Origin of the sequence: Pseudomonas sp. P867 (assembly GCF_019891455.1) — a bacterium.
Taxonomy (GTDB): domain Bacteria; phylum Pseudomonadota; class Gammaproteobacteria; order Pseudomonadales; family Pseudomonadaceae; genus Aquipseudomonas; species Aquipseudomonas synxantha_A.
In genome coordinates this window covers 57,672-115,128 of record NZ_JAFLXB010000007.1, presented here as the reverse complement: position 1 = coordinate 115,128, position 57,457 = coordinate 57,672, and the positions used below count along the sequence as shown (strand labels likewise).

The following is a 57,457-nucleotide window of genomic DNA, read 5'->3' as shown; positions in this document are numbered from 1 at the left end:
AACCACCGGAGTTGCCCAGACCGTCAATCGGCGGCGGTGGCACGGCCATCACCGCACCGTCGTTGGCCACGGCAAATTGCTCGTTCAGCGCATTGACTTCTGCCATGGCCGATTGATCTTCGCCACGCTCCGACCAGTCCTTGAACACCGGGAATGCCAGCGCTGCGTTATCGCCCATCCCGGAGAAGCTGAAGCCGGACACCAGGAACGTCGACTGAACCGCGTCACGGGTAGCCAGGTAACGCTCCAGTTGTTCGCCAGTCGATTCGGTACGGGTACGGGTCGCGCCCGGCGGCAGCTGGACGTCGACGATCATGTAGCCCTGGTCCTCCACCGGCACAAACGATTCCGGCAGGCGCAGGTAGAAGTAACCGAGCATGGCGATAATGCCCAGGTACACCAACATCATCCGGCCGGAACGCGCCACCAGCCCATTGTTAAGGACTGAATAGCGATCGGTGAGCTTGGCAAAGCCACGGTTGAAGGCGCCGAAGAAGCCGCGCTTTTCATGGTGCCCTTGTGGAATCGGCTTGAGCAGCGTGGCGCATAGCGCCGGGGTGAACGTCAGCGCGAGGAACCCGGAGAACAGAATCGACACCGCCAGCGATACCGAGAATTGCTGGTAGATCACACCGACCGAGCCGGACATGAATGCCAGCGGCATGAACACCGCCGACAGCACCAGGGTGATACCGATGATCGCGCCCGATACCTGCCCCATCGCTTTCACCGTGGCGTCGACCGGCGACAAGCCCTCCTCGGCCATGATCCGTTCGACGTTCTCCACCACGACAATGGCGTCGTCCACCAGAATGCCGATGGCGAGCACCATGCCGAACATGGTCATCATGTTCACCGAGAAGCCCAGCACGTACATCATCAGCAGCGTGCCCAGCAGACACACCGGTACCACGATCGACGGAATCAAGGTGTAGCGGATGTTCTGGAGGAACAGGAACATCACTAGGAAGACCAGGACCATCGCTTCGATCAGGGTATGAATCACCTTCTCGATCGCGACATCAACGAAACGCGAGGTGTCGTAAGGAACGGAATATTCCACATCATCCGGGAAGTAGGCCGACAGTTCGGCCAGGCGCTGCTTGACCGCAGTTGCGGTCTGGATCGCGTTGGCGCCCGGCGACAACTGGATCGCCGCTGCCACGGCGGGTCTGCCATTCAGGCGCGAGTTGAAGTTGTAACTTTCCTGACCGATTTCCACGCGGGCGACGTCGCCCAGTTTGACCGTCGAACCGTCCTCGTTGGCACGCAGGACAATACGAGAGAATTCTTCCGGATTATCCAGCGTACCTTTCACCGCCAGGGTGGCGGTCAGTTCCTGCTGGCTGCTGGTCGGCGTACTGCCGAAGCTGCCAGCCGGCACTTGCACGTTCTGGCCACGGATGGCCGCGCTGACGTCGTCGATGGATAGCCCGTAGCCCACCAGTTTCTGCGGGTCGAGCCAGACGCGCATCGCCGCTTCAGAGGAGAAGAACTGCAGCTTGCCGACGCCCGGAACCCGGCGTAGCTCGTTGTTGATATTGCGCGCGGCGTAGTCGCCCAGTGCGGTGGTGTCACTGTGCTGGGTGCCTTCCTTATAGTTCAGCGCATAGATCAGCAGGAAACCAGCACTGGTCTGCTCCACCTCCAGACCTTGGGTCAGCACGGCTTGCGGCATCCGCGCTTCGGCTTTTTTCAGGCGGTTTTGCACGTCAACCTGAGCGAGCTGCGGATCAGTGCCCGGCTGGAACGTCACCGCAATCTCGGCGATACCGTTGGAGTTGTTGGTCGACTCGAAATACAGCAGGTTCTTCGCACCGTTGAGCGACTCTTCGATCACGCTGGTGACCGAGTCCACCAGCACCTTCGCAGAAGCACCGGGATAGGTCGCCGTCACCTTGATCTGCGGCGGCGCGACGTTGGGGTACTGCGCTACCGGCAGCATCGGAATGACCAGCAGACCGGCCAGAGAAATGAACAGCGCTACCACCCAGGCGAAGTTCGGGCGTTTGATAAAAAACAGAGACATCGGAATATCCTCGCGGCGACGGCGCCCTTACTGGTGCGACTCAGGCGACTGAGCCTGGGCTTGGGGCTGGGCGGGTACGACCATGGCACCTGGTTGCAGGCCGCTCAGTCCGCTGACAATCACCTGATCGCCAGCCTTCAGGCCTTCACTGATCTGCCAGCGCGAACCTTGCATGGAACCGGTCACCACATTGCGCGCTTCGGCGCGGCCGTCGGCGCCGACCACCATGACCTGCGCGCCGCCATCGCTGCCGCGCTGCACCGAGCGCTGGGGCACGAGAATGGCCTGCTTGTCGGTGCCTTGAGGCGTGCGCACGCGCACGAACATGCCCGGCAGCAACACGCCGTCGCTGTTGGCGAACTTGCCGCGTAATGACACCTGCCCGGTGCCGCGATCAACGGCGATATCGGTAAACATCAGTGCGCCCTGACGCTCAAAAGCGGTGCCGTCGACACGAATCGACAACGTTTTACTGTCATCAGCGGAGAGTTTTCCGCCCTTGAGCGATTCGCGCAGGCGCAGCGCGTCGGCGGCAGATTGAGTGAAATCGACATAGACCGGATCAAGTTGCTGAATCCGCGCCATCAACGTCGCGTCACCCTGACCGACCAACGCACCTTCGGTTACCAGTGCACGGCCGACACGACCGGAAATCGGTGCAGTCACCGAAGCATAACCAAGGTTCAAGCGCGCGCTTTGCAGATCGGCCTGAGCCGAGCGCGTGGCCGCCTGGGCGCTGCGCAGGTCGGCCATGGCACTGTCGAAGTCTTGCTGGCTGACCGCCTCGACCTTCACCAACGGTTCATAGCGCTTGACCCGCGCCTGTGCCTCAAGTGCAACGGCCTGGGTGCGGGCCAATTCACCCTCTGCTCGCGACAAGGCCGCCTTTAGCGGCGCCGGGTCGATCTGGAACAGCAGGTCCCCGGCTTTGACATCCGCGCCCTCTTCAAAACGCTTTTGCATCACGATGCCTGGCACGCGCGCGCGCACCTCGGCGACTCGCATGGGCTCTACCCTGCCCGGCAAATCCGAAGTCAGAGCTAGAGGCTCCGTCTTTACTGCCAGCACCTCTACAGGACGCACCACTTCGGCCACGTCCGCTTGTTCATTCGACGGCCCACACCCGGCCAGCGCAATGGCCGCTGCCAGCGAGCCTGCCATCCCTATCGCACGCAAATTTCCCATCTCTCACCCAAGGCTTGATTGAACTTGGTGCGGATGCTACTTTGCAAACTCTAATGAGTCAACATTGTCTCATATGAGAATATTGTGATCCCTGTATAAACATCGCTAAAGGCGTGGTGATGACACCCAATTCCCATGATGAACAAATGCTCAAGTCGCTGACTATGGCGGTTGTCAATCGCCCCCGGGCGACAATGAAAGAGCTGGCGCAACTGGCGGGCATGAGCAAAGCGACCCTGCACCGCTACTGTGGGACACGGGAAAATCTAGGGCAGAGACTGGAGGAGTACGCCGAAAGTACGCTCAATCTGATTATCCGCAGCGCCGGTTTGCAGCATCTGCAGCCCTTGGACGCGCTGCGTCGATTGATCCGCGAGCACTTGGCTCATCGCGAATTGCTTGCCTTTCTTATGGCGCAATACCGCCCAGACTTCCTCGACTTCGAACGGGGTGACACACGCTGGCAGTTTTACCTGGCGGCGCTAGACGAGTTCTTCCTCAGAGGTCAGCAAAGAGGACTGTTTCGCATCGACATTAGCGCAGCGATTTTTACCGAGCTGTTCATCACCCTGGTCTACGGCTTGGTGGATGCCGAACAGCGCGGGCGTGCAGCCAACGCCGAGTCGGCCCGAACGCTGGAGCAAATGTTCCTGCACGGAGCACTCTCTAGTGGCGAGTTTCGCGAGCACGCCTCTGTTCAGGAGAACGCTTCAGTCCTCAGAAATGCGTGAAGGCATCGCTGATGCTGGCAACCGGCGGGTGATTGGAATGATGAACAACATTGTGGTCAGCGGGCCGTGGCTGAACATACAGCGCACCCGAAATCAGTGCGATCACCAGCAAAGCGAACAGAAACCGACGCATCGTATCCCTCCATCGTCCAGCCTTGGGCCGAACGCAGGTCTTTTGTTATTGGTCGTTCGAGTGTGGTCTCGGGACAAGGGTGAAAGCTTTGCATATCGCGCCAGAGATTTTGCATATCGTGCCAATACTTTTCAGGCCAAAGGCTGTATTTCATTCGAGAGGCTCAGATGATGTCCACAGTGCGTGGTGTTGCTTTGCTTGGTTTCAAGGCGTTTGCTACCAGTCAGGGGATTGATCCGGTTTCGGCGCTGGCGGAGGTAGACCTGCCCGAAGAGCCGCTGAACGCTCAAATATCCGGCGCGCAATTCAATGCGTTGGTCCAGTTATGTGCGTTACGGTCGAGCAATCCCTTGTTCGGCTTACAGTTAGGCTTGCACCAAGGCACGCAAAGTCTAGGCACTCTGCTGTACGCCATGCGTAACGCGGCCAATGTGGGCGAGTCGCTGAATCTGCTGACACGCTATTTCCATATACACAGTGACGGCGCACTAGTGCGCCTTGAACGCCGAGGCGGTAGCGCCCTTCTTGTGTACGAAGTCATTGACGGTACGTTGGCCTCAGTACGTCAGACAGTGGAGCTGGCGATGGGAGTTGCCGCATGCTTGCTCCGCGAACTGCTGGGGCACGCCTGGAAACCGAGAGCTCTGATGTTGCGCCACAGCGCTCCGGCCAGCCGCATTGCCTATCGCACGCTGCTGGGTGTCCCTCCGCGCTTTGACAGCGCCGTCAATGCCTGGGTTTTCGATGAGTCGTTACTGGCCAGACCTCTCGGAGCTACAGACGTCAGGTGTCAACTATTAGCCCAGCAACAAATCGACGAGTTAGCGCGCGTAACACTGCAAGAACTTCCGTCGTATGTGCAAAAAAGGCTATGCAATGAGCTTGCCAATGGTCCGGTCACACTTCGCGACATGGCCAAGTACATGATGATCAGCCCGCGCACCTTGCAACGCTATCTTCGGGCACAAAACACGCGATTTCAGGAGCTGCTGGACGAAACGCGCCAGACGATGGCCGCACGCTACCTCTGCGACTCATCGATCAGCCTGACACAGGTGGCAGGTATGTTGGGTTATGCCGACCTGAGCACCTTTTCCCGGGCTTTCACGCGCTGGAATGGCGTCAGCCCGCAGAAGTGGAAGCAGCGCATGCAACAAACTCTTGGGTAAAACATGGCGTCCAATCCATTCATTCGTGCAATCAGTCTGGCAGGGTTCGATCAATTTGCCCGGCGTCAGGGTCTGGACCCGAGCCGTATACTGCGACAGGCCTCTGTGCCTGCGATGTCGCTGCAGCGCCCGGAAGATATCCTCTCCTTCCAACAATATTGCAGCTTGTTGCAAATGTGCCAGCAGCGTTCGAATAACGCATTGTTCGGCCTGGAATTCGGGCTCCACCAAGGTGTCGACGTCTTCGGTGATATGTTTTTCCTGATCCACAACGCTCGAACCATCGGCGATGCATTGCTCGAGCTGCGCGCGAATTTCGGGCTGTACAACGGCGCAGCACAGGTTGATTTGGAGGTTGTGAAAGGCGTCGCGTTGCTGAGCTATCGAACCGATGAGATGTCGATTGTCGGATTGCCTCAAGCAGAAGAACTGGCGTGTGGTGTCGGTTTAAAACTGATGCTCACGTTGGCCGGGGATCAATGGCAACCTGAGGCGGTAATGCTCCGTCATCCGCCTCTTGCCGATGAGTGGGGCTATCGCCAGGCACTGGGTATCACACCAACGTTCTCAGCAGCGCATACGGGTCTGCTATTTGACGCATGCGTGCTGGCGCAACCACTGGATCGCGCCAGCGAAGCATTACATCAGATTTTCGCTAGACATCTATCAGGTATAGAGCGCTTGTCGACAGACGCGATACCTGGCTACGTCAGGCAATTGCTGCGTAACTTGTTGCCCAGCGGACGTGCAACGATCGACAAGGTGGCCGATTGCATGGCAGTCACCCCAAGAACCTTGCAGCGCCACTTGGCTCAAGAAAATACGTCTTTTCAGCAGTTGCTGGATGAGACTCGCCAGCAACTGGCGCGCAATTACCTGCTGGTTCCGACAATCAGTCTTACAGACGTGGCGCATCTGCTGGGTTACGCCGATGTCAGCACTTTTTCGCGGGCGTTTCGTCGCTGGTTTGGTATGTCTGCGCTTGAGTGGTGCAGGGAGTCGGGGGTGAGCAGGCAGCCTTTATTGATGGCTAGCCGGATAAAGGATCAGCTTTGAGCGGAGCGACCCAGCCCCTGCAATGGATGGAAGACGAACCACATCCAATGGCTCGTCTTGCGGCCCGCGCGCAGCTCGTCCATGCCTCGATTGAACACCAGGCGCTGAGCCTCGACGAAACGGGGAAGATTGAACGTATCCTGCATGATTGGCGCCTCCTACGATAAGCGCGTCGGTAATCTCAGTTCAGCGCACAGTCCGCCGCCTTCGCGATTTCTCAAGGTGAGGGTGCCGCCGAGGGCTTGTGCCAGTTGCTGGGCGATAGCCAGGCCCAGGCCCGTGCCGCCGGTGCTGCGGTTGCGCGAATTTTCCACGCGGTAAAATGGCTCAATCACACGGGCCAGCTCCTCTTCGGCAATGCCGGGACCACGATCCATCACGGTCACCGAGAGGCTGTCGCCCTCCTCCGGCTCGACCCGCAGCTGCGCGGCACCGGCGAATTTGAGCGCGTTATCCGTGAGGTTTACCAGCACTCGGCGCAGCGCGTGGGGCCGCGTGTGAATCACTGCGTTGCTTTTGCCGCTGAGCCGCACGTCCTTGCCCATGTCCTGGTAGTCGAACACGAGGCTGTCGAGGAATGAATCAAGATCGGTACGGCGGCTTTCCTCGGTGGCGCCATGCACGCTGCGGGCATAGGCAACGCCTTCACGCACCAGATGCTCCATCTCGCCGAGGTCATTCCACAATTTGTCTTTGTCGCCGCAGTCGTCCATCAATTCGGCACGCAGCTTCATGCGCGTGATCGGGGTTTGCAGGTCGTGGGAAATCGCCGCCAGCAGTTGCATGCGTTCTTTCAGATAGGCCGCAATGCGCGCCTGCATGGCATTGAAGGCGATGGCCGCGTGTGCGACTTCGGTCGGGCCTTGTTCATCCAGATGCACCGGGTGAGTATTAGGATCGAGGTTCTCCACGGCCTGGGCCAGGCGGGTCAGCGGGCGTATGGCAATGCGCACAGCCAGCCACGCGCATAGAATCATCAAGGCCAACTGGCCCAGCAAAACCACCGGCAGCCACGGCGACAATGGCACCATCGAGGGGCGCACGTCGATGGTCACCGGGCTGCCGTCGGCCAGTTTAAGATGGACCTGGAAATGTTTGATAGGCCCGGGAATGTCTGTCACGGTCATCGGGTAATCCTTGCCGATAGCCTCCTTGATCGAGGTCACTGCAATCGGCGTGTCACGCAGGGCGGTGCCTGGCGAGCCTTCGTCGAGCAAATAGCGGTAATTGCGTCGATCCAGTTGTTTCAACCAACTCATGCGTTCCTCGGCGGGCAAGCGATCAAGGATGGCAATGGACGTCGACACATCGGTTTCCAGGTTACCGAGCATGGTGTTTTTCGCGGTTTCGTAACGCTCGTAATACTGCACGCCGAAGGACAAGGCCTGCGCGAGGGTCAGCCCTACCAGAAAGATCAACGACAGCCGCGAGATGAGGGTACGAGGCCAATGCAGCGAAGGCTTCATGCCGGTGCTCCAAGCACTTGCACCGGCAGCGAGAAGACATACCCCTCGCTGCGTACGGTTTTGATGTAAGCCGGCTCGCGGGCATCGTCAAGCAGGCGTTGGCGCAGGCGGCTGACCAGCAGATCAATGGAACGGTCGAACAGGTCGGCGTCACGGCCCTGGGTCAGGTTGAGCAACTGGTCGCGATTGAGTACTCGTTGCGGATGGTCGAGGAACACCCGCAGCAGGCGATATTCAGCGCCGTTGAGGGCGACCATGGTGCCGTCCTCATCAAGCAGATGGCGGGCGGAGGTGTCCAGGCGCCAGCGCCCGAACCCCAGCAACCGTCCGGTTTCGGTAACGACCAGGTTGGGCGGCAGCATGCGCGTACGGCGCAGCACAGCATTGATGCGTGCCAGCAATTCACGGGCGGCGAACGGCTTGACCAGGTAATCGTCGGCGCCCATTTCCAAACCGATGATGCGGTCGGTTTCGTCGTTGCGGGCGGTCAGCATCAGCACCGGCGTGGCCTTGTGTTTGCCGGCGCGAATGTCGCGGCAGAGCACCAGGCCATCGTCGCCGGGCATCATGATGTCCAGCACGATCAGGTCCACCGGCGTGGCCTCGAGAAACGAGCGCATCTGGCGGCCATCGGCAACCAGGGTCGTGCGCAGGCCGTTCTTCTTCAGGTAGTTGCCTACCATCTCTCGAATCTCACGGTCATCGTCCACGATGAGGATGTGATCAACGTGTTCCATGGGCCAAGCCTCTGTCATTGGAAATTGCGGCTCAGTCTATAGAGGCTGAGCCCGTTCGCCCGCGGCGGTTTGTATTGCAGTGTATCTGCTGTGGCGAAGGATACATGCAGAGGCAAAAACAACAATTTCCTAGGTTTTGTATGGCTGTGTATCGGGACGGGGTCCTGATACGAACCGATTTATCCGCGCCTGTTTTTGACACAGGCGAGATACCTCGCGGGCTTCTAATGAGCCACATCGAGGCCAACCCAAGCGCCTCGGCTCAACTGAACGACCCAACCCTTGAAGCCTTGAGGAAACGACCATGAACACCAATACCCTCTATGCCACTTGCCTGTTTGCCGCCCTGAATATCTGCACCTTCTCGGCCCGCGCCGAAGCCGACGTCACGCCGCAAACCTACACCTACGGCACGCATCTGGACATCCAGAAAGTGGTGGCATTGACAGAGGATGCCGGGGCGGCCTGCGGCATTGTCGATGCCCAACTGACCTACCTGAATTCGCAGGGCAAGACCGAGATCCTGAACTACCGCAAATTTGCTGAGTGCCACAGCGATAACTGAGCCCGGCCCACATTTCATCAGGAGACCCTTATGTTCCTCATCGCATTCCTGGGCGGCTTATTGACCGTCCTCAGCCCTTGTATCCTGCCGGTCGTGCCGTTTCTGTTCGCCGGTATCGACCGCACACGCTCCTCGATCCTGCTTACCCTTGGTGGCATGGTCCTGACCTTCGCGCTGGTTTCCAGCCTGGCCGTGGTCAGCAGTGAATGGGTGATTCAGGCCAACAACACCGGGCGTCATGTGGCACTGGTGGTGATGGCGCTGTTTGCCTTGTCGCTGATCTCGGCGCGAATCAGTGGCTGGCTGGCCAGCCCGTTCGTGTTACTGGGCAATCGCCTCGACCCCAAGACGCGCAAAATGTCCGGGCCGCTGGGTTCGCTGATGATCGGCGTCGCCACCGGCCTGCTCTGGGCGCCGTGCGCCGGGCCTATCCTCGGTGTGATCCTGACCGGCGCCATGCTGCAAGGCGCCAATGCGCAAACCAGCCTGCTGCTGGTGGCCTACGGCCTGGGCAGTGCACTGTCGTTGGGTACGCTGATTTTCGCCGGACGCGGTTTAGTCAATCGCCTGAAGGCCTCGATTCCGGTCACGGGTTGGCTGCGGCGCGTCACCGGTTTTGCGGTTCTGGCCGCAGCGCTGATGATTTCTACCGGTGCCGACAAGACGCTGTTGGCCGGGGCGTCGTCCGAAGGCGTCAGCGTGCTGGAAAAAGGCGTGCTGCAAAGCGTCCCCAAAGTCGTCGAATACCTGGTAAGCAAGGCCAAGGCCGAACCCACCCTCGACAACGCCCAAGGCCCGATGCCGTCGCTGTCCGGCGCGGTGGAATGGCTCAATTCGCCCGCACTGACCAGTGAATCGCTCAGAGGCAAAGTGGTGCTCGTCGATTTCTGGACTTACGACTGCATCAATTGCCAGCACACCCTGCCTTACGTGAAGGACTGGGCGCAGAAGTACGAGAAGGATGGCCTGGTGGTAATCGGCGTCCACACCCCGGAATACGGTTTTGAACGCATCATCAGCAATGTCAGGGATCAGGTGAAAAAGCTCGGCATCACTTACCCGGTAGCCATCGATAACAACTACGCGATCTGGCGCAACTTCGATAACCAGTACTGGCCTGCGCACTACCTGATCGACGCCAAAGGGCAAGTGCGTTTCACCCACTTCGGAGAAGGTCGCTACGAGACGCAGGAAAAGATGATTCAGCAACTGCTGCAGGAGGCGAAAGCCCCAGCCGCGTAACCCTTGAATATCCATGGCCCCCAGGCAACGCGCTGTGGGCCATTAGCTTTTTCTCCTGCGGCCTGGGTTGCGCGACCACCCTCTCCCGCCCACCCAAGGCTAATCGGACACGATGCTTTTGGCCTCAAGAAATGCTTGCAGCCCAAAGACTCCAAACTCCCGGCCGACACCGGACTGCTTTACCCCGCCGAACGGCGCCAGCAGCTCTGGCGAAATTCTGTTGATCAACACCGAGCCGGCCTGCAGCTGGGTCGCCAGGCGTTGGGCACGTTCCGGTTGCCGGGTAAATACATAAGCCTGCAAACCGTAGAGACTGGCATTGGCAATAGCGATCGCCTGTTCTTGCGAGTCATACGCAATGATCGATAGCACCGGGCCGAAAATCTCCTCTTGCGCGATGTCCATGTCATTGCTGACGTCGGCAAAGACCGTAGGCCTGACGAAGTAGCCCCTGTTCAAGCCGGTCGGCCTGCCCTCCCCGCCGATAATCAACGTCGCGCCTTGCGCCTGCCCGCGGCGGATGAAAGCTTGTACGCGGTCGAATTGGGCGCGATTGACCAGCGGCCCGAGAGCCGTGGCCGGATCCTGCGGATCGCCGACGACCATCGCTTCAACCAGGCTTTTGACGCGCTTGATAATGTCCTCGGCGTGCGAGCGTGGCACCAGCAGACGTGTGCCAGCGACACATGCCTGACCGTTGTTCATGAACGCAGCATTCAGAGCCAGGGGAATGGCGATGTCGAGATCGGCGTCATCCAGGATGATAGAGGCCGACTTCCCCGTGAGCGACAGGCTCACTCGCTTCATGGTCTCGATTCCGGCACGTGCAATAAGCTTTCCGGTAGCGGTGGACCCGGTAAATGAAATTTTCGCGATGAGTGGGCTGGCGCTGATTTCGTCACCCACATCACTGCCGCGTCCCAACAGAATGTTGAAAACCCCATTGGGCAACTCTGCGCGGTGCAACGCTTTGGCGAGCACGGTGGTTTGCAAGGGGCTCAACTCGCTCGGTTTGATGACCGAGGCACAACCCGCCGCGATGGCCGATGCCAGTTTGCTGCATATCGTCCCGGCGGTGCTGTTCCAGGGGGCAAACAGCGCCGCGACTCCGACCGGCTCCATCACCACGGTAGCGTCACCGACCGAACGACTCAGGTCGAAGTGTTTCAACACCTGCGCCGCATTGGCAAATGACTGCGAAGCGTAGCGACTGACCCATTGCGCACGGGCAAACGGCGCACCGTACTCTTCGATGGCGGTATCGCGAATTTCATTCGTGCTCGCCAGCACGGCAGCCTGCAACTGCTCGAGCATGTCGATACGCTCGGCCTTGGAGGTGCGGCCCATCGCGACTTGAGCATGCGAAGCCGCCGCGATAGCGCGCCTGGCATCTTCACGATCAGCCAGGGTGAGCGTACCGATGACCGCCTCGGTAGCCGGATTGATGCATTGCACCGTTTCATTGCCCTGAACGGGAACGAATGCTCCATCAATGTAACTGTGATTGATCTTCCACATCGTGGCGTACCTGATTGATTGCGGTTGCCCGCGATAAGCACAACGCCCGGTATGCCCAGGCGTTGGCAGCGTCGAATACCCCTCTCCCGCGTTCAGCGTTGCACACGTTCAAAACGAATCCCGCCGGGCGCCGTGTAAAACCCACCTCGGCATAGAGCGCTGAAAACGCCGCTTCGCCCTTGGCGTGTTACTTCGCGGTGGCGGCTTTTTCGATGAGGCGGGCAACCGGTTCCGGGTTCGAAACCATCACGACATGGGAAGCGCCCTTGACCACTTCCACGGCTTTGGCAGCGGCGCGCTTGGCCATGAATGCCATGGCTTGCGGGGGAATGTTCTTGTCCTTGTCGCCGTAGATGTACCAGGACGGAATATGCTTCCAGGCAGGGCTGCCGGATGCTTCGTTGAGCGCCGCTTCCGTTACCGGGCGTTGGGTGGCGGCCATCAATGCCGCCTCTTTCGCGGGGACGTCAGCGGCGAACTGGTTGTGAAATTTGTCCTGCTGGATGTACAAGTCCTTGCCCCCATCGGCCAGCGGTACAGGCGCAGCCAGCGTTGGACCCAGCGTGCTGCCCGGGAATTTGCCGGCCAGCCCGGCGACGGTTTCCCCGGCCTCAGGTGCAAACGCACTGACGTAAACCAGGGCTTTGACGTTTGCATGATCGTTGGCCGCATCACTGATAACGTTGCCGCCATAGGAGTGGCCGACCAACACCACCGGCGAATGAATGCTCGTCAGCAATGCCGAGATTGCCGACCCATCGCTCTTTACACCGCGCAATGGGTTGGCAGCGGCAACCACCGGGTAACCGTCCTTCTCGAGAATCTTCACGACACCATTCCAACTCGACGCATCGGCAAAGGCGCCATGTACGAGCACAATCGTGGGTTTTTCAGTTTGCGACCAGGCGTGTGTCGCCATGCCCAGGCTGACGGCGACGGCCAGTGCGGTTAATACTTTTTTCATTGTTGACTCCGGATTTGACGGGAAATCAGGGAGCGAAGCGCGTGAAGACAAAGTCGTGATTACGCACTCGCGCCTGGTGACAGGCGAAGCAGGTTTGGTGTTGGGCTTCATCGGCCGGTTTACCGTTGATAAACCGCCCGAATCCCTAACCACCGGTTGCTGCATATTTTTTCGAGTCCTTAACCATCACCTGCACGGTCGTGGCCGGCCCCGGGATGGACGCCGGCTCGAATTCCGGGGACTGCACATGTTTCCAGGCCAGCTTTACCAGCACCGTGCCATCAGGGAACGGCAGCGTTGAATCCTGATAAGCCTTGATGGCCAAGTCATTGCCCACCACGGCTCGCAGCTCGTTCAAGGGGGCCGCTTCCTGCGCCGGGGCAATCAGCGGCCATAGGCGGTAGTTTTCCGGCAATTTCACGCCATAGATTGGTGAGGCGTCGCCAGTACTGGCGCCGCCCGAGGCCACACCGGTAGCGCTCAACGCTGCGATTGCAATGGCAGCCGACATCGCGGCCAGAAATTTCAGCTTCATTCTCGCCATCCTCTCAGCCGGTTTTCAAAGATGATCGGCGTCGATCACCGCCTGGGCGAAGGCTTTCGGCGCTTCCTGCGGCAAGTTGTGGCCTACACCACCGGTGATCAATCGGTACTCATACTTGCCAGTGAAGCGCTTGGCGTACGCTTCGGCAGGTGGGTGCGGTGCGCCGTTCGCATCACCTTCCAGGGTGATGGTCGGCACGCTGATGGATGGAAATGCCGCGAGTTTCTTCTCCAGCGCATCGTATCTGGCCTCGCCCTTGACCAACCCCAGGCGCCAGCGATAGTTGAAAATCGACACGGCCACGTGATCAGGGTTTTGCAAGGACGCCGCGCTGAGCTCATAAGTGGCGTCGTCGAAATTCCACTGTGGCGACGCCAGCTTCCAGATGAGCTTGGCGAAGTCATGGGTATTTTTCTCGTAGCCCAGGCGCCCGCGCTCGGTCGCGAAGTAGAACTGGTACCACCACTGCAGTTCGGCGGCTGGCGGCAATGGCGCCTTGCCAGCCTCTTGGCTGCCTATCAGGTAACCGCTCACAGCGACCAGGGCTTTCACTCTTTCCGGCCACAGTGCCGCAACGATATCTGCAGTACGGGCGCCCCAGTCAAACCCACCCAGTACCGCCGTCTTGATCTTCAGCGCGTCCATGAAGTCGATCAGGTCGGTCGCCAGCGCAGCGGGTTGACCATTGCGAACTGTCTTGGCCGAGAGAAAATGCGTATCGCCATAACCACGCGCAGAAGGGATCAACACTCGATATCCCTTGTCCGCCAAAGCAGGAGCGACATCAGCGTATGCGTTGATATCGTAGGGCCAGCCGTGCAACAAAATGATCACAGGGCCATCGGCTGGGCCGAGTTCCGCGTAAGAAACGTCCAGCAGCCCCGCTTTCACATGCTTAAGAGCACCGAGAGAGGTGTGAGCTCCCGGCGTGATAGCCCCAATGGTGGACGCGGGCACATCAGCCGCGCTGGCTTGGGAAAAACCGACAGCTACCGCTGCGAATTGCAGCACCGCTGCTGCCAACAGCGATGGGGCAAGACCCCGCAGGCGGCTGGATTTATTTTGATTGTTCAGCAAGGTCATCTCCATGGTGTTTCTCCGTAGCGAGCCGCCGAATAGCGGCCCGGTGTGTTGGCTGGATTGCGTGTGAGCTACTGGGCTGTCTTCGTTGCGCTCAGCTTGGCGCGCAGCGGCCGGAAGGCCTCCCGCAACTGTTCGCTGAACAATTGAGGTTGCTCCCAGGAAGCGAAGTGGCCGCCCTTGTTAACCTGGCTGTAGTAGGAAAGTGATGGGTAAGCGCGTTGCGCCCAGCTTTTTGGCGCCTGATAAATCTCGTGCGGGAAGACCGTGATCGCCACCGGCACCTTGATGCTTGCGGTGTTCTGCGCGGCAGCGCTGAAATTGTTGTTGTTGTTTTCCCAATAGAAACGCGATGACGATGCGCCCGCGTTCGTCAGCCAGTACAGGCTGATATCGTCCAGCATCTCGTCACGGGTCAATACCCGTTCAGGCTGGCCATCACTGTCCGTCCACGCGGCGATTTTTTCGTACATCCACGCCGCAGTGCCGGTGGGCGAATCGGCCAGCAGTTAACCGATAGTCTGCGGGCGCGTAACCATCATCGCGCCGTATGCTGCATTGCGGCCGAAGAAGGTGCTCAAGGAATCAAACGCCTTGCGTTCAGGCTCAGTGAGCCCGACAGGGGCCGGCTCGCCGCTATTGATCGGCTTGACCAATTCGGGCGGGATGGTGGCCGGCATGTTCAAGTGAATGCCCAACAGCCCCGGCGGATTCAGGCGGCCCAATGCATCCGATATGACCGAACCGTGATCTCCGCCCTGGGAAACATAATGGGTATAACCCAGACGCTTGACGAGCACATCCCAAGCCTTCGCGACTCGATCCGGCCCCCAACCCAATTCAGTCGGCTTACCGGAAAAACCGTGTCCCGGAATCGATGGAATGATCACGTCGAACGAATCTTCAACCTTACCGCCGTAAGCAACGGGATCCGTCAGCGGGCCGATAGTCTTCAGGAACTCAAACTGTGAGCCAGGCCATCCGTGTGTCAGAAGCAGCGGCATCGCGTTGGGGTTTGGCGAGCGAACATGGATGAATTGAATATCGACGCCGTCGATTCTCGTGATGAATTCAGGCAGCGCATTGAGCTTCGCTTCGGCCTTGCGCCAGTCATAGCCGCTGCCCCAATACTTCACCAGCGCCTGGACCTGGGCCAACTGCACGCCTTGGGAAACGTCGTTGACGGTCTCTTTGTCCGGCCAGCGGGTCGCCGCAATGCGCTTTTTCAGATCGGCCAATTGAGCTTCATCGACGTGAATTCGATAAGGTCTGATCGATTCGGGACTGGTCGAGGCCGAGCTGGCAACTGACACATCGGCGGCCGGGCCAGCAGCCCAGGCACCACCGCTGCCGGTTATCAGGGCCAACCCCAAAACACCCATTCTCACGGAAGAAGCCAGACAATGGCGCCAGGTGAAACCGAACGTGGCTGCAGGCATTTTGAATTTCCTATAAGTCATTGGTCGACAACGTCGCGAAACGCGCAGAGATAGCCGCGAGTTAAATGAGTCATCCATTGGAGAAGGTTTGCGCCTTCTCGATGGGTTCATTTAAAGCCCCGCTGGTATCCCGTATGTGTCATCAACCGACTTAAAAGAATCGCTGTGTATCTATCCAAAGCGCAGATACAAAACGATACAAATGCACCAATCGCTGTTAAAGACAGGGTTCCACTTTGTGATCTACCCCCTGCCCATTCACGCCTTGATCGATTTGGGTATCGCGATACGGCTACTGGTCTTAATTTCGCGTAAAGCCAGACTGGACTGGATGGACGCAATACCCACCTGATGCCTGAGCACCTGCTCGATAAAATCACTGTAGCTATCAAGGTCCTCTGCTAACACTTGCAGCACGTAATCGGCATCCCCGGTGATCTTGTGACAGGACAACACTTCAGGCAGTTGAGCGATCACCGCCTCAAAATCATCGGGAGCGTGGTCGGCGTGGGTGGAAAAACGGATGTGCACGAACGCCATGATATCCAGCCCCAGCATTCGTCGATCAAGGTTCGCCTGATAGCCTTTAATCACGCCCGCCTCCTCCATTCTCTTACGCCGCCTCCAACAAGGTGTCAGGCTTAACGACAAGCGCTCACTGAGCTCAGAGTTGGAAATACTCGCATCCTCCTGCAGCAACGCGAGAATCGCCAGGTCGGTGTCGTCGAGACTGATGCGTTTGGATGTTTTTTTCTGCATTACGTCATTCCTGAGTAAAAACGCCCGAATAATCCAGTAAACCACGAAAACAAAGCAAAGAAAGCGCATCAGAGCCGGAACAGAATATTTGCACTGGCTCACATCAACGGATGCGCACAATGTTTACAGTTTTCAGTGATTCCCACCGTTTGCACCACGGCACCGAATTGAAAGACGGCGTGCTCAAGCCGTCCTTCGAACAGCCCAGTCGGGCCGATACCGTCCACAATCGGGTCAAACAGGTAGGTCTTGGCCAGATCATCGAACCGCGGGCATTTGATCGGTCGTGCTATGTCAACGCGCACAGCGAGCGCTACGTAACTTTTCTGGAATCTGCCTGGTCTGAATGGTGTGCAACCGGGCGCACCCACGACGCCTTGCCGCTGGTATGGCCAGTGCGTGATCTGGCCAACGAGCAAGTTCCGAGTTTCATCGACGGCAAGCTGGGTTTCTACGCCATGGACGCCGGCTCCCCCATTACCGCCACCACCTGGCAAGCGGTAAAAACCAGTGCCGATATCGCGCTGACCGGACTGGCGCTGATCGATGAAGGTCACGACAGCGCCTTTGCCCTATGCCGCCCGCCCGGCCATCACGCAGCACGTGAATACATGGGCGGCTATTGCTATCTGAACAACGCAGCCATTGCCGCACAGCAGGCTATTACCCGAGGCGCCAAGCGTGTCGCGGTATTGGATGTCGACTTTCATCATGGCAACGGTACCCAGAATATTTTCTACGGACGCAGTGACGTCATGTTTGTCTCGCTGCACGGCGAACCGGCGGTGTCCTATCCGTACTACTCAGGCTACAGCCACGAAGTCGGCGCTGGTCACGGCGAAGGTTACAACCTGAACTATCCGCTGCCGAAGAACACCTCTTGGGAAAGCTACCGCAACGCCTTGCTCCACGCCTGCAAGAAACTTCAGCAATTTGCCCCTGACGTGCTGGTTATTTCACTGGGCGTCGACACCTTCAAGGACGACCCCATCAGCCACTTTTTGCTTGAAAGCGAAGACTTCATCGGCATCGGCGAGCTGATAGCCGGCGTGGGCTGCCCTGCCCTGTTTGTGATGGAAGGCGGGTACATGGTTGATGAAATCGGGATCAATGCCGTCAATGTGCTGCATGGTTACGAGAGCAAACGGGCCTGAAACTCCGCAAACCACTACCGTCAGTAGCCATTACATCTCTATCAAGGTCACGTGATTCCCACTTTTCTACCAAAACTCAAAAACATAAAATCAAGAGGTTTTGTAATGAAATCGACTCCGTCCGAACGGGTTGAACAGCCCGCGCTGCAGCGCACGCTCAGCAATCGTCACATTCAGTTAATGGCCATGGGAGGTGCTATCGGGACAGGCCTGTTCATGGGGTCCGGGAAGATCATCGCCCTCTCCGGCACGTCGATCATCCTCATCTATATGATCATCGGTCTGTTCGTCTACTTCGTCATGCGTGCCATGGGCGAAATGTTGCTTTCCAACTTGAACTTCAAAACCTTTGCTGATTTTGCCGGTGCCTATCTTGGCCCACGTGCAGCATTCTTTCTCGGCTGGTCATATTGGCTAAGCTGGAGCGTTGCAGTGATAGGTGATGCAGTTGTGGTGGGTGGATTTTTTCAGTATTGGTTCCCTGATGTACCCGCCTGGATACCGGCCATCGGCATGCTGATAACACTGTTCGCCTTGAACGTGCTGACTGTCAGGCTCTTCGGTGAAGTGGAGTTCTGGTTCGCGATCATCAAAATCATTGCCGTCGTTGCCCTGATTGGCGTGAGCATGGTGCTGATTGCCAGCTCCTTTGTCTCACCCAGTGGCGTCACTGCGTCCCTGAACCACTTGCTGGATAAACAGGGCGCATTCCCCAACGGCTTGTTCGGTTTCTTTGCCGGGTTTCAGATGGCGATTTTCTCATTTGCGGGCACCGAGCTGATCGGCACCGCAGCCGCCGAAACGCGCTCCCCCGAAAAGACCCTGCCTAAAGCCATCAACTCGATTCCGCTCAGAATCATCTTGTTTTATGTGCTGGCACTGGCCTGCATTATTGCAGTGACTTCCTGGCAACAGGTTTCGCCCAACAAGAGCCCCTTCGTCGAGCTGTTTCTGGTTGCGGGGTTCCCCGCAGCAGCCGGTATCGTCAACTTTGTGGTGCTGACATCCGCCGCCTCATCGGCCAACAGTGGCGTATTTTCATCCAGTCGGATGCTGTTCGGGCTGGCCAATCAGGACAACGCTCCGGGGATTTTCCGGCGTCTGTCGAGCAACAGCGTGCCTCTGCTGAGTTTGGCGTTCACCACCTTGTTGATGCTGCTGGGCGTGTTGTTGCTGTTCATCGTTCCAGAAGTCATGACCGCGTTCACCATCGTCTCTACCGTGTCAGCAATTCTGGTGATTTTCACTTGGTCGACGATCCTCGCGTCGTACATTGCCTATCGCAACACTCGCCCTGACCTGCATGCAAAATCGACCTACAAGATGCCTGGCGGCGCGCCGATGGCCTGGTTCTCTTTGGCGTTTCTGGGCTTTGTTCTTTGTCTGCTGGCATTGAGACCAGACACCCGAATTGCGTTGATGGTCATGCCGGGATGGTTCCTATGGTTGGCAATTGCTTACCAGCTGACCTGTTCCAGAAAACCCAAGCCCGCTGACAGTTCGGCAAATCAATACAAACGCGAAGGATTGGTTTAAGGGCTATGGCTTACCTCTCTCGTACCTCCTGGCGTGGAACTCTAGGGGGTACGAGGGAAACCTTATTGAAGCTACTGATGTGTCGCAGCCGTTCTGTTTTTAGCCTAGCGCCCTTCATGTTGAATTCGATCAAAGGACTTTATATATCTGCGAAACCACCCGCCTCATCGCCTCCTCAATCGTCCCTTCATTGCGACACATCACCCACCCCTGCCCCACAGCCGCCCGTTCAAACGCCTCGGTACACACAACCTGCTCCTCCAGCTTATGCATCACCGTACTGCTCAACCCGCGCCGTCGTGTCGTTGCCCTCGCCCAGGATATTTGCGCAGTGGTGACAACCCCCACATGCAGATCCGGCACTTGCACCTGTCGATCAAGGTTCAGCGCAAGGATATCTTTAAACGGTATCAATCGACGAAACGCCGCATCGGAGGGGTACCAACGGTCCATCAGGATGATGCTGTCAGGTGGCTGGGCAGCCAGTACGTGCCGGGTAATCCAGCGACGGCTGTCGGCAAAGCGTTCACACACCTCAAGTTCCAGATCCCGGCTGGGATCTCTGGCGAATGTGTTAACCAGAGCCATCGTTTGCGCTCGATAGGGATCGCTCTTGCGCTCGCACAGGCGGACAACCTTTTTGTTGTCGGCCCTCAATGCTGTCGTAACGGCCTCCAACAGCGTGGTTTTGCCGGTGCCCTTGGGCCCATCCAACGAAATAAACAGCGCACGATTCATACGAGCGCTGCGTTATCGTTCAGGTTGTGCAGTTCCATGGGGCCTCTGGTCTGAGCGTTTGGGCGAATTGGCCTCCATTATGGGGAACCCTATTGCCCAATGCGAGGCTGGGCCCTTCACGCGTCGACCGTAGAGGATCGGTCAGCCATTCAGCATTCCGGGACTTCGGCCTCGTACGTCACCGCCCAGGGCGCGATCAAGCGCTGCGGGGTCTGGCAGGTTTTGCGTTTAAACACGAAGTTTCGGCACTTTTCGGCAAACTGTTGGCGGTTTTGCACCATATCCAACTGCATCTGTACCAGCTCATGTTCGCGGCAACGTTCAACCTGCTGACTATCCAGCGTGGCTTTACGGGTGCGTGCGTACAGATACTTCTCATCGGTCAGCGCGCTTTGGGCCTGTTGAGAGAGCCACAGATCAAAGGCGTGTGGGCAGCGTGGGCCGATGTCCTGAACCATGCCGTGCTGCAAGGCCTGGACGGCACTGACGGGCAGGCACTCTTCGGTGAGCTTGTGCGCGATCTCACTGCCTACGGCTCGGGGCAGGCTGTAGGTCCAGTATTCGGAGCCATAGAGCCCCATGGTTTTGTAATGCGGGTTGAGCACTACGCCCTCACGTGCCAAGACAATATCAGCGGCCAGCGCGAGCATCACGCCGCCTGCGCCCGCACTGCCGGTCAGGCCGCTGATCACCAGTTGCCTGGCGGTTAGCAGCTCCCGGCACACATCGTCGATGGCTTGAATATTGGCCCAGGCTTCCAGCCCCGGCACTTTGGCGGCCTGGATGACATTGAGGTGTACACCATTGGAAAAGCTCCCTCGCCCGCCCTTGATCAACAACACTTGGGTGTCTCGCGCCTTGGCCCAGTGCAATGCTGCCACCAGTCGTTGGCATTGTTCGGTGCTCATGGCGCCGTTGTAGAACTCGAATGTCAGTTCGCCGACGTGACCGGCCTCCCGGTAGCGAATCGGTTGATAGGCCAGCGCATTGAAGCTTTGTTGCGCGATCGAGCTGTTCAACACCGGAATGTCAGCCAGTTGTTCAGCCAAGACATGGCGAGCCGGCAGCTTGAAGGTCTCCTCCCCTGGCTGGGCCTTGCGTTTGAGCGAGCCGATCCACAGGCTGTGATCCCCTGCTGCCACCAACACGGCGTCGTCCTGTACCGCGAGGATGTCTCCCGGGGTGCCCTGGCGTGAGTCCAAGTGCGCGTCGTACAGGTAATATTGCCCGCCCAGCAGGCTTGCCAACACCCCGGGTTGGCCGTCGGCGGCGTCGATGCTGCGCTTGATGAAGCTTGCGCAATCGAACCAACTGAAGGTGCGGTCAGCCTGGGTCATGTTCGGCTGCAACCGCCCGATAACGCTAGGTTGCGTGTAGTCGAGGGGCTCCGGGACGAAGCCATTGGCGAATTTTTCCACCACGTCGCGGATGCAGACGATCGCCGCGTCACTCACCGGGCCGTTGTACAGCTCGGATTTGCGTACATCGGCGGGCATGTCGAATTCACAGGTCGACCAGATCGGCCCGGCGTCCATTTCCTCCACGGCCTGCAGGGCCGTGACGCCCCAGCGCCGGACCTGCTGGGTGATGGCCCAGTCCAGTGCGCTGGCGCCACGGTCACCGACGATGCCGGGATGGATGATCACCACCGGGCGCTGCGGGTGGCTCCATAGCTGCTGTGGTACACGGTCCTTCAGGAATGGGCAGATCACCAGGTCGGCGCCTGACGCCTCGACGTGGCGACACACCGTAGTTTCATCGGTGAATACCACAACGCTGGGGTCGTGACCCGCCTGGCGCAAATCCAGCCAGGCCCGCTGGGTCAAACCGTTGAATGCCGAGGATAACAACAGGATCTTCAATGATCGCATGGCTGACTCTTCCTTGAGATTGGGCGACCAGAGGTGCTCCTTGAGCCGTCCCTGGCCTTTGATGGAAGCCCAAGGTTATAGAGCGTGGCAGCAGCGTTACCTGACCAGGATCAAGCTTGTGCCAGCAAATGACGATAGTTACGAGTTGACAGCGCCCTGCAAACTTCAACAACCTGCCAACTTTCCTGCCCTGCCCCGAGGCTGCCCTTGGACTATTTCAGTGCCCTCACCGCCTTCGTCGAAGCTGCCGAAGGCAATAACTTCTCCCGCGCAGCCGAGCGTTTGGGGATCAAGGCGTCCACGGTTTCACGCTATATAAAGGATCTTGAGCAAGACCTGGGTATCGCGTTGTTCAACCGCTCCACGCGCACCTTGCACCTGACCGAAGGCGGCCAGACCTTCCTGATGCACGCCCGCAGGGTGCTGGATGAACTGGAACACGCCAAGGCGGCGACGTCTGCGTTGAACCAGCAGCCCAGGGGCTTGTTGAAGCTCAACCTGCCGCCGGCATTCGCCCGCCATCACATCCTTCCAGCCTTGAAGGACTTTTGCGCGCGCTACCCGCAAATCAGTGTGGAATTGGTATTGGATAATGCTCAGGTCAACCTGATTCATGCCGGCGTCGATCTAGCCATACGCATTGGCGCGCTGGCCGATTCGACGCTCAAGGCCCGCAAACTCTGCGATGGCCATTACCGTGTGGTGGTCAGCCCGGCTTTTGCCAGGCAGCACCCTGCACCCTCAACCCCTGCCGACCTCGCCGGTTTGCCCGCGGTGTTGGGTACGCTGCCTACGGGCGCTATCAGCTTTGACTGCGGCGACCAGGTATCACCGCTGCTGCACAACGGCTGCATTCGGATAAATGATCTCGACGCACAACTGATCGCCGCACGCCAGGGGCTGGGCTTTGCCCTTTTGCCGGATTGGTTGGTCGCCCAGAGCATCCAGGCCGGCGAGTTGCTCGTGTGGCTGCCGCAATGGCAAATACGCGATGTCGAGCGCGACTTCGCCGTGTGGTTTGTCTACCCGCCCAAGCGCATCGTGTCGTCCAAGGTCAGGTGCTTTATCGACTTTATCGTTGAGCGACTGGGCGAAACGCCTGAGTGGACATGACTCAACTGAAACGAATATCCAGGGAGCGCAGATAGGTTTGCAGCCCTGCGTCCTGAATCGGAATCAGGAACGCCTCGGTGTCCGATTCATTGAAGTGCGCGTGCCAGTACCCCGGCGGCGTGACAAATGCCAGGCCAGGCGACCAGTCCACCCGCTGCGGATTGCGGATCTGCCCGTCCGCGTCCAACTCGGTGCCCACCAGCGAGTAACACCCCGGCGGGCAATCAATAATGAAGTCCAGCGCAATCGACTGATGCCGGTGAGGTTTCTGTACCGAGCCTGCCGGCAGGATCCCATACATGGCCCACAGCACATGGGTCACGGTGCGCGTCTGGGGGAAATTGCGGTTGCCCAGCAAAATGCTGATGCGGCTGCGGTCTTGCGCACGAGGATCGTCGGCCGCTTCACGCAGCTTGGCGTTAGCCAGTTCTGCGGGGTACAGCGTCGGTGCGAAGCGGTCTGCGCTGCGTGCCACCCCCAGGTAACGCAATAACGGTTCATCGTGCACGTAGTAAAGACGGGCATCCTGGCGGGCGCTGAAGTGTGCTGCCTGCAAGCCAGGCAAGGCCATAAAGCAACCTTTTGACCATTGAATCTCATGTTCGCCCTGAACCACGCTGCCCTCGCCGGCGATCACGTAGAACACCTGGGACGTCGCATTGGGTTGCACGGTCAGCGTGTCGCCACGGTTAAGGCGCATGAAATTCGCGCACAGCCCGGGGCCTGTCGCAGGGCCTTCGCAGCCCAAAGCGTCGCTGAGGTCCAGCGGTACCACGCGTGAAGGGCCACTGTCGTATAACGAGGCGGGAAAGCTGTGGTAGGGAATGCGCGCAATAAGGTTGGCACTGATGGGGTTGGCCGCTTTGCTGTACTCGAAGTACTCGGCGTCCATTTGGTTTATATCCGTCGGCACAGGGTTGAATTCGTTCATCAGGCTCATCTCAGTTTTTGGCTGGAGCCCGCAGCGCTTTTAAACGCTGCGGTGTGTGAATGAACTATAGGCAGTGCGCGCAGGCGGATTAATCCCTGGTACTGCACAGCAGTTATGCGAAATGGGGAGGTGCTTGGCTCCCTGTCGACACCGCTATCAAACCTTGAACCGTGGTATCGCCAACCCCAGACTTTCGCGCAAAGTCGAGCCTTCATACTCTGTGCGGTAAACCCCACGCTCCTGCAACAACGGAATCACCTCCCGGGTGAATCGATCGAACTGCCCGGGGTGGCCGATGTAGATATTGAACCCGTCCACAGCCCGCGCCTGGAGCCAGGCGGCCATTTTCTGCGCCACCGTATCGGCGCTACCCACGAAGGCGCCAGGACGCAGTTGCCGACCAAACTCAATGGCCTGGCGCAAGGTGAAACCCTTCTCCCGCGCCTGATCGGCGATGCGTTTGGCATTGGTGAAAAAACTGCTGCGCGCCGCTTCCAGGCTCTCTTGCGGGAATGGCGCATCCAGGTCGTACTGGCTGAAATCATGCCAGCCGAAATTACGCCCGAACTCCTTGAGCGCCAGTTCAAAACTATGGTCGAGTTGATGGTAGTGCTGCTCGATTTCCCGGGCCTGTGCATCAGTGTCACCCACATAGACTTCCGCACCGGGCATGATCAATAACTGCTCCGGATCGCGCCCTCTTTGTGCCGCCCTGCCCTTGATATCCCGGTAAAACGCCTGGCCCTGCTCGATGCTGGCCGCATGGGTGAAGATCACGTCCGCCGTGGCTGCGCCCAGATCGCGGCCTGGCTCGGAATCTCCGGCCTGAAAGATCACCGGTTGGCCCTGGGGTGAGCGTTGGATATTCAGCGGGCCGACCACGCGAAAATGTTCGCCCTGGTGGTTCAGGCTGTGCAGCTTGCTGGGGTCGAGAAACTGGCCGGTAGCGCGGTCGCGCACGAACGCATCGTCTTCGTAAGAGTTCCACAACCCCTGCACCACCTGGACGTGTTCGGCGGCGCGGCCATAGCGGGTGGCGTAGTCATAATGTTCATCGCGGCTGTAATTGCCTGCGGTGCCAGCATCACCGCTGGTGACCACGTTCCAGCCGGCGCGGCCTTTGCTGATCAAATCCAGGGACGCCAGGCGCCGCGCCACGTTATACGGCGAGTTGTAGGAGGTGGTCAGCGTGCCAACCAGGCCGATATGCCGGGTACTCACCGCCAGCGCCGATAACAGTGTCAGCGGCTCCAGGCGATTGAGGTAATGGGACGGCGAGCCGGGGGTGATAAATTGGCTGTCGACGATAAACATCAAGTCGAACAGCGCCGCCTCGGCCTGGCGCGCAATCTCGATGTACCAGTCGACGTTGACGCTGGCATCGGCCGGCAGTTGCGGGTCGAGCCACAGGTTATGCCGGCCCGGGCCACCACTGCCCATGGTCAGGGCGCCCAGTTTGAGCTGTCTTTTAGTCATGACGAGACCCCTTCAGGGCTGGCGGCTGGCGACGGCGGGCTGCAAGGACGCCGCGAAGGAAAGGTCAAACAGTTGGGCGGCCGGGTAAGCCTTGATCAGGCCCTGGCTGGCGAAAAAGTCCACGGTCTTTTGCGCTTCCACAGGCACCTGGGCGGTCAGTGGCTCGACGGTGGTGCGCGCCCGAGCAAACCACACACGGGCGATGTCGGCGTCGGCACGGGTGCGCTTGGCCCAGGCATCGGCATAGGCATCGGCGTTGGCCGGGTTTTGGCGAGCCCAGTCACGGGCTTTTTTCAGCCGCTGGAGAAAGTCGCTGATAGGCTCACGCTTGGCCTCTACCGCATTGGCGTTGGCGGCAATGAAGCTCTGGGCCGGGATCAGCCCCTCGGCGGTCGCCAGCACTCGCGCACCCTGGCGTTCCTGTTGCGTGACATACGGCTCCCAGGTGGCGATGACGTCAACCGCGCCGCCCTCCAGCGCATGGGACGCATCCAGCGCGCTGAGGTAGCGCAACTCCAGAGAGTCCCGTGCAACCCCGGCTTTATCCAATGCAGTCAGCAGCAGTTGCTGGCTCCAGGAGCCCTTCCAGATGGCCGCACGCTTGCCCGCAAGATCGGCCAGGCTGTGGATCGACGAATCCTTTTTCACCAGGATCGCCACGCCCGCAAGATTCTGGCGGCTGACGGCAATCACCTTGATCGGTGCGCCCAATGCGCCCAGGAACAATACCGGCGCATCGCCCAGCAGGCCGATATCCAGGCTGCCGACGTTGAGCGCTTCGGCCACCGGTGACCCGGCGGTGAATTGCTTCCACTCCAGGGTATAGGGCAGATCATCCAACACCCCCGCCGCTTCCATCACCGCTTGGGCGTTATAGCTCTGGTCACCCACGACCAGGGTTTGTGCCTGTGCCGTCAGGCTTAGCAAGGTGGCGGCCAACCCGGCCGCCAGTGTTGTCAGGTAACGCACGCTCGTCTCCAGATGCCGTGTTGGGCAGTCAAGTCGATCCGCGCGTGCGGTCTCGGCAATGTTCGTAAGGATCAATACGATGCTGTTCTAAGAGGCGCGTGTAAAATACCTATAACGCATAACGTAATGCGCAAATAATGCGCGCACCGCATCAGGCTATCGAGGCAGCTCGACCCGCGCCACCAAGCCTGAGCCACGCAGACGGTTGCTTAGCGTCAGTTCGCCGCCCTGCTCGCGCACAATGGCGCGTGCTGCTGAAAGCCCGAGACCCACGCCACCGGTATTACGATTGCGCGAGGTTTCGAGGCGAAAGAATGGATCGAATACGCGCTCAAGGTCAGCCTCGGGAATCCCCGGCCCCTGGTCATGAACCTCAATGCAGATGCGCTGACCGTCCGCACTCAGAGAGATGCCAGGGTGACGCGCATATTTGGCGGCGTTCTCCAGCAGGTTGACGATCACCCGCTTAAGTCCCAGTGGGCGTCCGTGATAGACCAGGTGGGACGGCCCAATGAAATCCACCGCAAAATGCTGGTCGCGATAGTCATCGATGATGGTTTGCAGCAGCTCCGACAGATCGAATGCAGTGCGTTGCTCCAGCACCGTATCGTCGCGAAAGAACGCCAGCGCAGCGTTGATCATCGACTGCATTTCCTCGACATCGCGAATCAGTTTGTGCTGATGGTCCAGATCCTCCATGAACTCGCAACGCAGGCGAATCCGCGTCAAAGGCGCGCGCAAGTCGTGGGAAATCGCCGCGAGCATATGGGTGCGTTCGCCAATGAAATGCTGGATCTGCGCCTGCATGGTGTTGAAGGCGATGATGGCCTGGCGTATTTCGTGGGGGCCTTCGCTGTCGATGGGCGGAGCGCGCAAATCACCACCAAAACGCCTGGCGGCACTGGCGAAACGCTGCAACGGTTGGGCCAATTGCCGGGTCGCGAGCCACGCCACCAACAAGGTCGCGATCAACCCCAGGGTGATGATCACCGCGATGCGCGTGGGTGCGCTCAGCCCCCACGTGCGTTCAGGCGGGACGAATGACAGCCAGCTGCCATCGAGCAACTGCACGAGCGCAACATAGTGCGCTTCGGGGCTGCCACGCGGCCAATCGTTGGGGCTGAACACCTTAATTTGTCGCCCAGTGCCAAACAGTGCTTGTATCCCCGGGACTTCGCCCGTTTGAAGCGTCGTGTTGCCGTCGGGAAGGCCGAAATCCGCAGGGTCGTTATGCCAGGCCACATGCAGGCGGGCATCGCTGGCCGCTGCCGCCAGTTGCGAACGCAGCGTTGCAGGCGCGGCTTCGATGACTTTGGTGGTGGCGGCCATCTGCTCCAGCAACCCCGTGCGCTCGATCGGCGGGCGCGCCCAGACCCCGGCAACCTGGACGAACAAGGCATTAAGCGCCAGCGAAGCGAGCATCGCGGCGAGAATGGTCAGGGCGATGCGCCGGTTCAGGGTGTCGCGACGCAACAGGTCGCGGATCATGACCGGGTGACCGGGGCGGTGAACAGATAGCCGCCATTGCGTACCGTGCGGATCAGGTCCGGGCGTTTGCAATCGGGCTCGATCTTGCGCCGCAGTCGGCTGACCTGCACGTCGATGCTGCGGTCGAAGGCGTCGTGGTCCCGGCCGTGGGTCAGGTCGATCAATTGGTCGCGGGTGAGGATGCGCTGAGGATGCTCAAGAAACACCACCAGCAAGTCGAATTCGCCACCGGACAGCGGAATCATCACGCCCTCGGGAGAGCGCAGCTCGCGGCAGGTAATATCCAGATGCCAACCGGAGAACGCGATGATTGGCCGGGAATGCTCACTGCCAGCGCCGACGGGCTGCCCCGCCCGCCGTTGCACCGCACGCAGACGGGCCAGCAATTCGCGGGGAGCAAACGGTTTGGTCAGATAGTCGTCGGCGCCCAGCTCCAGGCCGACGATGCGATCACTGAGCTCGCCCATGGCCGTGAGCATGATGATTGGAATGCCCATCTGCGCCCGGACTTTCTGGCACAGGCTAAGACCGCCTTCACCGGGCAGCATGAGGTCAAGGATAATGGTGTCTGGCCGCTGCCGGGCGATGGCTGCCCACATGGCTTCTCCGTCGGCAGCCACGTCGACTTCATAGGCGTGCTGCACGAAGAACTTCTTCAGCAATGCCCGAATTTCTCCGTCGTCGTCGACGATCAGCAGTCTGCTCACGTTCCCAGGTCCCCTGGCAAAAAAGGAAAACATCTAAAACCATTCCGGCGCCGGGGTCATTTATTTCAATCGAGCAACATTCCTTCGCCACGGACACAACCCGGACATCTTCGGGAAAAACCCGTCGGGCATCCTGCACGCCTTCCATTCAAGGAGACGTTCATGAAGGTTTCTAGCAGCAGGTATACCGAGCAGGCACAGGACACCGGGCGGCCATTGGTGCTGAGCCAGCGCACATCGTCCCCCGCACAGGACAGCCCCATGCTGTTCCAGGAATCCTGCCTGGGCCTGACGGCGGACCAGGACCGCATCGTATTGCGCCGCTACTTCGAACATTACAGCCCCGACGCCGGGCGCTGGGTCGAGTATGCCCACTCCATCCCCATCGCCGAGCTTGTCCATTGGATCATGACCCATGGGCAGTTGCACATCGAATGCTCTCATGACAACCCGAACGAACAGGCAGCCCACTGATGACCTGCAAACGTTCACTGCCGTTATTGATGGCGGCCACCTTGAGCCTGGCGGCCTGCAGCAGCAACCGTATCGAGCCCGAAGACGCGGGTTTTCTTCACGATTACAGCCTGCTTAAAGAGCACCAGATTGCTTCGGGCCAGACCGTGCTGAGTTGGGTCAGTCCGGCCTTGAAGCGTGGCCGATACAAGCAGGTGTACCTGGCGCCCAGCCAGTTTTTCCCGGCCGTTGAACCCAGCGCCCAGATACCGCAAAGCACCCTCTTCCACGTCACCGGATATTACGACCTGGTACTGCGGTCGGAGCTTGGCAAACACATGTATCTGGCCGCAAAGCCCGGGCCCGACACGCTTACGGTACGCCCCGCCATTACCCGGATCGCCACCAGCCCCCAAGGCTTGCGCCTGTATGAATGGCTGCCGATCACCCTGGTCGCAGCGGGCGTGAGCACCGCCGCCGGCATCCGCGACCAGGACAGCGAGATCGCCACGCAACTGTCCCTCGAAGACGGCTCGACCGGCGATGTGGTGGCAGCCATCGTGAGCGAGGGCACCGGCATTCCCCTGGATAACGACAAGCAAGTGATGACCGCCGACAACGTAAAAGAAGTGCTCGACGGCTGGGCCCGTGACCTGGGCCAGTCATACAGCGCCGTCGCTCAATAGCACGGCCCCGCTCAAACGTCATAATCCCCTGCCCGTCTGCGTGGTAATCTCCCGGCACCACGAATAGACATTGATCGTCACTTGACGATGACCAAAGCCAGGAAAGAACATGCCCAAGATTTCTCACTCAGCGCTACGCCGTAACTTCCGTGACCTGCTGGCAACGCCCATCTGCGTTGAAACCGCCTCCGTATTCGACCCCATGTCTGCCCGCATCGCAGCCGACCTGGGTTTTGAAGTCGGAATCCTGGGCGGTTCAGTCGCCTCCCTGCAGGTGCTGGCGGCCCCCGATTTTGCGTTGATTACCCTGAGTGAGTTCGTTGAGCAAGCCACCCGCATTGGCCGTGTCGCCCAGTTACCCTTCATTGCCGACGCCGACCACGGCTACGGTAATGCGCTGAACGTGATGCGTACCGTCGAAGAACTGGAACGCGCCGGTGTCGCCGCGCTGACCATTGAAGACACCCTGCTGCCGGCGCAATTCGGGCGCAAGTCCACCGATTTGATCTCGGTAGAAGAAGGCATCGGCAAGGTCAAGGCAGCCATTGAGGCGCGCGTCGACCCCGCATTGTCGATCATTGCCCGCACCAACGCCGGCGTGTTGCCCACCGCCGATGTTATCGCCCGCACCAAAGCCTACGAAAAGGCCGGCGCCGATGGTATCTGCATGGTTGGCGTCAAAGACTTCGAGCACCTGGAGCAAATCGCCGAGAACCTCAGCGTGCCGTTGATGCTGGTGACCTACGGCAACCCGCAACTGCATGACAGCGAGCGCCTGGCCAGCCTGGGCGTGCGCATCGTCGTAGCCGGGCATGGCGCCTACTTCGCCGCGATCAAGGCCACCTACGACAGCCTGCGTGCGCAACGCCAGCTTACCCATAGCACGTCCAATCTCAGCGCCACGGAGCTGACCCACACCTACACGTTGCCGGAGAGCTATGTGGCGTGGGCTGAAGAGTTCATGGACGTTAAAGAGTAATTGCCCTGCCGGTGCTGATTCGCCTTGTCAGCATCGGACTCATCCAACCGCCAAGGCTCACCGCGGTAAAAACTGTGATGGCGCAAAACAGTTGTTTTACGTCATCACAATGAATCCCAGGTACTCGCTGATGTTCTGCATTTCGAAGTATTTTTGCTGAGCATTGAGTACAGGGGCAGGACCATGCAGAAACAGCCTTACGTGCTGACCTTTGGCCAATTGATTGGCTACTGGATCACTGCGCTTCATTTTTACCCTGATCGGCACTGGTTTGTTTTGTGTATCGAACTTGAGCCAGGTTACGACTAAAACTACGTTATCCAGCAGCGACACCGTCGCCTGAGCATGGGTGATGAGTTGATCACATCCCAGGGACGCAATGTTCTTTTGAGCGGCAGTAAGCTGCGCAAACGCATCGAAATAGGTCAGTTGCTGGCCCGCGATAGATAGCGATGTTCGCTGACGGACGTTTACGGTCATAGCAGACCATGCTTCAACAACTTCAGCCAAAGTGCCTGGGTGTATAACCGCAGACGTCGACGCTTGGAGCGACGAGGCCAGAGCTTGCATCTCGGTAACCGTTGGTTTGGCGTTTTTGCGCCGCGTGGAGAGTTTGCCCAAGTGGCTTGGGATAAGCGGCGGCGCGATATAGGCCGGTCGCGGGGCTGACACTCCTGGAAACGCAGACGCATGAGACGGGGCTTTTTCGTTCACACAGCGCGGTTTGTGAGAGTTCAGCGCCCTGAAATAGAAGTTGCCCAGAATTGAAATGGCCGCAACGACCTCCTCAAGGCAACAAGGGCAAAAATAAAACAGGTCCTTGGGGGCCGCGTGCGCAAAACTGGCCGACACGTTAGCGTCCATGTCCCAGCACGCTGCCGTCGTCATTAACTTAACTACCATTCCAATATCCCTATCGTTCGTTCACTGACATGCTGGCGCAAGCTTACCTGTTAGAGGGGGTAGCAACTACAGACGCAGGCGCCGTGACCTTCGAGCGGGCAGTGTTTAAACTGTTCGCCAACCTTCGATCCGCACTGCACATGAGACCTACATGGCCAACCACGATCTTTCTTTCACTCCCGACCCAGATGCCGACTCCATCTCCTCCGATGTCATCGGCTTCAACGGCATTCTGGTCTCGACCCAAATCCCGACCCACGCCGACGGCAGCCTGGAGCTGGGCGATATCACCCTGCAAAGCGAATGCACCCTGCAAGCGCTCAAAGTCGCGCTGGAAAAAGCCGGCAGTTCCATGGACCGGGTGATGCACCTGACCATCTACCTCACCGATATGGCCGACCGCGCTGCGTTCAATGAAGTCTACAAGCGCTTTTTTGCCAAGCCATGGCCGGTGCGGGCTGCGGTGGGTGTTGCTGCATTGGCGGTGGACGGAATGCGTGTTGAAGTAACAGCGATGGCTGCCAAAGCCTGATATCTATGACGCTACAGCAAATGTGGGAGGGGGCTTGCTCCCGATAGCGGTGGGTCAGAACAGTTTTAATTACTGACACACCCTCATCGGGAGCAAGCCCCTCCCACACAGGGCCCTGGGCCCGACAGCCCTGCGGTAGATGCCGGCCGGGCATTTCACGGCTACAATGCGCGCCTCGACCGTGACAAGCCTGACTAAAAAAACTATGTCCTTGCCCAAGCATCACCTTGAATTGCTCAGCCCTGCACGCGATGTCGCCATTGCGCGCGAGGCCATTCTGCATGGCGCCGACGCCATTTATATCGGCGGGCCGAGCTTCGGCGCTCGCCATAATGCGTGTAACGACGTGAGCGATATCGCGCAGCTGGTGGAATTCGCCCGTCGATACCACGCCCGCGTCTTCACCACCATCAACACCATCTTGCATGACAACGAGCTGGAGCCAGCGCGCAAGCTGATCCACCAGCTGTATGACGCAGGTGTAGACGCGTTGATCGTGCAGGATCTGGGCGTGATGGAGCTGGATATTCCGCCCATCGAGCTACACGCCAGCACCCAGACCGACATCCGCACCCTGGGCCGGGCAAAGTTTCTTGATCAGGCCGGTTTCTCGCAGTTGGTATTGGCCCGTGAGCTGAACCTGCAGGAAATCCGCGCAATCGCCGACGAAACCGATGCCGCCATCGAATTCTTTATCCACGGCGCCCTGTGCGTGGCGTTCTCCGGGCAGTGCAATATTTCCCATGCGCAGAATGGCCGCAGTGCCAACCGTGGCGATTGCTCCCAGGCCTGCCGTCTGCCGTACACCTTGAAAGATGACCAGGGCCGCGTCGTGGCCTTTGAAAAGCACCTGCTGTCGATGAAAGACAACAACCAGAGCGCCAACCTGCGCGCGCTGGTCGAAGCGGGTGTGCGTTCATTCAAAATCGAAGGCCGCTACAAGGACATGGGCTATGTGAAGAACATCACCGCCTACTACCGCCAGCGCCTCGACGAAATCCTCGAAGACCGCCCAGATCTGGCCCGTGCCTCCAGCGGGCGTACCGCGCACTTCTTCGTGCCAGACCCGGAAAAAACCTTCCACCGTGGCAGCACCGACTATTTCGTCACCGATCGCAAGATCGACATCGGCGCGTTCGACACCCCGACGTTTACCGGCCTGCCGGTGGGTGTGGTGGAAAAAGCCGGCAAGCGTGACTTGCAGGTAGTCACCCATGAGCCGCTTTCCAACGGCGATGGTCTGAATGTGCTGGTCAAGCGTGAGGTGGTAGGGTTCCGCGCCAATATCGCCGAGCCTAAAGGCGAGTTCGAAGAAGACGGCGAGAAGCGCTATCGCTACCGCGTCGAGCCGAATGAAATGCCGGCCGGCCTGCATCAGTTGCGCCCCAACCATCCTTTGAACCGTAACCTGGACCATAACTGGCAACAGGCACTGCTCAAGACGTCCGCCGAACGCCGTATCGGTCTGGCGTGGGTTGCACGCCTGCGTGAAGAGCAGTTGCACCTCACCGCCACCAGCGAAGAAGGCATCAGCGCCAGTGTCACCCTGCCCGGCCCGTTTGGTGTAGCCAACAAGCCGGAACAGGCACTGGACACCCTGCGCGATCTGCTCGGCCAGCTCGGCACCACGGAGTATCACGCCACCCGCATCGAGCTGGACGCGCCGCAGGCGTTCTTCATCCCCAACTCGCAGCTCAAGGCCATGCGCCGTGAAGTGATCGAAGCCCTGACCGCCGCCCGCATCCAGGCGCACCCTCGGGGCGGACGCAAGGCCGAGACCACCCCGCCGCCGGTGTATCCGGATGCGCATCTGTCATTCCTGGCCAACGTCTATAACCAGAAGGCCCGCGACTTCTACCACCGTCACGGCGTGAAGCTGATCGATGCGGCCTTCGAAGCCCACGAAGAAACCGGCGAAGTGCCAGTGATGATCACCAAGCATTGCCTGCGTTTCTCGTTCAACCTGTGCCCCAAACAGGCCAAGGGCGTCACCGGCGTGAAGACCAAGGTCGCGCCGATGCAGTTGATCCACGGCGACGAAGTGCTGACCTTGAAGTTCGATTGCAAGCCGTGCGAGATGCATGTGGTGGGCAAGATCAAGGGGCATATTCTTGGGTTGCCGCAGCCGGGCAGTGCTGTAGAGCATTTCAATCCGGAAAACCTCATCTATCAGGGCACGCACTGAGCTGACGGGCGCGGGGCCACCACCAGCCCCGCTGCAGCCCGGCAGCGGCCAGCAGAATCGCCGCCACACCCAGCCATTGCAGCCACCCCAGGCGATGCCCGAACGCGATCCAGTCGACCAGGATCGCCGCAATCGGATAGATGAACGACAACGCGCCGGTCATCGCCGTGGGCAGCTTCTGAATAGCCCCGTACAGCAACACATACATCAAACCGGTATGCACCACGCCCAATGTCGCCAGTGCCGTCCAGGCAGTGGTCGACCCGGGCAAGCTGTGCCAGGGCACCAGCGGCGCCAGCAGCACGGCGCCGGTGGTCACCTGGATCAACGCCATCAAATGCGGCGGTACGTCCTTCAGGCGTTTGATGATCAGCGCCGCCACCGCGTACAAAAATGCCGCGCCCAAGGCCAAGGCAATGCCAGCAAGATAGTTCCCGCCACCCGATTGCTCACCATGGGCGGTCACGATCGCCAACATGCCCAGGAACGCCACACTCAGCCACGCCATTTTCTGCACGGTGATCTTCTCACCGAGAAACACCGCTGCCAGCATCACCAGTATGAACGGCTGCACGTTGTACACCGCCGTGCTGATCGCGATGGACGCACGGGAATAGGACTCGAACAGCAACAGCCAGTTACCGACGATCGCCACGCCGCTGAGCACTGCCAGCCCTAGCTTGGCCCAGTTGAGTAACTCCAGGCGCAAATACCCCAGCAACGCGCACACCAGCAGCAGTGTCAGCGCGCCAATCACGCAACGCCAGAACACCACCTCAAGCACCGACACGCCCGACACCAGCACAAACCAGCCAATGGTGCCGGAGATCAGCATGGCAGCGATCATTTCCCAGGTTCCGCGACGGATTGATGTATCCATGATTGAGGCTCCTCAAGTGAGGCTCAATTATGGCAATCTGCTCGACACGGCTACAGCGACTAAAAAAGGCAAAACCCAGGATTCACCTTTTCTTATTAGGCAAAGCTCATGATCGACACTATCGACCAGCAATTGATCGCCGCCTTGATGGACGACTCGCGCCTGTCCCTCAAGACCCTGGCGGGCATCACCGGTTTGTCTTCGCCGAGCGTCAGCGAACGTCTGCGCCGCCTGGAAGAGCGCGGCGTGCTGACCCACTACACCGTCGACATCGACCCCAAGCACTTCGGCTACCTGCTGCAAGCCATCGTGCGCATCCGCCCTCTGCCCGGCAAATTGCAGGAAGTGGAACGCCAAATCCAGGCGATCCCCGAGTTCACAGAATGCGATAAGGTCACGGGCGACGACTGCTTTATCGCACGCCTGCATGTACGCACCATGGAGCACCTCGACACGCTGCTGGACCGGCTGAATACCTATGCCGAGACCAACACCGCTATCGTCAAGAAAACCCCGGTGAAACGGCGTTTGCCGCCGTTGGCTGACTAACAGGGCTGCGTAGCCTGTGGGAGAGTTGGGCAAGTACTCACGCCCAGTGCACGGCCCGCTCACTGGCAAGCTGTTCAATAAACAGCACAATCCGCCGACAGGCTTGCGCCAGACGCTCCTCGCCCAAGGTAAAGGAAAGCCGAACGAAGCCCTGGGCAGGCTCGCCGAAGGCTGCCGCGTCCAGCACCGACACGCCAGCTTCACGAAACAGGCGCCAGGCGAAATCCAGGGACCCCAGGCCCGTATCGCGCACATCCACCAACACAAACATGCCCGCTTGCGGCGCCTGCACGCGGATGCCCGGGCAGGCGCTCAAGGCAGTCACCACCAGGTCGCGTCGGCGTCGGTAAGTCTCAAGCATGCCTTGCGTGACTTCGTCATGGGCCAACACCGCAGCTGTCGCCGCCTCCATCACGAAGCCGGGCAAGCCGTACATCATGCTCAACAGCAGGGTTTCAGCGTGCTGCACCATTTGCGCTGGGGCGATGAGCCAACCGATTCGCCAACCGGTCATGGCATGGGACTTGGACAAGCTGCCGATCACAATGCAGCGCTGCGCCATGCCCGGCAACGCCGCGAGGCTGTGGTATTGACCGTCGAACACCAGGCTTTCGTAGACCTCATCCACTACCACCCACAGGTCATGTGCGATCGCCAAGTCCGCAATGGCTTGCAGCTCTTGCCGGTTGAGCACCACGCCAGTGGGGTTGTTCGGATTGGAAAAGAATATCGCCCGGGTGCGCGGCGTGATCGCGGCGGCGAGCAATGGTGGATCCAGTCGAAAGCCGGACTGCGCACTGCAGGGCACCCGCACCAGGGTGGCGCCGCTGGCCTTGAGCGTGGCTTCGTAGGTGACGTACATCGGGTCGAGCACCAGCACTTCGTCGCCGGCCTGCAACAGGCATAGCGAGCTGATGAACAGCGCGTTCTGCGCACCGGGCACGATGATGACGTTGTCAGCCGCCAACGGGCGGGCCAGGGTCTGGCGGTAACGGGTCGCGATCGCCTCGCGCAAGGCCGGGCGCCCGGCGATCTCGGTGTAGTGGGAATCTCCCGCGTGCAAGGCATTGACGGCGGCGTCAGTGATAAAGGCCGGCGTGGCGAAATCCGGGTCGCCGACGCTGAGGATGATGACGTCTTCGCCCTGGCCGGCAGCGTCGAACGCAGCGTGGTGGATGTCCCAGGCGGCGACGCCCTGCCCTGCAATTCGCTCAACGAAGGGAGAAAACCTCATGCCAGAGCCTCTGGTGAAAGAATAAAGACGCAAATCCATAAATATGCGCGCGGCAACAATCGGTCAACTTAGTGCATAGCAAACCGTCGTTCAATGGATAAATAGGGCCTTGTCCCCGTGGCAGGCAATCACATTGAACCCCCTCCCGGTCGCTGTTCTCAAACCTGCATAGACCACGGCCCTGGAACACGCACGATGACTTTCATTCTATGGTTGGCCGTATTGGGCGCCGTACTGCTCACCCTCGCCCTCACCTCCTCCTATTTGCGCTGGATGCCGGTGACCACCTCAGCGGTGTGCTTGTTGCTGGGCATCGCCATTGGCCCGCTGGGCGTGGACTTGTTGCACCTGGACGTGAAGGGCTCAGCGCGCTGGATGGAGCACCTGACGGAAGTGGCGGTGCTGTTTTCGCTGTTTGTCAGCGGTTTGAAATTGCGCCTGCCGCTCAAGCACCGCACCTGGCGCATCGCCTTTGGCATGGCCGGGCCGGTGATGCTGCTGACCATCCTCGGCACCTGCCTGTTACTGCACTACCTGTTCGATTTAACCTGGGGCGTTTCATTGCTGGTGGGGGCGATGCTGGCGCCCACAGATCCGGTGCTGGCCGGCCTGGTGCAGGTCAACAATGCCCAGGACTATGACGCGTTGCGATTCGGCCTGTCCGGCGAAGCAGGGTTGAACGACGGCACTGCGTTTCCTTTTGTGATTTTTGGCCTGCTGTTCATGCAACATGGCGGTTTCGACGGCGACTGGTTCGGCGGCTGGGTGCTGAAGAACCTGCTGTGGGCGGTACCGGCCGGGCTGTTGATGGGTTACTGGATGGGCCGCGGCATTGGCCGTATCACCCTGCGCCTGCGCTTGATCAATGCCGATAGCACCCTGTCACCGAATGACTACCTCACCCTCGCGCTGATTGCCCTGGCGTATGTGACGGCTGAAGCGGTCGGCGGCTACGGCTTCTTGTCGGTGTTTGCGGCGGGCCTGGGGCTGCGCCAGGCCGAGGTCAAATCCACCGGTTATGCGCAAACGCCGGCCGAGCACCTGGCCCAGCCGGTGGTGGGCCATCTGGAGATCGAGCCCGAGCAGGCGCTGCACGGTGACGTCAGCCAGTTGAAGGACACCCAGATCGCCGCCGGCGTGATGATGGGCGACATGCTGGCTTTTGGCAGCCTGGTCGAGCGCTCGATGGAAGTGTTCCTGGTCAGCGTATTGGGCATCGTGTTGGTCAGCCATTGGGATTGGCGCGCGCTGGCGGTGGCGGCGTTGCTGTTCTGTGTGGTTCGCCCGCTCAGCGTGTTTGCGATGCCTTGGGGCAGCCTGCTGGATCGGCGACAACGCAGCCTGGTCAGTTGGTTTGGTATTCGTGGGATCGGCAGCCTCTACTACCTGTTCTATGCGCTCAACCATGGGCTGATCGGTACCAGCAGCGCCGTGGCGGTGAACCTGACCCTCTCGGTGATCGCGCTGAGCGTGATGGTGCATGGCCTCAGCACCCAGCCCTTGCTGGCGTGGTACGAACGACGCGCCGCGCACAAAAAATGAATCCTGCGCCGCGCTTGGCGTGACGGATAACCGCGTACCGGGCCAGAAGGTTTCAGTGGATCAAGCACAGTAAGAATACCTACTGTTCAAGCTCACCGATCCCTTTGGCCCGCCGCCCGATCAATCCTGACTGTCGGTATTGCCGACGTCGGCCGCTTCATCCAGATCGTTGAGCGGCACTTGCGCATCATCCATCAGCGAACCCGGATCTTCATTGCCGGGGTCGTTGAGTTCTTCGTCGAGTTCTTTTGACATGACCGTCTCCGTTAACCGCCTTGGGTATCGATATCGGCATCGGTTTCAGGCTTGTGCTCGCGCTCAGGCTTGAAGTCTGGACTGTAGTCGTTCTCCTTGGCCTTGGGGTCGCTGGCAGGCGTCGGGTCCTTGGGCGCATCGGCAGCGGTGCCCGGAGCTGGCTCGCCACCATCGATGGCAGGGTCATTGCGGTTGCTGGTTTGGGGATCGTTGGATGTAGACATGGCATACCTCTTCACAGACCGGTGATAAATCTTTACCGCGTAAAGCTAAGGCGTCACGTGCCCCAGTGAAGTTCCGTCCGATTGCTCAGCGCAGTGGATTGTCCACCTGGATATAAAACGCATAGATGCCCAGCACCAGCCAGAACACCATGAACAACCACGGCGCGCGCATGGAAAACAGCAACGACTTGCGATAGCCCTTGTGACTGGACTCCATTTCGGAAAACAGCGGCGATTCATCGTAGGCCAGGCCCATCACCGGCTCGCTGCGCAGCAATTCGCTTTGCTTGTAGTGCCAGTGATCAATGATCTGGTAGGCCGCGCGTATGCCAGGCCAGGCGTTGAGCGAGCTGAGAATACCCAGCGCGGCGAGGATCACCGGCACCACCAGCGTGAACAGCTTGCCCCATTCCGGGTTGAGGTTGCCCATGCCGGACACGAAAGCGATCACCAGAAACGATTGCGCAGTGAGGTAAGCGTCAGTGCGGTTGGCCAGGATGCTGGTTTCGTACTGGATCTCGCGCCGGTAGAAGTCGAGGCGATCCTTGGGCGAGCCGAAGATCTTGGCGTTGTGTTCACTATGGTCGGTCAGGGCCGCTTCCGGCGTGTTTGGGGAGATGATTCGGGGCACAACGATGCTCCACAAAGTGACGGGACTCATTAGAAGAATCGGGCGTGGATGAAGTTCAAGTTTCTTGCGCACCAAGTCAGGGCACCCTCTGCCCCCTTGTGGTGAGCCCGCTTCTGTGGCGAGCGAGCTTGCTCGCGCTGGGCTGCGCAGCAGGCCCCCACAAAAGCGCGAGCGCTGCGCACTCCAGCGCGAGCAAGCTCGCTCGCCATAGGTAATTGCCACCTTGTGTGCGTTCCGGCACATCCCTTGCTTTATCCATTCATCTACCCGAAAACAGGAGCATTCGTTACCCCGCGACCCAGAGCCGACTCCATAAGAAAGTAAGGACCAGGCCTGTTGGCACCCTCAGCCACGGGCTCATAAGAACATGCGTTTTTTAAGCGGCAGTGCCACCCAGGAAACCCTCGGCACTGACAAGGTACTGGAATGGCTCGAACTTTCTTCGATGAAATGAATGACGCAAACGGCGTATGCCGCGCCCACTATCAGGATTTTTCCCGCTGGCTGGCCAACACGCCGCCGGAACTGCTGGCCCAGCGTCGCCGTGAAGCCGACTTGCTGTTCCATCGCGCCGGGATCACCTTCACCCTGTATGGCGACGAGCAAGACACCGAACGCCTGATTCCCTTCGACATCATCCCCCGCAGCATCCCCGCCAGTGAGTGGAGCCTGATCGAGCGCGGCTGTATCCAGCGGGTCAACGCACTGAACATGTTCCTCGCCGACATCTACCACGACCAGCGCATTATCAAGGCCGGGATCATTCCGGCAGAACAGGTGCTGGGCAACGAGGGCTATCAGAAGGCGATGGTCGGCCTGGACCTGCACCGCGACATTTACTCGCACATCTCCGGTGTCGACCTGGTACGCGACGGCGACGGCACCTATTACGTGCTCGAAGACAACCTGCGTACCCCCAGCGGCGTGAGCTACATGCTCGAAGACCGCAAGATGATGATGCGCCTGTTCCCGGAAGTGTTCGCCAAGCAACGCATTGCGCCGGTGGACCACTACCCCAACCTGCTGCTCAAGACCTTGAAAAGCGCCAGCCGCCTCGATAACCCCAATGTGGTGGTATTGACCCCTGGGCGCTTCAACAGCGCTTTTTTCGAACACGCGTTCCTGGCGCGGGAAATGGGCGTGGAGCTGGTCGAAGGCGCCGATCTGTTCGTGCACGACCTCAAGGTATTCATGCGCACCACCGATGGCCCCAAGGCGGTGGACGTGATCTACCGGCGCATCGACGACGCCTTCCTTGACCCCGAGGCGTTCAACCCCAAGTCAATGCTCGGCGTACCCGGCCTGGTGGCGGCCTATTGCGCGGGTAATGTGGTGCTCGCCAACGCGATCGGCACCGGGGTGGCTGACGACAAGTCGATCTACCCCTATGTGCCGGCGATGATCCGCTTCTATCTGGACGAGGAGCCGGTGCTGCAAAACGTACCGACCTTCCAGTGCCGCAAGCCCGATGAACTGTCCCATGTGCTGGCCAACCTGGAACAACTGGTGGTCAAGGAAACCCAGGGTTCCGGCGGCTACGGCATGTTGGTGGGCCCCGCCTCCAGCGCAGCCGAGATCGAAGATTTTCGCCAGCGCATCAAGGCGCGTCCCCACGCTTATATCGCCCAACCGACCTTGAGCCTGTCCACTTGCCCGACCTTTGTCGAAAACGGCATCGCGCCCCGGCATATCGACCTGCGCCCCTTCGTGCTCTCGGGCAAGGAAACCCGCCTGGTGCCGGGCGGCTTGACCCGCGTGGCGCTGAAGGAAGGTTCGCTGGTCGTCAACTCGTCGCAAGGCGGCGGAACCAAGGACACCTGGGTGGTGGAGGGCTGAGTATGTTGAGTAGAACCGCTGCTGATCTGTACTGGATGTCGCGCTACCTGGAACGCGCCGAGAACCTGGCGCGCATGTTGGAAGTCAGTTATTCACTGTCGTTGATGCCCCAGGCCGGGCGCAGCGATGGCCTGGATGAGCTGGCAATGTCGTTGCTCAGCAGCGGCACCCTGGACAGCTACCTGGAGCGTCACCAGACCCTGGATGCCGAGCGCATGTTGCACTTCTTCGCCCTGGACGAAGAAAACCCGGCCAGCATTTACAACTGCCTGCGCGCCGCCCGAGGCAATGCCCACGCCGTGCGCGGGCGCATCACCGCCGATATGTGGGAAAACCTCAACGCCACCTGGCTGGAAATGCGCAGCATCGCCGCCGGCGGCCTGGCGCGGCATGGCATCAGCCACTTCTGCGACTGGGTCAAGCAACGCTCGCACCTGTTTCGCGGCGCGACCTCGGGCACCATCATGCGCAATGACGCCTACCGGTTTATTCGCCTTGGCACCTTTGTCGAACGCGCCGACAACACCTTGCGCCTGCTGGATGCGCGCTATGAGATGTTTGGTGAAGAGTCCGAAGAAGTCAGCGACTTGTCGGCTCGCGGTTATTACCAGTGGAGCGCCCTGCTGCGTGCGCTGTCCTCGTTCGAGGCGTACACCGAGTTATACCCCAACGCCCTGAATGCACGCTCGGTCTCGGAGCTACTGCTGTTACGCAGCGATGTCCCGCGCTCGCTGCACGCGTGCATCGAAGAGTTGAGCCATATCCTCGCCGACTTGCCCGGCAGTTACGGACGCACGGCGCAGCGCCTGGCGGCGGAGTTCGAAGCAAGGCTGCGGTATACCGGGATCGATGAGATTCTGGAAGATGGACTGCACGCCCGGTTGACGGACTTTATCGACACCGTGCGCGAGTTGGCGCGGGCGATACACAGTTCTTACCTGGAAGTAATCTAAGCAACACCACCGCTCAAATGTGGGAGGGGGCTTGCTCCCGATAGCGGTGGGTCAGCTACATACTGGCTGGCAGATACGCCGCAATCGGGAGCAAGCCCCCTCCCACATTTGAATCGCCGTAATCTGTCAAACATTGATCGCCCACCACCTCGGCAGCAACTGTCGAACCCGTGCCTCGCCAAAGCGGTCATCGATCAGCATTACCACGCCGCGATCGTGCTGGCTGCGGATCACCCTCCCCGCCGCTTGCACCACCTTCTGGATGCCGGGATACAGGTAGGTGTAGTCATACCCCGCGCCGAAAACCTCGCCCATGCGTGCCTTGATCTGTTCATTCACCGGGTTGAGTTGCGGCAAGCCCAGGGTGGCAATAAAAGCGCCAATCAAACGCGCCCCCGGCAGGTCGATACCTTCGCCAAACGCGCCGCCCAATACCGCAAAACCGATGCCTTGGCTGTGCTGGGTGAACTGGTCCAGGAACGCCTGGCGCTCGGCCTCGGCCATGCCGCGTGACTGCAGCCACAGTGCAATCTGCGGGTGTCGCTCGGCGAGTAACTGCGCCACTTGCTGCAGGTAATCGAAGCTGGAGAAAAACGCCAGGTAGTTGCCCGGCTGCTCGGCAAATTGCCGGGCGATCAATTCCACAATAGGTTCCAGCGACGCCTGGCGGTGCACAAAGCGTGTAGAGATGCGCTCAACGATGCTGACCTGCAATTGCTCGGCCTTGAACGGCGACTCTACATCGACCCAGGCAGTATCCGCCGGCAACCCGAGTAAATCGGCGTAATAGTGGCGTGGGCTCAGGGTCGCGGAAAACAGCACGCTGCTGCGAGCCGCCGTCAATCGGGGCCGGATGAATTCGGCCGGCACCACATTACGCAGGCACAGGGTCGAGCTACTGCGCTTGCCACTGAACTGGCGCTTGCTGATGTCGAAGATGAAGTGTTCGTTGAATAGCTCGGCCACCTTGGAAAATTGCAGTGCTTCAAAGTAGAAGGCTTGCAGGTCTCCATTGAGGGACTCGGGGTGATCGTTGAAGTAGTCGCCCATGGCGCTGGTGCACAGGCTCAGGGCCTGTAGCAGTTTGTCGGGCCGGGTGGCATAGGCCTGATACGGCGCGACTTGTTCCTTGTGCAACGCGTTCCACTCGCGGTTCAGGCGCTGCAAGGGTTTGTTCAGCGGCTCGGGCGCGGTATCGCGCAAGGTCTTGAGGCTGTATTGGTCGAGGCTGGCGCTGTACATCGAACGGGCGCGTTCCACCAGGTTATGGGCCTCGTCGACCAGCGTCGCAACACGCCATTGGTTCAACTGCGCCAGGCCGAATAACAGGGCGCCGAAGTCGAAAAAATAGTTGTAGTCGGCGACCACCAGGTCGGCCCAGCGCGCCATTTCCTGGCTGAGGTAATACGGGCACACGTCATGGGCCAGCGCCACACTGCGCAGGCTGCGCTGATCGAGCAGGCGAACCCTGGACGCGGCATGGCGGGCGGCGGGCAAGCGGTCGTAAAAACCCTTGGCCAGTGGGCAGGAATCACCATGGCAGGCTTTATCCAGGTGTTCGCACGCCTTGTCCCGTGCAACCAGCTCAAGTACACGCAGCGGCAGATCCGGACTGCTGTCGTACAGCACCTGGGCGGCATCCAGGGCGAGCTTGCGCCCCGGCGTTTTGGCGGTAAGGAAGAACACCTTGTCCAGCTGCTGCGGCGCCAGCGCCTTGAGCATCGGGAAGAGGGTACCGACGGTCTTGCCGATGCCCGTGGGCGCCTGGGCCATCAGGCAACGACCGGTGCTGACCGCCTTGTAGACCGACTCGGCCAACGTACGCTGCCCGGGACGAAAATCGGCATGGGGAAATGCCAGGGCTTGGGCGGCCTTGTTGCGCTTATCGCGGTGCTGCATTTCCAATTGGGCCCAGTCGAGGAACAACGCACATTGCTGATTGAAAAAGCGCTCAAGCTGCGCCGCGTCGAAACGTTGGTTCAGCAGCGTCTCGCCTTCGCCAACGATATCGAAGTACACCAGCGCCAAGTCGATTTCGCCGAGGCCGAGCTTCTGGCACATCAGCCAGCCATACACCTTGACCTGGGCCCAGTGCAGTTGCCGATGGTTGGCGGGCTGGGCAGAGAGGTCGCCGCGGTAGGTTTTGACTTCTTCAAGGCGGTTGGCGTCGGGGTCGTAGCCGTCCGCCCTGCCCCGCACGTTGAGCTGCTGGTATTGCCCCTCCAGGGCGACTTCATTCTGGTAGTGCGCGCTGCGCCGGGACGCCACCGTACGGTGGCCGACGATACCTTCCTGGGCGCTGGGCGACGGGGTAAAGCGCAGGTCAAGGTCGCCGACCTTGGCCGTGAACTCACACAGCGCCCGTACGGCCACGCTGTAACTCAAGCGGGTTGCTCCGCCCAGCGCACGTAACAGACGGTGACCGGCATCTGGTACTCGCCGCAAAATTGCAGCCAGCGCAGTTGGTTGTCTTGCAGGCGGTCGCCCGGGCCCTTGACCTCGATCATGCGGTAGGTTTTTTGTGCAGGCCAGAACTGGATCAGGTCCGGCATTCCGGTGCGGTTGGCGCGGATATCCAGCAGCAGGCGTGTGAACCAATGGCGCAGGTGCTCGGCGGGCAGGCAGGCCAGGGCTTGCTCCAACAGCTCTTCGCTGAGCAGGTTCCAAAACACGAAAGGTGATTGGATACCCCATTTGTCCAGAAAACGTTGGCGGATGGTGGCCTTGTAGCGCTCATCCCCCAGTTGCTCGAAACACGCAGCAAACAACGCCTCGCGGCGTTGATGGAAGTCTTCGCTGTGCAGGTCCGCCGGCCCACGCTGGAACGGATGGAAGAACGCGCCCGGCAGTGGCGCGAAAATCGCTTCCCAGCACAACAGGCCGAACAGCGAGTTGATCAACCCATTCTCGACGTAATGCACCGGTGCCTCGGGCTCGTTCAGGTGCGCCTGGACGCAGTATTCCACCGACATCAGCGGCGCCTGGGCGAGTGCCAGGTCAAGGCGTGCAACCGCTTGCGGCTTGGCCTTGGGCAACGCCGGTTCGCCGAGTTTGCGGCGCAGGCGCGGCAATACACGCAGCAAGTGCTGTTGTTCAGCGGCGCTTTCCGGGGCCTGCTGAGCTGCGGTGGCCAGGGCCAGCGCTCGGGCGTAATCCTCTTGGCGCTCAACGACCCGGATCAACCGCGCACGTGCACCGGGATAGGCGCAGGCAAGGTAGATCTGTTCAGCCAGCGCAAGCTCGGCGCAGCGCTCGCAATACTGGCCGATCTGGAACAACAGCTTGGCGCGGCGTTTTTCCAGCCAGGGGTTGTCGGTGCACAGGCCAGCGATCTGCACCAGCAGCGTGTCCAATGCCTCACCGGCTTCAAACGCTTGCTGGCACTGGTGCAGGAACAGGAACCCCACCACGTCGTCACGCGTGCGTAACCCGCGGGACTCGGCGCAAATCTCGACTTTTTCATAGGTGTAGATGCCCAGGTCTGCCAGCACGAACTCGGACCAGTCCTGGTGCAGGTTGCCAAAGAACATCAAGCGCAGGCGATCACACAACGCCATGACCGTAAGGCTATAGAGCACATCATCCAAGCCCGGGCACCATTGAGCAAAACTGCGCGGCTCGCTGAACTGCGCCGCCAGCGGTTCGAGCCAGGTGGCCTTGTTGCCCTTGGGCTGATCGATCCAGGGCCTGAACGCGCCGAGGATTTCGCCCTTTTGCAGCAAGGCGAACAAGGTGGCAAACGGCAGCGGGCTTTGGTCATCCACCCATCCCAGTTCTCGTAATGGGCCCGCGGCCGCATGGGGGCAGCCGATTTCCACATAATTAAGCTTGGCGCCGCGAAAATGCACACCCTTGCGCATCACCATGCGCACCAATAACGCCTGGGACGCCTGGGGCAACCTGTCAAATTGCTGAATGAAATGCTGTTCGTCCGCATCGAGCAGATCGGCATAGCGTTGCCCCAGCCAGGCCAGGACCTGGCGGAAGTTATGCAGGTAATACAAGGGGTCTTCGAGGGGGTTGGCCATGGCGCAAGGGAGTCAAATACTGGTTATGCATACAGAGTGCCGATGCAAAGCCGTTGTTGCAATCGGTAATAGATAAATGGCGCCTGCAACTTTTTGCAAAAAAACGATCAGATGAGGGAGTTGATCGCGTAACATTTATAGCCCACAGCCAGATGCTGCGGGACTTTTCAGGGTTAAAGGTAAGGGTTATGAACATGAAGAATTTGGGTCTGCCGCTGGTTGCACTCACTTTTCTGGTATTGGCCGGTTGCTCCACGCAAACGGTAGTGACATTGCAAAATGGCACGCAGTATTTGACCAAGGACACGCCCAACGCCAAGACAGCCGACGGCTTCTATGAATTTACCGATATCGCCGGCAAGCGCATTCGCATCAAGGCCGATGATGTAGCCACGGTGCGCAAGGAAAACTAATCTTCGAATCAACACCGATCAAATGTGGGAGGGGGCAGGCCCCCTCCCACAGTTTTCAACCGCATTCCAACTTAAGCGATAACAATCCCCTCCCCCGACAGACTGCTCACGCCCACCAACGTCACCGAATCGGCACCAAAACTGATCACCGTATCCCCGCCAACCACCTTGGTGTGATCGCGATAATCGGTACTGCCCTGCACATCGTTGAACACCAGCTTGTCTGTCGACTGATAGCCAATCACTCGATCATTACCAAACTGCCCACTGAACAAAAACGTGTTATGCCCGCTGCTGTCGCGGATCGTATCATTACCCTTGCCGCCTTCGATAAAGTCCGCCCCCCTGCCGCCCTTGATCAGGTCGTCGCCGTCGCTGCCGATGATAAAGGTATTGCCCTTGTGCGCCTCGGCGTTGCGGTTCAAGTCCTGCACCCAGGTGTTGGCCCGTGCCGGATCGGACAGGTTGGCGACGATCACTGTGGAGTCACGGGTCATCTGCTCGTAGAAGCCGGACTCGAGGATGCGCGTCATGCCGTCGCCATAACCGGTGGGCAAGTGCGAGACCCAGGTCGGCAGGTTGAGGATGGAAAACGGCAGCACGTTCCACAGTGCGGAAGCGTAGTGGTCGTTGAAGCTGACAATATTGTCGGTGCTCGATTCGTGGGGTTTGTCGTGTACGCCCAGGGACGACAGGTTGAATGAGGAACCGTCCAGCGCCCGGAATACCGGGTCGTTTTCGTAGCCGACGTTAAGCACCTTGTCGCCGGCGCTTTGGGTGGGCGACGCATAGGCTACGTAATTGGAATCGGTGTAGAACCCTGACCATTTGCTCCCGCTCAGATCCGCCATGCTGTTGACCGCAAGGCCGCCCAGGCTGTGGCCGCTGACCACCACATCCTTGCCGCTCAGGCCCTGGGCGCTGGCATAGTCAGCGACGTCGCCGAGCAAGTTGCCAAACGCCTCGCCAGCGTAATTTTTTGCATAGTCCTTGGGACCGAATGCAGCAAGCAGGTCACTGATCACATCCCCGATGGAATCGGTGATCAGGCTTTCCCGTGGCCCCGAGGTGCCACGGAAGCCGATGCCGATTTCCAGCAGTTTGCCGGCGTCATCGTATTTGCCCAGCACTTCCACTTGGGCGGTACCGTAGGCAGCCTTTTCGCCAAAGAAGGTGCCACGGGCATCGACCTTGCCGGTATAGCCCAGGGTGCTGGCGCTGATGGGGGTCCAACCGGCCTGTTGCACTGCGTCGAGGGCGGCTTTTTCTGAATCCGGGTTCCACGGGATCCCGGGAATCACGCCTTGGGCGTTGCCGCTGCCAATCAGCGCGCTCACCAGCGTGGCCGGCAGGCCAAGGCCCAAGCCGTTGTTCTGGTAACCCACGGCAAAGCCGTTATCCAGGTTGTGGTAGGAATACATCGTGATCGCCATCGCATCGGCGAACAACGTTTTGGAACCCTCGGTGCCGAGGTTTTTATAGTCAAAGATACCCATTGGTAGTGCCTCTCTGTTGTTGGATTTGTAGAGAAAGCCAAAACACCTGTTATCCGTTACCTACTGTAGGAGTGAGCTTCTGTGGCGAGGGAGCTTGCTCCCTCGCCACAACCAACTACACCTGACCTTTAGAACGCCCAGTCCAGGCTCAAGCCGACGCCGTGCACCTTCTCTTTGCTGGCCAGCAGGCCGTTGTAGTCAAAGTTCACCCGCGCATCCTTGCTCAACGCCAGGCTGACCCGTGCCCCAACCAGTGCGGCATCCCGCACCATCGGCGCACTTTCGACCGCGAACGACGGGCCACCGGAGGCAAACGCCAGGTGTTGCTCGGAATCGGTGCTGCTCAGGTTGTGCTGCCAGCCCAGAGTGCCGGAGACTTCCAATTGCTGGTGGTCGTTGACGTTGAAGGTCTTCAAGGCGCGCACACCCAAGGTGCTCAACACCAGGTCGCGGCTGTCGTCGCCACTTTTCAGCGCAGCGGCATCGCCCTTCTCTTTGAAGCTGTCCGTGTCCAGGTGCACATAGGCCAGGTTGGCGAACGGCTCCAGGGCCAGCGGTTGCAGGTTGATGCGATACGCCGCTTCGGTGAACACCTGGGTGCTGTGCGCATCGACCTTGGCCTTTTGCTTGCCGGCGACATCGCCGTATTGCAGGTCGCGCTTCACATCGGCGCGGTGCCAGCTGTAGGTCGCCCCACCGCTCAGGCGCCAGGCGCCGATTTCATGCCCGGCATAAGCACCGAAGTGGTAGCTGTCGACCGAGGCGCGGCTATGGGTGTCGCTGCCCATGTTCAGCGAGGTATCGCTGTAACCCGCGACCAGACCAATGCGCGTGGCGTCGTCGAGGGCACCGTCCACCCCGGCAAGCATCCCGCCGATGGAGGTGTTATAGCCAGCGGTGTCGCTGCGGCTGTCGGTCTTGCCCCAGGCGCCCAGGGCCTTGACCCATACGTTGCCACGGCTGTCGATGGCTTGGCTGGTTGCGCCCATCTCGCCATTGCGCAGGCGCTCGCCCACTGCTTCGCGTACATAACGGCTGTCATTGACCAATGCAGTTTGCAGCGCCGGATAGACTTCACCGCTCAGTTGCTGGAACGCGCCCTGGGCCGAAGCGGCCGTCGGTGCCAACAGCAAGCTTTCATACACGCCATTGCCCGCACCCAATTGCTCAGCGGCTGCGGCCACGGCGCGTTGGTTCGGTGTAGCAGCAACACTGGCGAAGCTGTTGGTGCGTGTCACGTCTAACTGCACACCGTTGGCCGCGTAATTCAAGGTGCCGCCGACAAACAGATAGTTGGGCAGTACAGCACCAAAACTGCCGGTGACACCGCCCGCCGCTTGCAGGATGTTGTACTGACGGCCGATCAGGCTTTGGGCCTGGGTTGCACTCAACAGTGTCGGGCTGTTTTCCAGGGCCAGGGTTACGGTGCCGCCATTGAGCGTGGCGGTACCCCCGGCGACGATACGGTCGCTGCTGGTAGGCGATAATTCCACAGCGTAGGTCGAGCCCGGGTTGAAGGTGACATTACCCGCCACGTTCAGGGTGCCAATGGAATTGCCCGGCGCCACGGCGCCGCCGCTATTTGCCGTCAGCGAGCCGATACGCCCCGAGCCACCGATTACGCCGGTCTGGCTGACGATGACATCGGAGGTGACCGAACCGTTGACCGCCAGCAAGCCCTGATTGACCAGGGTCGGGCCGCTGTAGGTGTTGGCGCCGGCCAGCACCAGGGTGCCGATGCCCTGCTTGGTCAAGCCGCCATGGCCTGAAATGTTGTTGCTCCACACATCCAGCCCGCAGTGCACGTCGTTGCAAATGCGCTGGGTCGGTTTGCCCGCGTCCACCACCGCACCGACGCCCGGCAGGTCCGCGACGAACTGCCCGCTGCCATAGGCGCCCTCAATGCGGAACTCGGCAGGAATGTCCTCGGCGGTGATAAACATCCCCGGGCCGTTGACCGCCTTGCCCAGGTTGATCATGCCCCAGCCATACAGCGAGTCGATACCCGGCGCGCCGAGGTCAGTGGCCGTGGTCTTGAGCACCGTGGAGATCTGGTCGCCGCTCATGTACTCGAAGCGCTCCATCAGCACCGCTGCTGCACCCGCCACATGGGGGGCGGCCATGGAGGTGCCGTTTTTGTTGGCCCAGTCGGTGGTCAGGTTGTTCAGGTCGGTGCCGTTGATGATCGAGCTGTAGATCTTGGTACCGGGTGCCGATACGCAAAAACTCGCCGCATAGCCGCAACGTGAAGAGAAGGTGCTGATCACATACGGATCAGGGCTGGCGGTGTCCGGGTTCTGCTGCAATGCCGCCACCGACAGCCAGTTCGGCGCAATCTCCGGCACAAAATACGCCAGGCCGGAAATCGCGTCCGGGTTGTTGCGGTTGTAGTCGTTACCGGCGGCAAAGATGGTCAGCACACCACTGCGGGCCGCGTCGATGGCGCCTTGATAAGCACCACCTGCGATCGTGCCGAGGATCGGCCGGATCGTATTGAACTGCGCCTGGGCTTCATTCACGGTGAAATTGGGGAACGCCGGATCGCGGCCGCCCTTGGCGTACTGGTCACCGATGCCGATACCCCAGCTGTTGTTGATGATGCGTGCGCCGCTGGCAACCAACCCGTCCCAGCCGGCCTTGTAAACCGCGCCATCGTTGCCGAGGATAATCCCGTCTTCCGGGCCCGGGTCACCGTTTTCGGCGGTGAGGATTTGCGCATTGAACGCCACGCCATGCATCGGCCCGCCATCGCGGTTACCCGCAGCAATGCCGCCGACGTGGGTGCCGTGGTTACCCAGCTTGCCGTTGGAGTCCTTGGACGGCGTGCCGTCGTAGCGGAACGCATCACCGGCCTTCACCGGGATATACGGGTCGGTATATTGGCGAATGCCCTCGGTGACAATCGTCACCACCTTGTCGGGGCTGGCGAATTCCGGGTGCTGGGCATACACCGGCTGGTCAAAGATCCCCAGCTTGACGCCCTTGCCGGTGTAGCCGGCGGCATACGCGGTGTCGGCATGCACGGCGCCCAAGCCCCAGTCGGCCTTGAACTCGTTGCTGCGCCAACTGGCGGCATCACCCAGCTTGCCGGTTTCCACATAGGGTGCAGCCTGAGCGGTTCCCAGGCTTGCCAGGCAACACAGCAACGCGCCGTATGGCACGCAGCTCAGCGCCTTGAGCGGGTAGCCCGGGCCGGTGTGGATGGCGGTAGTTAACCCTGACTTGCGTTTTTTCACGGTGACCTTCCTTAGTTTTCTTATTGCACGTGTGTAAATCACTTTCTCCAGAACACCGCCGATTCAATGTGGGCGCTGGCTTGCCTGCTCCCACATTTTTTGTTCGCGGTGTCTTCAGAACTGCCAGTTCAGGCTCAAACCCACACCCTGGGTTTTCGCGCGGCCACCCAACTGGCCGTTGTAATCCAGGTTGACCCGCGTCGCGGCATTCAGCGCCAGGCTGGCTTGCAGCCCCACCAAAGCAGCGTCACGCAGCAACGGCGCACTGCGCACGGCGAATGAAGGCCCGCCTGCGACAAACGCGAAGTGCTCTTCGGATTCCACGGCGGTGAGGCTGTGTTGCCAGCCCAACGAACCGGAGAGTTCCAGTTGCTGGTGGTCATTGAGGGCCAGGGTTTTCAATGCCCGTACGCCAAGGGTGCTGAGCACCGCATCGCGGCGGTCACTGCCGCGTTCCAGGGCGGCGGCATCGCCTTTTTCGTGGAACGACTCGCTGTTCAGGTGCACATAGGCCAGGTTGGCGAACGGTTCCAAGGCCACCGCTTGCAGGCGGATGCGGTACGCTGCTTCGGTGAAGACTTGCGCTGTGGTCGCATCCAGCTTGGTTTTTTGCTTGCCGCTGACATCACCCCATTGCAGGTCGCGCTTCACATCCCCGCGATGCCAGCTGTAGGCACCGCCGACACTCAAGCGCCAGTCGCCCAGCTCGCGCCCGGCATACGCGCCGAAGTGGTAGCTGTCGATGGATGCCGATGAGTGCGTGCCGCTGCCCATATTCAAGGAGCTGTCGCTGTAACCGGCGACCACACCCACGCGGGTCTGCTCATCCAGTGCGCCATCCACGCCCGCCAGCAGGCCGCCGATGGAGGTGGTCGAACCGGCCGTTTCGCTGCGGCTGTCACTCTTGCCCCAGGCACCGAGCGCCTTGAACCACAGGTTGCTTTCGCCGCTCACTGGTACGTGGCGCAGGCGCTCGCCCACGGCATTGCGCAGTTGCAGGCTGTCGTTGATCAGCATCGCGCCGACGGCGGGGTAGATTTCACCGGACAGTTGCTGCAAACCCTGCTGGGCGGTGGCGACTGACTGCGACTGCAACAGGCTTTCATACACCGGGTTGCTGGCGCCCAATTGCTCGGCAGCCGCCGCCACGTTGCGCTGGTTACGGGTGGCGGCGACGCTGGCAAAACTCGCGTCGTTGCGCCCCACGTTCAGTTGCACAGCGTTGGCGGCATAGTCGAGGGTGCCACCGAGGAACAGGTAGTTGGGTAGCACTTGGCCAAACTGGCCCTGGATGCCGCCCGCGGCCTCAAGGATCGAGTATTGCCGGCCAATCAGGCTTTGGACCTGACTTTGACTGAGTAACGTGGGGCTGTTTTCCAGCGCCAAGGTGACGGTGCCGCCGCCCAGGACCGCCTTGCCGCCCGCGACAATACGGTCGCTGCTGGTGGGCGTCAGTTCCACTGCATAGGTCGAGCCCGCGCCGAGGTTCACATCTCCCGCTACCTGCAAGGTGCCCACGGAATTGCCCGGTGCCACGCGGCCGCCGTTGTTTACCGACAACGCGGCGATACGCCCGGAACCGCCAAGGGTGCCGCTGTCATTCACGGTGACTGCCGAGGTCAGCGAACCGTTCACCGCGAGCAGGCCGCCATTGACGATAGTCGCGCCCCGATAGGTGCTGTCACCGCTGAGGACCAGGCTGCCGGCGCCAGATTTGATCAGGCTGCCTTCATACACACGGTTCGCCGCTGCCTGGTCGCGGGCGTTGCCGATGGCGTAGTCGGTCTGGTCCTGCTGGCTGGCGGTGGCGCTCACGCCGTTCTGCCAGCCCTTGTCGATCAGGGTTTGCTGCCAGGCGCTGTGCTCGGCGCGGTCCTCGGCCTGGCGCGCAAGCAAGGCCTGGTCGGAGATACCGTTGCTCCACACATCACCCTGCCCGGCTGCCAGGTTCACATCCATGGCTCCCAGCAGTTGACCCGGGCCGTGCATCGCCCTGCCGAGGTCCGGCACGCCCCAACCGACGATTGCGTTGGGCGCCTGGGTGATCGAACCGTCAAGCTGCGTGGCAGTGGTCAGCAACACCTGCAACGCTTGCTCGTTGGTCATATAGGGATAGCGCTCCATCACCAGCGCCAACGCCCCGGTGGCATGGGGTGCCGACATCGAGGTGCCGGATTTGACCCCATAACCACCGTCGGGAATAGTGCTGTTGATCAGCGCGCCGGGCGTGGAAATGCACCAGTATTTGGCGATACCGCACTTGTTGTATTTCTGGTTATTAGCCTTATCCAGCCCCGACACCGCCAGCCAGTGGCCTTCCAGTTCCGGCTGAAAATACGGCAAGGCCGAGCGCACGCTGGCATTGGCATAGCCGCTGTTGCCGGCGCTGAACACGTTGATCACCCCGGCCTTGGCCACATCCGCCGCGGCGTCCAGCCAGGTGCCACGGTTGTAGTGCTGGGCATAGGCGGCGTGCAGGTCACCGAGGGTCTGGTAGCTGACATCCTTGGGCTGGCTGCCCCAACTGTTGTTGATGGCGCGCACGCCGGAATCCACCATCGCGGTGTATACCGTCTTGAAGTACTTGGGGTCTGGCGTCGGGCCGAACAGGAAGCTGTCGTTGGCGTTGGTGTTGCCCACATAGACTTGCGCGTTGTACGCCACGCCGTGCATGCCCACGCCGTCGCGGGCGGCGCCCATGGTGCCGGTGACATGAGTACCGTGGGAATCGTTGTTGGGGTTGAGCGCGCCCGTGGTGCTGAACGCGCTGCCGTCGACATAGGTGCCGGTGGCGGTCACCGCATGAAAGCGGTCTTTGGAGGCTTCGGGGTGATTGGCATCGAAGCCCGAGTCCAGCGCGCCGATTTTCACGCCTTGGCCGCTGATCCCGGCGGCGTAGGCTTCATCGGCCTTCATACGGCCCAGGCCCCAATCGCTTTGGTATTCGGCCGAACGCCAACTGGCCGGGTTACCCGCTTGGCCGGTCTCGGTGTATTGCGCCTGTGCCGCAACGGACAACAACAGCAATGAACCTGCGGTGAAGGGTTTGAAACGCGGTGAATCAGTGATCATCTGCACACTCCTGATTATTGTTATTCCCCTTATAGGAGCGAACTCCTACAGGTTTTTATCCGGGCCGAAGGCCTCGTCTACCTTGGCCAGGTCGGTGTCGCGCAAGTTGCCCGCGTAGTAGTGCAATTTGGTCCAGGCCATCAGGTAGTCGTACCGCGCCTGGGCCAGGTCGCGGCGAGTGCTGTAGAGCTGCTGCTCGGCATTCAGCGCATCAAGGTTGACCCGCTCGCCACCAAGGATGCTCTGCTTGGTCGACACCACCAGCGCCTCGGCGGATACCAAGGCTTTCTGGTAGGCACGCAGCTTGCTCACGCCCGACAGACACGCACTGAACTGGCGGCGCAGCTCGATCAGGGTTTCGCGGGTCTTGCCTTCCAGCTCGTACTCGGCCTGCTCCATTGCGCGGCTGGCCTGGCGGGTGGAGGCCGAAATGCCGCCACCGGCATACAGCGGCATGCTCACTTCGACGCCAATAGTGTTGGTGTCGTAGCGCTGGTTGTAGGTGTTGCCGCTGTCGGACTCCTGTTTGCGCGACGTGGCATACGCGGTGATTCGCGGCAAATGCCCGGCACGATTGCGTTCCACTTCATAGCGCGCCACTTCCAGCGACTGGCGCTGTGAAGCCAGTACCGGGTTGTTGGTGAGCGCCAGTTCATGCCAGGTGTCGTAGTTGGCCGGGGTCAGGGTGAACGCGGCAAAGCTCTGGTTCAGCGGCGCCAGGTCGTTGATGTTGACGCTTTGCACGCCGATCAACGCGCCCAGCTCCCTGAGTGACGCGTCCTGCTCATCCAGGGCCTGGATCTCTTCGGCAGTGGCCAGCTCGTAGCGCGACTCGGCTTCAAGGATGTCGGTGCGCGTGCCCTCACCTGCCTTGAACAAGTGCTCGTTCTGCTGGAATTGCTGCTCGAAGGCCTTTTTCTTTGCCCGGGCGATGTCGATCTGATTCTGGGCAAACAGCGCCTGGGTGTAATAGCTCAACACCCGCACCAGCAGCGCCTGGCTCTTGTCGCGAAAGCTTTCATCGGCAAACAGCGCCTGGGCCACGCCCTTGCGGTAGTTGGCATAGGCTTCGTAATCGAACAACGGTTGTTGCAGGCTGAAGGTGGAGCCGTAGCTGTTGTAGTTGCGGTCGTCTCTATAGCTGCCGCCGCGCCCGTCGGGCAGATGCGCCTCGGAGTTGTTGCGGCCCTTGTTGTAGTTGTAGGACAGCCTCGGCAGCAGCCCGGCGCGGCCGATGGTGCGGTTTTCCAGGCCGGCGTCGCGCTCCTTGATCGCGCCGAGGAACACCGGATCGTTGCGCAGCGCCTGCTCATAAACATCGAACGGGCCCATGGCGGCCTGGGCACTGCCACATACCAGCAATAGCGAAATGAACACTGGCTTCATGCTCATTCCTCAGTCAACGCGGAGCCGGCGCGATCCAGCAGCGGCTTGAACAGGTAATTGAGCAATGACCGCTCGCCGGTACGCACGAACATCTCGGCAGGCATACCGGGCTTGATCACCAAACCGTGGAGTTTTTCCATCGCCGCGTCGCTGACGCTGGTGCGCAGCACGTAATACGGGGCGCCTGTTTTTTCATCGAGCATCTGGTCGGCGGAAATCAGGCTGACTTCGCCCGGTACCCGTGGCGTGCGGCTCTGGTTGAAGGCGGTGAAGAGGATGTCGACGGGCAAGTGCGTGCCGACCTTGTCCACCAGATGCACCGGTAGATGCCCTTCGACTTCCAGGCGCGTGCCCTGGGGCACGATTTCCAACAGGGTTTCCCCGGCGCGCACCACGGCGCCTTCGGTGTGCACGCTGAGGTTGACGGCGATGCCATCGGCCGGCGCGTTGATTTCGCTGTGTTGCAGGTTGAACCCCGCAGACGTGAGTTGCTGCTCCAGGGTCAGGCTGCGCAATTGCGCGTCGGCCAATTGGCTGCGCACCTCTTTTTGATACTCCTCGCTGTGCTGCTGCAATTTGAGCCGCGACTCGACAATGCCCTGCTCTATCCGGCCGCTTTCACCGGCGTTTTGCGCCAGGTCCTGCTGCACCTGAGACAACTGGCGCTGGTAGTCCATCAGCCGGTTGCGCGGGATGTAGCCGTTGTCGGCCAAGGGTTGCAGATTGCTCAGTTGCGCGCGCAGGGATTGGGCCTGGGCGGTCAAGTCACTGCGGGCACGGCGCATACCGCTCAACTGTGAGGTAGCGCCTTCGATGCTGGCGCGAATCCCGGCTTGTTCACGGGCGAAGGCGTCGCGGCGGCTGCTGAACAGCTGGCGCTGGCCTTCCAGCACCAACGCCAGGGCTGGATCAGGGTTGGCGCTCAGCTCGGTGGGAAAGGTAATGCTCGGCAGATTGTCGCGCTCGCTCTGCCAACGCGCCACACTGGCCCAGGCCATGCGGTACTGCGCTTGCAGGGATTGTACGTCGGCCTGGTTCTGGGTCTGGTCGAGACGAAACAGCGGCTGGCCCTGCTTGACCAGTTCGCCCTCCTTGACCAGGATGCGGCTGACCACACCGGGGCTGAAGGTTTGCACGGCCTTGCGCTTGCCCGACACCACCACGGTGCCTTGCACCGGGATGCCCTGATCCAACGGTGCCAGGCTGGCCCAAAGGAAAAAACCACCGGCACCGACGACCGTCATCAGCCAGCCCATGCGCACGAAGAAGCGGGCATCGCGCTCTTTGAAACGAGGTTCTACCGTAATACTGCTCATGCGCCTGGGTTCCTTGCGGCCGGGTACTGACGACTGAAACTGACACCGGTTTTCTCTTTCGGCGCTTC

General features: G+C 60.1%; 48 protein-coding genes and 3 pseudogenes (2 of these 51 only partly in view). 18 read left to right on the top strand and 33 right to left on the bottom strand.

What is annotated here, in order from left to right; all coding sequences use genetic code 11:
• Together J1G33_RS14740 and J1G33_RS14735 are read right to left on the bottom strand one after the other, a co-directional pair.
• Window positions 1–2,029 carry the 5' portion of an efflux RND transporter permease subunit gene (locus tag J1G33_RS14740; protein ID WP_223018300.1) on the bottom strand. The gene continues 1,103 nt to the left of window position 1, outside the view, so only the first 2,029 of its 3,132 coding nucleotides appear in the window; its start codon is at window positions 2,027–2,029; its stop codon lies beyond the left edge, outside the window.
• Between the two features lie 27 nt (window positions 2,030–2,056).
• On the bottom strand, window positions 2,057–3,214 hold the full coding sequence (locus J1G33_RS14735) for a MexC family multidrug efflux RND transporter periplasmic adaptor subunit (protein WP_223018299.1): 1,158 nt from the start codon (window positions 3,212–3,214) through the stop codon (window positions 2,057–2,059).
• Between the two features lie 119 nt (window positions 3,215–3,333).
• Here J1G33_RS14735 and J1G33_RS14730 point away from each other — a divergent pair, with 119 nt between their 5' ends.
• Complete coding sequence (locus tag J1G33_RS14730) at window positions 3,334–3,945, top strand: helix-turn-helix domain-containing protein (protein WP_223018298.1); 612 nt, start codon at window positions 3,334–3,336, stop codon at window positions 3,943–3,945.
• Here J1G33_RS14730 and J1G33_RS14725 read toward each other — a convergent pair.
• Window positions 3,932–4,078 carry a hypothetical protein gene (locus J1G33_RS14725; RefSeq protein ID WP_223018297.1) on the bottom strand — a complete coding sequence of 49 codons (147 nt, stop codon included), beginning with the start codon at window positions 4,076–4,078 and terminating at the stop codon, window positions 3,932–3,934. The two genes, J1G33_RS14730 and J1G33_RS14725, sit on opposite strands and share 14 nt — an antisense overlap.
• 170 nt (window positions 4,079–4,248) lie before the next feature.
• Here J1G33_RS14725 and J1G33_RS14720 point away from each other — a divergent pair, with 170 nt between their 5' ends.
• Window positions 4,249–5,247, top strand: coding sequence for an AraC family transcriptional regulator (locus tag J1G33_RS14720; protein ID WP_248135792.1), 999 nt, complete (start codon window positions 4,249–4,251; stop codon window positions 5,245–5,247).
• Window positions 5,248–5,250: 3 nt separating this feature from the next.
• On the top strand, window positions 5,251–6,303 hold the full coding sequence (locus J1G33_RS14715; protein ID WP_223018295.1) for an AraC family transcriptional regulator: 1,053 nt from the start codon (window positions 5,251–5,253) through the stop codon (window positions 6,301–6,303).
• On the opposite strand, the gene J1G33_RS14710 is transcribed toward J1G33_RS14715, so the two are convergent.
• Genes J1G33_RS14710 through J1G33_RS14700 form a run of 3 tightly spaced genes read right to left on the bottom strand, consistent with a single transcriptional unit; the run spans window position 6,294 to window position 8,506 of the window.
• Complete coding sequence (locus J1G33_RS14710; RefSeq protein ID WP_248135790.1) at window positions 6,294–6,449, bottom strand: DUF1810 family protein; 156 nt, start codon at window positions 6,447–6,449, stop codon at window positions 6,294–6,296. The genes J1G33_RS14715 and J1G33_RS14710 overlap by 10 nt on opposite strands.
• A 12-nt stretch (window positions 6,450–6,461) precedes the next feature.
• The gene (locus tag J1G33_RS14705) at window positions 6,462–7,769 is read right to left on the bottom strand and encodes a HAMP domain-containing sensor histidine kinase (protein WP_223018294.1); all 1,308 of its coding nucleotides are present in this window, start codon (window positions 7,767–7,769) and stop codon (window positions 6,462–6,464) included.
• Window positions 7,766–8,506 carry a response regulator gene (locus tag J1G33_RS14700; RefSeq protein WP_223018293.1) on the bottom strand — a complete coding sequence of 247 codons (741 nt, stop codon included), beginning with the start codon at window positions 8,504–8,506 and terminating at the stop codon, window positions 7,766–7,768. The genes J1G33_RS14705 and J1G33_RS14700 overlap by 4 nt, the downstream gene beginning before the upstream one ends.
• A 304-nt stretch (window positions 8,507–8,810) precedes the next feature.
• On the opposite strand from J1G33_RS14700, the gene J1G33_RS14695 reads away from it, so the two are divergent.
• Together J1G33_RS14695 and J1G33_RS14690 are read left to right on the top strand one after the other, a co-directional pair.
• Window positions 8,811–9,071 (top strand): DUF2790 domain-containing protein, encoded by a 261-nt coding sequence (locus J1G33_RS14695; protein ID WP_116667504.1) that lies wholly within the window; start codon window positions 8,811–8,813, stop codon window positions 9,069–9,071.
• Between the two features lie 30 nt (window positions 9,072–9,101).
• The gene (locus J1G33_RS14690) at window positions 9,102–10,313 is read left to right on the top strand and encodes a cytochrome c biogenesis protein DipZ (RefSeq protein WP_223018292.1); all 1,212 of its coding nucleotides are present in this window, start codon (window positions 9,102–9,104) and stop codon (window positions 10,311–10,313) included.
• A 99-nt stretch (window positions 10,314–10,412) separates the two neighbouring features.
• Here J1G33_RS14690 and J1G33_RS14685 read toward each other — a convergent pair whose 3' ends face one another.
• The 6 genes and pseudogenes from J1G33_RS14685 to J1G33_RS14660 form a co-directional block, all read right to left on the bottom strand.
• The gene (locus tag J1G33_RS14685; protein ID WP_223018291.1) at window positions 10,413–11,831 is read right to left on the bottom strand and encodes an aldehyde dehydrogenase family protein; all 1,419 of its coding nucleotides are present in this window, start codon (window positions 11,829–11,831) and stop codon (window positions 10,413–10,415) included.
• A 187-nt stretch (window positions 11,832–12,018) separates the two neighbouring features.
• Window positions 12,019–12,795 (bottom strand): alpha/beta hydrolase, encoded by a 777-nt coding sequence (locus tag J1G33_RS14680; RefSeq protein WP_223018290.1) that lies wholly within the window; start codon window positions 12,793–12,795, stop codon window positions 12,019–12,021.
• A 25-nt stretch (window positions 12,796–12,820) separates the two neighbouring features.
• Window positions 12,821–13,330, bottom strand: a pseudogene (locus tag J1G33_RS14675) (cytochrome P460 family protein).
• A gap of 24 nt (window positions 13,331–13,354) precedes the next feature.
• Window positions 13,355–14,428, bottom strand: coding sequence for an alpha/beta hydrolase (locus tag J1G33_RS14670; RefSeq protein ID WP_223018289.1), 1,074 nt, complete (start codon window positions 14,426–14,428; stop codon window positions 13,355–13,357).
• A gap of 62 nt (window positions 14,429–14,490) precedes the next feature.
• Window positions 14,491–15,858 (bottom strand): annotated as a pseudogene (locus J1G33_RS14665) (epoxide hydrolase family protein).
• Window positions 15,859–16,116: 258 nt separating this feature from the next.
• Window positions 16,117–16,617, bottom strand: coding sequence for an Lrp/AsnC family transcriptional regulator (locus J1G33_RS14660; RefSeq protein ID WP_032875302.1), 501 nt, complete (start codon window positions 16,615–16,617; stop codon window positions 16,117–16,119).
• A 119-nt stretch (window positions 16,618–16,736) separates the two neighbouring features.
• On the opposite strand from J1G33_RS14660, the gene J1G33_RS14655 reads away from it, so the two are divergent.
• Both J1G33_RS14655 and J1G33_RS14650 read left to right on the top strand, forming a co-directional pair.
• A complete protein-coding gene (locus J1G33_RS14655) occupies window positions 16,737–17,771 on the top strand; it encodes a histone deacetylase family protein (RefSeq protein ID WP_032875300.1) in 1,035 nt (344 codons plus the stop codon).
• 105 nt (window positions 17,772–17,876) lie between these two features.
• Window positions 17,877–19,307, top strand: coding sequence for an amino acid permease (locus tag J1G33_RS14650; protein ID WP_223018288.1), 1,431 nt, complete (start codon window positions 17,877–17,879; stop codon window positions 19,305–19,307).
• Between the two features lie 129 nt (window positions 19,308–19,436).
• Here the strand turns inward: J1G33_RS14650 and J1G33_RS14645 are convergent, their stop codons facing one another.
• Together J1G33_RS14645 and J1G33_RS14640 are read right to left on the bottom strand one after the other, a co-directional pair.
• Window positions 19,437–20,045, bottom strand: coding sequence for a dTMP kinase (locus J1G33_RS14645; protein WP_223018287.1), 609 nt, complete (start codon window positions 20,043–20,045; stop codon window positions 19,437–19,439).
• 149 nt (window positions 20,046–20,194) lie between these two features.
• Window positions 20,195–21,916, bottom strand: a complete 1,722-nt coding sequence (locus J1G33_RS14640; protein WP_223018286.1) for a hydrogenase maturation protein — start codon at window positions 21,914–21,916, stop codon at window positions 20,195–20,197.
• 207 nt (window positions 21,917–22,123) lie between these two features.
• Between J1G33_RS14640 and J1G33_RS14635 the strand changes: the two genes are divergently transcribed.
• A complete protein-coding gene (locus J1G33_RS14635) occupies window positions 22,124–23,029 on the top strand; it encodes a LysR family transcriptional regulator (protein ID WP_148853229.1) in 906 nt (301 codons plus the stop codon).
• 1 nt (window position 23,030) lies between these two features.
• Here J1G33_RS14635 and J1G33_RS14630 read toward each other — a convergent pair whose 3' ends face one another.
• From J1G33_RS14630 to J1G33_RS14610, 5 genes are all read right to left on the bottom strand, one after another.
• Window positions 23,031–23,960: a cupin gene (locus J1G33_RS14630; protein ID WP_032875291.1), complete on the bottom strand. Its 930-nt coding sequence runs from the start codon at window positions 23,958–23,960 to the stop codon at window positions 23,031–23,033.
• Window positions 23,961–24,116: 156 nt separating this feature from the next.
• Window positions 24,117–25,436 (bottom strand): LLM class flavin-dependent oxidoreductase, encoded by a 1,320-nt coding sequence (locus tag J1G33_RS14625; protein WP_032875290.1) that lies wholly within the window; start codon window positions 25,434–25,436, stop codon window positions 24,117–24,119.
• A gap of 12 nt (window positions 25,437–25,448) precedes the next feature.
• Window positions 25,449–26,405 (bottom strand): ABC transporter substrate-binding protein, encoded by a 957-nt coding sequence (locus J1G33_RS14620; protein WP_223018285.1) that lies wholly within the window; start codon window positions 26,403–26,405, stop codon window positions 25,449–25,451.
• Between the two features lie 156 nt (window positions 26,406–26,561).
• Window positions 26,562–27,893 (bottom strand): ATP-binding protein, encoded by a 1,332-nt coding sequence (locus J1G33_RS14615; protein WP_223018284.1) that lies wholly within the window; start codon window positions 27,891–27,893, stop codon window positions 26,562–26,564.
• Window positions 27,890–28,633, bottom strand: coding sequence for a response regulator (locus tag J1G33_RS14610; RefSeq protein WP_223018283.1), 744 nt, complete (start codon window positions 28,631–28,633; stop codon window positions 27,890–27,892). Before J1G33_RS14610 ends, J1G33_RS14615 begins: the two co-directional genes overlap by 4 nt.
• 129 nt (window positions 28,634–28,762) lie before the next feature.
• Between J1G33_RS14610 and J1G33_RS14605 the strand changes: the two genes are divergently transcribed.
• The 3 genes from J1G33_RS14605 to J1G33_RS14595 all read left to right on the top strand — a co-directional run bounded on the left by J1G33_RS14605 (window position 28,763) and on the right by J1G33_RS14595 (window position 30,718).
• On the top strand, window positions 28,763–29,074 hold the full coding sequence (locus J1G33_RS14605) for a hypothetical protein (RefSeq protein ID WP_078821384.1): 312 nt from the start codon (window positions 28,763–28,765) through the stop codon (window positions 29,072–29,074).
• Entirely contained in the window at window positions 29,074–29,739 is a 666-nt protein-coding gene (locus J1G33_RS14600) for a DUF3313 domain-containing protein (protein WP_223018282.1), read from the top strand. Before J1G33_RS14605 ends, J1G33_RS14600 begins: the two co-directional genes overlap by 1 nt.
• Before the next feature lie 109 nt (window positions 29,740–29,848).
• A complete protein-coding gene (locus J1G33_RS14595; RefSeq protein ID WP_005788420.1) occupies window positions 29,849–30,718 on the top strand; it encodes an oxaloacetate decarboxylase in 870 nt (289 codons plus the stop codon).
• A 96-nt stretch (window positions 30,719–30,814) separates the two neighbouring features.
• Here J1G33_RS14595 and J1G33_RS14590 read toward each other — a convergent pair whose 3' ends face one another.
• Complete coding sequence (locus J1G33_RS14590; protein ID WP_223018281.1) at window positions 30,815–31,582, bottom strand: hypothetical protein; 768 nt, start codon at window positions 31,580–31,582, stop codon at window positions 30,815–30,817.
• A gap of 190 nt (window positions 31,583–31,772) precedes the next feature.
• Between J1G33_RS14590 and J1G33_RS14585 the strand changes: the two genes are divergently transcribed.
• On the top strand, window positions 31,773–32,153 hold the full coding sequence (locus tag J1G33_RS14585; protein WP_032875277.1) for a RidA family protein: 381 nt from the start codon (window positions 31,773–31,775) through the stop codon (window positions 32,151–32,153).
• A gap of 205 nt (window positions 32,154–32,358) precedes the next feature.
• Window positions 32,359–34,338: a U32 family peptidase gene (locus tag J1G33_RS14580; protein WP_103735185.1), complete on the top strand. Its 1,980-nt coding sequence runs from the start codon at window positions 32,359–32,361 to the stop codon at window positions 34,336–34,338.
• Here J1G33_RS14580 and J1G33_RS14575 read toward each other — a convergent pair.
• Window positions 34,316–35,218, bottom strand: coding sequence for a DMT family transporter (locus J1G33_RS14575; RefSeq protein WP_223018280.1), 903 nt, complete (start codon window positions 35,216–35,218; stop codon window positions 34,316–34,318). The genes J1G33_RS14580 and J1G33_RS14575 overlap by 23 nt on opposite strands.
• 108 nt (window positions 35,219–35,326) lie before the next feature.
• Between J1G33_RS14575 and J1G33_RS14570 the strand changes: the two genes are divergently transcribed.
• Window positions 35,327–35,767, top strand: coding sequence for an Lrp/AsnC family transcriptional regulator (locus J1G33_RS14570; protein ID WP_032875274.1), 441 nt, complete (start codon window positions 35,327–35,329; stop codon window positions 35,765–35,767).
• Between the two features lie 67 nt (window positions 35,768–35,834).
• Here J1G33_RS14570 and J1G33_RS14565 read toward each other — a convergent pair.
• A pseudogene (locus J1G33_RS14565) lies at window positions 35,835–37,001 on the bottom strand (aminotransferase class I/II-fold pyridoxal phosphate-dependent enzyme); the annotation flags it as partial.
• Between the two features lie 195 nt (window positions 37,002–37,196).
• Here J1G33_RS14565 and J1G33_RS14560 point away from each other — a divergent pair.
• Complete coding sequence (locus tag J1G33_RS14560) at window positions 37,197–38,543, top strand: sodium:proton antiporter (RefSeq protein WP_032875272.1); 1,347 nt, start codon at window positions 37,197–37,199, stop codon at window positions 38,541–38,543.
• 120 nt (window positions 38,544–38,663) lie between these two features.
• On the opposite strand, the gene J1G33_RS27885 is transcribed toward J1G33_RS14560, so the two are convergent.
• From J1G33_RS27885 to J1G33_RS14550, 3 genes are all read right to left on the bottom strand, one after another.
• Window positions 38,664–38,798 (bottom strand): hypothetical protein, encoded by a 135-nt coding sequence (locus J1G33_RS27885; protein WP_005788437.1) that lies wholly within the window; start codon window positions 38,796–38,798, stop codon window positions 38,664–38,666.
• An 11-nt stretch (window positions 38,799–38,809) separates the two neighbouring features.
• Window positions 38,810–39,022, bottom strand: coding sequence for a hypothetical protein (locus J1G33_RS14555; protein ID WP_032875270.1), 213 nt, complete (start codon window positions 39,020–39,022; stop codon window positions 38,810–38,812).
• Between the two features lie 85 nt (window positions 39,023–39,107).
• Window positions 39,108–39,653: a hypothetical protein gene (locus J1G33_RS14550; protein WP_032803895.1), complete on the bottom strand. Its 546-nt coding sequence runs from the start codon at window positions 39,651–39,653 to the stop codon at window positions 39,108–39,110.
• 426 nt (window positions 39,654–40,079) lie between these two features.
• On the opposite strand from J1G33_RS14550, the gene J1G33_RS14545 reads away from it, so the two are divergent.
• Window positions 40,080–41,489 carry a circularly permuted type 2 ATP-grasp protein gene (locus J1G33_RS14545; protein ID WP_005788442.1) on the top strand — a complete coding sequence of 470 codons (1,410 nt, stop codon included), beginning with the start codon at window positions 40,080–40,082 and terminating at the stop codon, window positions 41,487–41,489.
• A gap of 2 nt (window positions 41,490–41,491) precedes the next feature.
• Window positions 41,492–42,442 (top strand): alpha-E domain-containing protein, encoded by a 951-nt coding sequence (locus J1G33_RS14540; RefSeq protein WP_005788443.1) that lies wholly within the window; start codon window positions 41,492–41,494, stop codon window positions 42,440–42,442.
• 126 nt (window positions 42,443–42,568) lie between these two features.
• Here J1G33_RS14540 and J1G33_RS14535 read toward each other — a convergent pair whose 3' ends face one another.
• A complete protein-coding gene (locus J1G33_RS14535) occupies window positions 42,569–44,827 on the bottom strand; it encodes an ATP-dependent DNA helicase (RefSeq protein ID WP_223018278.1) in 2,259 nt (752 codons plus the stop codon).
• Entirely contained in the window at window positions 44,824–46,470 is a 1,647-nt protein-coding gene (locus J1G33_RS14530) for a VRR-NUC domain-containing protein (protein ID WP_032875265.1), read from the bottom strand. Before J1G33_RS14530 ends, J1G33_RS14535 begins: the two co-directional genes overlap by 4 nt.
• Before the next feature lie 188 nt (window positions 46,471–46,658).
• Here J1G33_RS14530 and J1G33_RS14525 point away from each other — a divergent pair, with 188 nt between their 5' ends.
• Window positions 46,659–46,883: a YgdI/YgdR family lipoprotein gene (locus J1G33_RS14525; RefSeq protein ID WP_005788446.1), complete on the top strand. Its 225-nt coding sequence runs from the start codon at window positions 46,659–46,661 to the stop codon at window positions 46,881–46,883.
• A 71-nt stretch (window positions 46,884–46,954) separates the two neighbouring features.
• Here the strand turns inward: J1G33_RS14525 and J1G33_RS14520 are convergent, their stop codons facing one another.
• From J1G33_RS14520 to J1G33_RS14495, 6 genes are all read right to left on the bottom strand, one after another.
• Window positions 46,955–48,379, bottom strand: a complete 1,425-nt coding sequence (locus tag J1G33_RS14520) for a lipase (protein ID WP_223018277.1) — start codon at window positions 48,377–48,379, stop codon at window positions 46,955–46,957.
• 128 nt (window positions 48,380–48,507) lie between these two features.
• The gene (locus J1G33_RS14515; RefSeq protein WP_223018276.1) at window positions 48,508–51,615 is read right to left on the bottom strand and encodes an autotransporter serine protease; all 3,108 of its coding nucleotides are present in this window, start codon (window positions 51,613–51,615) and stop codon (window positions 48,508–48,510) included.
• Window positions 51,616–51,729: 114 nt separating this feature from the next.
• Window positions 51,730–54,687, bottom strand: coding sequence for an autotransporter serine protease (locus J1G33_RS14510; protein WP_223018275.1), 2,958 nt, complete (start codon window positions 54,685–54,687; stop codon window positions 51,730–51,732).
• A 45-nt stretch (window positions 54,688–54,732) separates the two neighbouring features.
• A complete protein-coding gene (locus J1G33_RS14505; RefSeq protein ID WP_223018274.1) occupies window positions 54,733–56,073 on the bottom strand; it encodes a TolC family outer membrane protein in 1,341 nt (446 codons plus the stop codon).
• A gap of 2 nt (window positions 56,074–56,075) precedes the next feature.
• A complete protein-coding gene (locus J1G33_RS14500) occupies window positions 56,076–57,389 on the bottom strand; it encodes an HlyD family type I secretion periplasmic adaptor subunit (protein WP_005788451.1) in 1,314 nt (437 codons plus the stop codon).
• A protein-coding gene (locus J1G33_RS14495; RefSeq protein ID WP_223018273.1) for a type I secretion system permease/ATPase crosses the window boundary here: on the bottom strand, window positions 57,386–57,457 show its 3' portion. 1,683 nt of this gene lie beyond the right edge of the window; only the last 72 of its 1,755 coding nucleotides appear in the window; the start codon falls outside the window, past its right edge; its stop codon occupies window positions 57,386–57,388. Before J1G33_RS14495 ends, J1G33_RS14500 begins: the two co-directional genes overlap by 4 nt.

Excerpts from the sequence above, each read along its gene's own strand:
- J1G33_RS14660 (WP_032875302.1), bottom strand. The coding sequence starts at position 16,617 with ATGCAGAAAAAAACATCCAAACGCATCAGTCTCGACGACACCGACCTG.
- J1G33_RS14685 (WP_223018291.1), bottom strand. The coding sequence starts at position 11,831 with ATGTGGAAGATCAATCACAGTTACATTGATGGAGCATTCGTTCCCGTT.
- J1G33_RS14695 (WP_116667504.1), top strand. The coding sequence starts at position 8,811 with ATGAACACCAATACCCTCTATGCCACTTGCCTGTTTGCCGCCCTGAAT.
- J1G33_RS14520 (WP_223018277.1), bottom strand. The coding sequence starts at position 48,379 with ATGGGTATCTTTGACTATAAAAACCTCGGCACCGAGGGTTCCAAAACG.
- J1G33_RS14590 (WP_223018281.1), bottom strand. The coding sequence starts at position 31,582 with ATGGACGCTAACGTGTCGGCCAGTTTTGCGCACGCGGCCCCCAAGGAC.
- J1G33_RS14645 (WP_223018287.1), bottom strand. The coding sequence starts at position 20,045 with ATGAATCGTGCGCTGTTTATTTCGTTGGATGGGCCCAAGGGCACCGGC.
- J1G33_RS14595 (WP_005788420.1), top strand. The coding sequence starts at position 29,849 with ATGCCCAAGATTTCTCACTCAGCGCTACGCCGTAACTTCCGTGACCTG.
- J1G33_RS14735 (WP_223018299.1), bottom strand. The coding sequence starts at position 3,214 with ATGGGAAATTTGCGTGCGATAGGGATGGCAGGCTCGCTGGCAGCGGCC.
- J1G33_RS14670 (WP_223018289.1), bottom strand. The coding sequence starts at position 14,428 with ATGGAGATGACCTTGCTGAACAATCAAAATAAATCCAGCCGCCTGCGG.
- J1G33_RS14560 (WP_032875272.1), top strand. The coding sequence starts at position 37,197 with ATGACTTTCATTCTATGGTTGGCCGTATTGGGCGCCGTACTGCTCACC.
- J1G33_RS14600 (WP_223018282.1), top strand. The coding sequence starts at position 29,074 with ATGACCTGCAAACGTTCACTGCCGTTATTGATGGCGGCCACCTTGAGC.
- J1G33_RS14555 (WP_032875270.1), bottom strand. The coding sequence starts at position 39,022 with ATGTCTACATCCAACGATCCCCAAACCAGCAACCGCAATGACCCTGCC.
- J1G33_RS27885 (WP_005788437.1), bottom strand. The coding sequence starts at position 38,798 with ATGTCAAAAGAACTCGACGAAGAACTCAACGACCCCGGCAATGAAGAT.
- J1G33_RS14510 (WP_223018275.1), bottom strand. The coding sequence starts at position 54,687 with ATGATCACTGATTCACCGCGTTTCAAACCCTTCACCGCAGGTTCATTG.
- J1G33_RS14710 (WP_248135790.1), bottom strand. The coding sequence starts at position 6,449 with ATGCAGGATACGTTCAATCTTCCCCGTTTCGTCGAGGCTCAGCGCCTG.
- J1G33_RS14690 (WP_223018292.1), top strand. The coding sequence starts at position 9,102 with ATGTTCCTCATCGCATTCCTGGGCGGCTTATTGACCGTCCTCAGCCCT.
- J1G33_RS14700 (WP_223018293.1), bottom strand. The coding sequence starts at position 8,506 with ATGGAACACGTTGATCACATCCTCATCGTGGACGATGACCGTGAGATT.
- J1G33_RS14605 (WP_078821384.1), top strand. The coding sequence starts at position 28,763 with ATGAAGGTTTCTAGCAGCAGGTATACCGAGCAGGCACAGGACACCGGG.
- J1G33_RS14570 (WP_032875274.1), top strand. The coding sequence starts at position 35,327 with ATGATCGACACTATCGACCAGCAATTGATCGCCGCCTTGATGGACGAC.
- J1G33_RS14705 (WP_223018294.1), bottom strand. The coding sequence starts at position 7,769 with ATGAAGCCTTCGCTGCATTGGCCTCGTACCCTCATCTCGCGGCTGTCG.
- J1G33_RS14720 (WP_248135792.1), top strand. The coding sequence starts at position 4,249 with ATGTCCACAGTGCGTGGTGTTGCTTTGCTTGGTTTCAAGGCGTTTGCT.
- J1G33_RS14715 (WP_223018295.1), top strand. The coding sequence starts at position 5,251 with ATGGCGTCCAATCCATTCATTCGTGCAATCAGTCTGGCAGGGTTCGAT.
- J1G33_RS14625 (WP_032875290.1), bottom strand. The coding sequence starts at position 25,436 with ATGACTAAAAGACAGCTCAAACTGGGCGCCCTGACCATGGGCAGTGGT.
- J1G33_RS14525 (WP_005788446.1), top strand. The coding sequence starts at position 46,659 with ATGAACATGAAGAATTTGGGTCTGCCGCTGGTTGCACTCACTTTTCTG.
- J1G33_RS14650 (WP_223018288.1), top strand. The coding sequence starts at position 17,877 with ATGAAATCGACTCCGTCCGAACGGGTTGAACAGCCCGCGCTGCAGCGC.
- J1G33_RS14505 (WP_223018274.1), bottom strand. The coding sequence starts at position 56,073 with ATGAAGCCAGTGTTCATTTCGCTATTGCTGGTATGTGGCAGTGCCCAG.
- J1G33_RS14500 (WP_005788451.1), bottom strand. The coding sequence starts at position 57,389 with ATGAGCAGTATTACGGTAGAACCTCGTTTCAAAGAGCGCGATGCCCGC.
- J1G33_RS14610 (WP_223018283.1), bottom strand. The coding sequence starts at position 28,633 with ATGTTTTCCTTTTTTGCCAGGGGACCTGGGAACGTGAGCAGACTGCTG.
- J1G33_RS14580 (WP_103735185.1), top strand. The coding sequence starts at position 32,359 with ATGTCCTTGCCCAAGCATCACCTTGAATTGCTCAGCCCTGCACGCGAT.
- J1G33_RS14545 (WP_005788442.1), top strand. The coding sequence starts at position 40,080 with ATGGCTCGAACTTTCTTCGATGAAATGAATGACGCAAACGGCGTATGC.
- J1G33_RS14585 (WP_032875277.1), top strand. The coding sequence starts at position 31,773 with ATGGCCAACCACGATCTTTCTTTCACTCCCGACCCAGATGCCGACTCC.
- J1G33_RS14730 (WP_223018298.1), top strand. The coding sequence starts at position 3,334 with ATGACACCCAATTCCCATGATGAACAAATGCTCAAGTCGCTGACTATG.
- J1G33_RS14540 (WP_005788443.1), top strand. The coding sequence starts at position 41,492 with ATGTTGAGTAGAACCGCTGCTGATCTGTACTGGATGTCGCGCTACCTG.
- J1G33_RS14725 (WP_223018297.1), bottom strand. The coding sequence starts at position 4,078 with ATGCGTCGGTTTCTGTTCGCTTTGCTGGTGATCGCACTGATTTCGGGT.
- J1G33_RS14575 (WP_223018280.1), bottom strand. The coding sequence starts at position 35,218 with ATGGATACATCAATCCGTCGCGGAACCTGGGAAATGATCGCTGCCATG.
- J1G33_RS14655 (WP_032875300.1), top strand. The coding sequence starts at position 16,737 with ATGTTTACAGTTTTCAGTGATTCCCACCGTTTGCACCACGGCACCGAA.
- J1G33_RS14530 (WP_032875265.1), bottom strand. The coding sequence starts at position 46,470 with ATGGCCAACCCCCTCGAAGACCCCTTGTATTACCTGCATAACTTCCGC.
- J1G33_RS14640 (WP_223018286.1), bottom strand. The coding sequence starts at position 21,916 with ATGCGATCATTGAAGATCCTGTTGTTATCCTCGGCATTCAACGGTTTG.
- J1G33_RS14630 (WP_032875291.1), bottom strand. The coding sequence starts at position 23,960 with ATGAACGAATTCAACCCTGTGCCGACGGATATAAACCAAATGGACGCC.
- J1G33_RS14680 (WP_223018290.1), bottom strand. The coding sequence starts at position 12,795 with ATGAAAAAAGTATTAACCGCACTGGCCGTCGCCGTCAGCCTGGGCATG.
- J1G33_RS14615 (WP_223018284.1), bottom strand. The coding sequence starts at position 27,893 with ATGATCCGCGACCTGTTGCGTCGCGACACCCTGAACCGGCGCATCGCC.